Here is a 57671-nt window from a genome sequence, read left to right on the forward strand (position 1 = left end):
TTTTTGGTTTTTAGTTAGTTCAAGAATGAGTTATACCTTAGGTTTTTTAATTACCCTAACAAAAACAATTCAAACTAAATTAATAGATGAGAGTTTTGATGAAAATCTTTTGGAGAATGATGAATCACCAATTATTACTGAAGATTTAGGTAATAATACAAGCACGCAACTTAATCATTCTACTATTGAATTACAAGCAGCAACAGCCCCCTTTTTCGTGTTAGAACAAACCCAATTAATTGAAGAAAAAAAATTAGAACTTTTGTTCCAACTTGAATACCAAATTTCTGATAATGCTTACTTTGTTGAAAATTTCAATGTTTACCAAACACTAAAAGATGAACCGAAAACAACTAAAAAAATATTGAGTGAAAAAATTCAAAAAAAATATCCGAATTTAAGCGATATTCAAGAAATGTTTAACAAGTTGATTGTTACTTACGATTTAAGTTAATTATTCTTTGTCTTCATCATTTTCATATTCATCTTGAGTTTCGATTAAAATCGCCTTTCTTGTATAATGAACGGCTAAAATTGCGAACACAAACACAATTAAAGTCATGATCCATCACAGGTATAGTGATATGGTATAGATGCTATCGTGCTGTAACACAAAAGTACTTAAAATCAAAATCACATTAACAACAAGTAAAAATAAAATAAATACCGAAAACAAGGGATAATAAATCTTAATTACGGTAACATAACTTAAGCCAATGAGATTTTTAAAAGTCGCTAGTGCAATTGCGATCACACTTAAAATGATGCAAACTCCTAAAAATAATAAATATAAAGAAATAAACCGATCAACCATTTTGTAGCGACTTTTTTTATCGGGAATAAAAACTACTTCTTGACTAATTGCAGAACCAACGTTATTGAGTTCTTGTTCGATTAAAATTGTTGTTTTTTTATTTGCCATTTTTGTTTAGTTGTTCACACTGTTTAGTTTGCCGTATTTTAAGTTTTTGATCTTCTTTTTTCTGTCACATCCTATGCCAAGCACGCCAGGTGGTTTTGAATCCGCAATAATTAAAAAACCAAATAATTGAACCAAAAACAATAAATGTTACATACAAGGGCGGAAACCATAACCAGGTGTTTGGATTATATTTTGTTTGCGTAAAATCACCATAAGTACTGTATGAAATTTTACCATTATCTTGAAAACCACTCCAGGGAATATAAATTAAATAAATCATATAAATTGTTGGATATAAAAGCCCAAAAAATAAAAATAAAAAATAGTTCTTTGTAACCCGTTTGTGAGCTAACATCATTTTGGTAATGCCAAATGTGACAAATAAAATTGGATTAATTAAATGCAAGAAAATTGTGGATGTTGCTAAAAATATTGCAAGCGGTGATTGATCTTTAGGAATATAAGCAATGTGGTTTGGTAACGAGCTTGTTTTTGAGACAACATTGAAATCAACATTTATTGTTTTAATATGACCAGTGGCTTGCAAGATCACAAAGGTATTAAAGTACAATCCGGTGATGAAGATGTAAGTTGTAACCCATACCAAATACGAATTCGTGCGGAAAAAAGCATGTTTTGGTTTTAAAAATCATAACCACACAAAAATTGAAACTAAACTGTTACTTTGGTGGGTTCATGTATCCAAGTTCGAGAACCATAAAAATGCCGCATTTTGGTGCATCATGGCTGATGTAATGCCAGTCGCTATAATGAAAAAGGGAATGCATGCATTGACTGGCAATAACATTAAATGTAACCAATCATAAGCCCGATACACTTTAAAATTAAAGTATTTAGAAGAAATACTTTTTAACTTTAATCAATTATTTTTCCAAGCAACTTGGTAAATCATCAGGCTATTTTTGGGTTTCATTGGTATCAAACATGAACGATGTGCAAAAATATTTACATTAATCCTACAATATTTTAAAGTGATATGTATAATAATTGCAATCATAAAATTAGTCTTGCAAATAAAACCATTTTTCAATGAATAATACCGATTTTAGTGTTCTAACACCAGCGATTGTTGAGCAAGTTGGTTCTGGGTCGAAAATTTTCTCCAAACGAAACATCGCGTTTCTAATCATTTTTTTTATTGTCGTTGTCGTTGTTGGCGTGCTGACTTCAATCTTTTTTTTAGGTATTAATTTTCAAACCATTAGTAAATTGCAACAACAGCCTTTATCGCTTGAAAAATCACCCTTTTTGATTGGTTTGATTTTTTCAATGTTGTATTATTGAATGTGAAACATTATCACCATTTGGTTTAATTCGCGTGCTTACGGGGTGAAGGCTTCCTTTTGGGACTGATTAATTTTTGGAATTACAAGTGTTTTCATTACAGGCATTACTCCATTTTCATTAGGAAATGAACCGTACCGGATTTATTGATTAACTAGGCACGGCTTAACAAGTCGTAATGCCTTATTGGTAGTTTCATCAACAAGTGTATATTGAACGCTTGTTCAAATCATTGTGACTTGACCATCATTTATTATTGTTTCCACCCATTACCAGCAAATTGCTAGTTCACAACAAGGGATTATTGCTTACTGATTTAGTTTGATTGGTATGTTAATGGACATTACGGTTTTCTTAATTTTCTTTACCGTTTCATACAGCCGCCGCGTGCACGTGTTTTTAGGACGGATTTTAAATAAAATCTTAAAACTGTTAAAACGACCTTATAAAACAGTTGAACAATTGTATGATGAATACCAAACTCAAGCTTCATTTAAAACTGCTTATATTGCCGAAATGAAACGTTGAAAGCATGTCATTTTTCAATTAATTGGGGTTACTGGTTTAGCAATTATTAATTATTTTTCTGTTTATTTTGCAATCCAATTATTAAATACTCCTATTATTAGTACTTACGATGTGCAAACAATCTTTAATATTGCAAATGTTGCGATTTCAGCGAATAATTTTGTGCCAATTCCAGGCGGCGAAGGTACCATCCAAATTGTGTTACGTGAGTTCCTTTTGGCATGAAATAGTGGGCTTGATCTGTCCGCGGTTGAACGCGGTCAATTACAAACAGGAATCAATACCTCCATTTTTGTGTGGCGGGCCTTTAATTTTTATTTACTAACAACGTTAGGACTGCTTTTTTTTCCGATCGTTTTATACCAACACTTTATGCATGTAAAAAATAAAAATATTAATTCTCAAAATGTAAAATTAGGTAGTATACTTAACCAAAGTTTCGATAAAAATAATCCCAATGCAACTGTAAAAACTGTAAAGGAAGAATAATTATGCGTGTAATTTGTTTTGATGTTGAAGCACAATCGGCTGAATTATTTAATCAAGCCAATAAACATGATTTTGATTTAATGTTTACTGATTCAGAATTAAATGCATCAACAGTGTATGCGTGCGAAAATTACGACGTAATTGTTTTACTATCAAGAAATTATAAAATTGATAATGTTGTTTTCCAAGCATTAAAACGTTTTGGTGTAAGTTTGATTGTCACAACCCCCAGTTCGATTCAAAATCTTAACGTTAAGGCCTTTGCTTCGGCCCAAATCCATGTTGCTAAAGTTGATCTAGCAGTTAATCCGAAGCGGATTTTAAATAGTTTACACGCGATTTTTGATTTTATTGGTCGTCAACATCATGATCGTAATGATGAAACCAAATTAATTTTTGAAAACCAAGACTTTTCTAAAAATCAACCAATTGGTTTTATTGGTTTAGATGGTTTTGCCCAAATGTTGGCTTCACAGTTAAATTCACTAGGTTTTGGTAATTTACTTTATTATGATGAGATTGATTGGTCGATTAGTTATGAATACCTTAAAAAAGTCAAATTTGATGAATTGGTAAAAGTAAGTAAAATCATTTGTTTTCAACCCGAAAATTATGAAAATACTTTGATTTTGGATGATAATTTTTATAATAAATTAAAAAACCAACCGTTTTTAATTAATAATGCTAGTTTACGTTATGAACAACCAGTTGCTTTGCAATCAGCATACAAAAAGCGTAAAATTGCTGGTTATGTTCGCAACTTTATTAGTAATTCACGCCATGAAGCAAAAATCATTAATACAAACAAGCAAGTGATGCCGTGAGTTGTTAATAAAAGTAGTTTAGAATTTGATTCGATTGAATCATTACGGTCGACCATTGAACAAGTTTTAGAAGCAATCTTTGAATTTGGTACATCTGCTCGTACCCGATTAATTATTAGTTAAACAATAAAGGTTGATTCACATAATATAGTATTTTTGTTTAAAAGAATGATAATTAAAGGTTATTAACTCAATTCTTACATTAAGAAACTTCTAATTACTTTTAGTTTTTATTAAATCACCACAATAAATAACAAGATAATGGAATATTAAAATTTGTTATAGATATTCGTAAAGCAAAAAAATTCGCGGATTATAAACAAAGTCTTTCTAGAATTTTTGTTAATCTAAAGCGTTTAATTTTTTAGTTAATTCGCTAGCATCAAGATAATTACCAAATTTGTTCATATAGTTTGTTCTTTAATAAAATACAGAATTTAAATAAAACACCTAAAAGAAATAACCAATGTTGCATAAATAAAAAATAAAACCATGCACTTTTTATTTGTGCATGGTTTTAATAATTTGTATGTTATTTTATTTATTTATTTTGAAAAGGATTGTTTGCATCAAAAGTAGTGATTACTGCTCGTGATAGAAGGTAATTTAATTCTGCAAACACATTTCGATTAGGTAATTTATTGTCACCTTGACCATCAATACTTGCAAGTTTTCCGAACTGATTTTCACCGTTAGAGTTGATTGTGGCTGCTATTTGGTTTTGAGTTGCTGCTGATTCTTCCTGATCAATTATTAGCACATGATGGTAACCACGTCCACCTAAAACTAGTTGTTCTCCGGTTCATGAAGTTTTCGATTCATCACCTGTTTTTTCTGGATTAAAGGAAATTCAGTTAATGTTTTGATTTCTTGCAGGATCACCATAAGCGTGTTCGACTGTTAATGCATGTTTTACTAAATTTTTAAACTTATTAACTTGTTTGTATTTAACAACTGCTTGCAAAAAGTAAATCATTTCTTTAGTAGTTGTAATCCCTGGGATTGCTAATTTCAGATTTTTTGTTCCATTAATTTCTCTTGAAACTACTTTAATATTTCTGAATGCTTCTGGAAACATATCGTCACCAAGATCAAATTTATAATCTGGGATAACTGGCGTGAATTTGCTGTTTTTATCAGATGACTCATGGTATTGGTTTGTTCGATTAAAACTTGTAAATAACGGTTTATGCAAGAAATGGAAAAATTCTTTTTCAATTGCTTTTAGATCTTTAAACTTATGAACATAATAAACTTCACCTGAATTGCTGCTGTTGCCACTAACACTACTTACTAATGTGAAATTGTTTTGATCAGAACCTAAATTTCCAATACCACCACCAGATAAAACTAAATTATATCCGTTTTCGGAGTATGTTTGGTTAATGGTGTCTTGAAACTTTGCATTTTCTGCAAAGGTTTTTTCGGGATTAAAACTAATGTAGTTAATTGCAGCTTTGTTATAAAAGGAATCAGCTTCAAATTTCTTAGTAATTTTTTCAGCAAACTGTCTGATTAAATTGTAATGAGTTAATGCTTGAAAAAATTCAATAACTTCATTACGAGTTTTTAATTTTTGCTTAGTTGTTTCATTGACAATTTCCACAGAAACATTAGTAACATTTTTGATTACTGAAGTAGAAGCTTCATTTCTAACAGCCCGTTTTAAATTTAAATTGTAATAATCTAGTACTAATTTATTTGTTTTATTTTCTGGTTGTTGTGATTGGCGTTTGGCAAATCCTGAAATCGTCACTTGTTTTCCAACCGCATTAGGATTGGTGTGAGTTGACCCGTCGACATTGTAGAAAACTGTTCGTGCTTGTGCAACTTTTTTTTGGATCACAACTCATAAGTTAATTGTTGCTGTATTATCATCGCCAACAACGGTAACAAACCGGTAACTAAATGGGTTTGTTAAGGTAGGCAGCTTCGCCTTAGCAATTTTACTAAAGGTTGCAACATTATTACTTTCGTTTGCGTTTTTAATTTCAAGTGCCTTTTGACTTGCTAAAAACTTATCGGACACCGAAGTACTTACACTTGAAATTTGAGTATATAAGTCGCTAACCATCTTTGTTTCGTTCTGACCAGTTTGTTGATTATTTTCTTCTGATTGAGTTTTGTTATTGTTTCCTTCAGGTTTATTTTGCTTTTGTTCGGTTTGTTTATTGTTTATTTCAGGTTTGGCTTGATTCTTTTCTTCAGGTTTAACCTGTTTATTATTTTCTTCAGGCTTTGTTTGGTTGTTCTTTCCTTCTGATTCAGTTTGTTTATTGTTTTCTTCAGGTTTTGTTTGGTTATTATTTGATCCGCTAGGTAGTGTTTCAGTGCTACCTTGATTGCCTTGGGTTACATTTCCAGGAGTGCTGCAAGCTGATGCAATTCCACTAATCAACGGAATTGATAAAACAAATCCAATAAATAAAATTCTTTTCTTTAGTTTAAGCATATTACATCTCTCCTAAATGGATAGTGGTAGAAATTATACTTCTTTTTAAATTAAATGGTTTAAATCGAAATTAGTTAAAAAATCATTAATCTAATAAATGTAACTAATTTAATGGTTTTTTAACATGTATACAATCTTGTAGAATGACATCATTAAATCTATAGAATTTCAAGAAATAAAAGACTATTTTTGGATTTTTAACTACAAAAAAATAATAATTCTTATCTGTTCATCAATTAATTTACTCTAATTAATTAAAAAGACTTAAAACATTTAATTAATTTTCGAGATTTTAAAAATTTAAATTTATTTTTAACAAGACTTTATTGAGAATCACATCTGTAATTTCTAAATATAAATTTAACTAATACAATTTTTAAATAAACTAATCGAACCGCTAACAATCTAAGCAAACGTTACATATTTAGAACAAATAAATGACCTATACGATTTTTAATTGTTGTAGTAGTTGGAGATTATTTTATTTTCGTTAGATTTTTATATATCAATAAAAAGCTCTAAAAAACTAAATTACCATAGTTTGCTAAAAATACATTAATTTGATATTGAAGAAATTGACACAAATTGCCGATATCAAAGCCTTAAAGCAAACGCAACAGCAAATATTAGTAAATATTTTAATTTTAATCAAGTTAGATTAATTGAAATTAAAGAAAAATATTTTGTGAGAGGACAGAGAATAATTTAAGTTCTTTAGTAATAAACTAAACAATGCTATCAATACTTCGCGATCATATTTACTAAGTGTAATATAACCTTTTTAAAAATGCCTTATCATATCAAGTTAAACAAGTCTCTGATCTTATATAAAAAGAACCTGGTTAATCTTAATAAGATTTTTGATTTTTGAAATCCAAAAACAAAGGAAGATAACTTGTATTATATTCACTTTCCACATACGTTGTTATCTTTAGTTGTGAATTCAAATCAGTAATTAAATTGCAAAATCTTATTACTCACATCTTTCATACTTATAATGGTAAAAAAAATTTTATTTTAGTGAATTTATTAAACTAACTTATCTTTTTAATCGACTTAAAGAAAAAAGTTTAAAGAAAGATTAATAAGAAGAAATCAATAAACTTCTAGATGATGAAGAAGTTCAAAACAAAAAAGGAATTTACTGGTAGTTTTTGATAAGAACGAAAGCCATTTAAATTTAGGACAGTTTAAAAAAGAGCATAAAATAACTGTTTACAAAAAAGAACGGAATATGTAAGGCGAGTCAAAAAGAAGGGCTCGAAAAGATCAAATACGACTATCAAGAATTGAAGGCGATCACATAATTCCGTGAAGCCAAGGTGGCAAACAGAAATTAATAATTTACAAATGTTGTGCATCGAACATAATAGAAGAAAAAAAGTGATAAATAGTTTTATCGTCTAAAATAACTAGATAATCGTCAAAATAAGAAATAAAAATGGATAACCAACTTAGTTGCTGATTATCCATTATTTTTTTCTTTAAAAAACTAAACTTTACTAGATATGTAAGGTAAAAAGAAAATAATCATTAAAATGTGGTAATTCAATTTAAAGTAATAATTTATTTCTCATTAAATGACTTGAAAGATTAATTTCATTTTTCGAATTATCAATACTTGCCAAACAAAACTCGGCTTTTAATCACGCAGAACCCAATTTTATTTCAGATTTATGTATTTGAATGCAACCTATTTCTTGGCTTTAATTGAAGGGGTTGTATTCAATGTTTTACTTTCTTTAGTATATCCTTCAACATCAACATCTTTTCCAAATTTATAAAGAAGTCCTTGCTTTCCAAAATCATCAAGATCCTTAGGTGATCCATCTGTATCATAAATTTTTTCATTTTTAAGTAGACTGAATTTAAAAGTTATTAAACCTAAAGAAGCATTTAAGTTAGCAGAAATTTTTAATTGAAAGGTGTCTGGAGCAGTTAAATCAGATGGTAGATGTTGACTTGTTTCTTTAATTTCTTCATTGATGAATTTAATCTGTTCAGCAATAGGTGAAGATTTAACTTTTTCTCTAAATTGGTCACCAACATCTTTGGCTTTTTTGGTTGTATTTTTAGTTTGGACTTTAGTATGATTTATTTTTTTATAAAATGCTAAGACTGCTTGTTTGTCTTTTTCTAACTCGGCCTGTTTGTTATCTGCCTCTCCAGGTTGAGTTTGATTATTATTTCCCCCAGGTTTATTTTGTTCGCCCGGTAGAGACTCATTTGTGCCTTGATTTCTTTGGCCGCCAGTTCCAGCGGTGCTACAAGCAGATGCAATTCCACCAATTAACGGAATTGCTAAAGAAAATCCAATGAGTAATATATTTTTCTTGAGTTTAAGCATATTGCATGCCTCCTAGATGTATTAGCATTAATAATTATATTCCTTTTAAAAAAATAGATAAAATTGTAACAGTTGAAAAATCATTAATTCCGTAAATCCGTAAATTAGAAAAATAAAATCCTAATTTAGCATGCAAATTAATGCTCTAAGGGTTGTCCCTTCATGCAGGTAAGTTTTCGAAAATTTAAGCATTATTTTTGGCAAAGTTTCATTCAAAAAGATGCCATTAATTTCTAAACGTCAATTTTGCATTAATAAAAGTTAGATAAGTTAATAGATCACTATGAAACAATGTAAGTACCAACACATTCAAAACAATTATTTTAAGTGCAACTGCATTATTTTTAATTGCTGCAGCACTTCTTCATAGTTATTTTCTTTTCAGCAGATTTTTAAAAAAAACCAATATTAATAGAGACTGCATACAAAATTGCCATTTGTTTCGGATATATTTTAAATTTATAATCGATAAAATAACACGAAATTAAGAAGAAAAAGCAGTGCAATAATGCAAACTTAAATATTACTACACATTTTAGTGATGATTTGATTAATTGAAATCAATCAAATGTAAATAAATAACTAAAACAACTCAAGTTCTTTATTAAGAAACTAAAGTTATACAAAATAACAATTCAGAATTTTGGTAGTAAGTAACATTTTTTGCTTCCAAACATATATTATTTACAAAAGTTAAACAAATTCTTATTTTGAATAAAAGGAATCTTTTTAAATCAAAAAATTTTATTTACTTAATTTCAAAATAAAAAGTTAGATAGCATGTATTACATATGATCACCTTATCGCACATTCTTTAACTATAACTTCATTCAGTACTAAGTTAGAAAGTTTTATTATTGATGGCGAAATGTGAATAACTGTAAAAAACTAGATTTAGTAAATTGATTAAACAAATTTATTTTTTTTAATTGATTAAAAAAGGCGGGACAAAAATTAATGGATAAAGTGCATCATAAGTACGATACGAAAAATCAAATACAATTGTCAAGAAATAGAAGACGACCACATTATTCCGTGAAATCAAGGCAAAAAACAGAAATTAGTAATTTACAAATGTTGTGCATCGAACATAATAAAAGAAAAAAAGTGATAAATAGTTTTATCATCAAAACAAGAAATAAAAATGGATAACCAACTTAGTCGTTGATTATCCGTTGTTTTATTTTATTATTCAAAAATTAAACTTTTACTAGGAATATGCAAAGCAAAAAGATAATAATCACTAAAATATTTTAATTCAAATTTTACGTAATAATTTATTTCTCATCAAATGACTTGGAAAATTAATCGCTTTTTCAAAATTATCTAATGATAATTGCCATAAACAAAACTAGATTTTTAATTACACATCACCCAAAATTTTTATTTCAGATTTATGTATTTGAATATACCCTATTTTTTGGCTTTATTAGTGCTGGTTGAAGGGACAGTATTCAATGATTGAGTTTCTTTAGTATACCCTGTAACTTCAACATCTTTTCCAAATCGATAAGTAAGTCCTTGTTTTTCAAACTCATCAAAATCCTTAGGTAATCCATTTGTATCATAACTTTTTCCATTTTTAAGTAGAGTAAACTTAAAAGTTATTTTACCTAAAGAGACATTAAAATTAGCAGTAATCTTTAATTCAAAAGTTTGTGGAGCAGTTAAATCAGGTGGTAAATGTTCACTGGTTTCTATTATTTGTTCATTAATGAATTTAATCTGTTCAGTAATAGGTGAAGATTTAGCTTTTTCTTTAAATTCAGCCCCAACTTCTCTAGCTTTTTTACTGTTATTTTTTGTTTGAACTCTAGTATAAGTTATTTTTTGATAAAACGCTAAAACAGCCTGCTTGTCTTTTTCTAATTCAGCCTGTTTGTTTCCTTCGCCAGGGTTATTTTGGTTATTGTTCCCACCAGGGTTATTTTGCCCACCAGGTAGAGGTTCATTTGTACCTTGATTGCTTTGACTGCCATTTCTAGCGGTACTACAAGCAGATGCAATTCCACCAATTAACGGAATTGCTAAAGAAAATCCAATGAGTAATATTTTTTTCTTGAGTTTAAGCATATTGCATCCCTCCTAAATATATTGGTGCCAAAAATTATATTCCTTTAAAAAAAAGGTTAAATGCGTAACAGTTGAAAATGATGAATTGCAGAAATTAAAAAACTTACATGCTTACTTAATACACAAATAACGTTGTAAGTTAAATTGCTTTGGATAGGTAAAGTTTAAAAATTAAATGCTACTTTTGGTAAAGTTTTCCATGAAAATAATCTGGTTATTGATAAATAGTATTTGCATTAATACAAATGAAAAAATCTAATCAAAAACTATGAAACAGCTAAACATCGGACATACTTAGAACAATTAGAAAAAGAACTTGGATTATTCTTAGTTGCAATTTATTTTATTCTCATTAGATTTTAAAAAACTCATATCGATAATATCTCTAAAACAAATAGAATTACCAACAACAGATAAAATATCTTAAATTTATGAGATAAAAACAGAAATTAAAATCACAAAACAAACGCAACTGCAGATTCGCTTCATTAAAGATTAATATGGCTTGATGATTTAATTGTGAAATTAATAAGACATAGGCAAAAGCATAACAATTCAAATCTTTTATGAAACAAGGCAAACGAGGCAAGTAATAATTTGTAATTTTATTCATTAAGTAGCAATATTGCCCCTTCAAAAAAACACAATGGCAGCCTAATTTAGAAAAATCTGATTTTGTATATAGAACTATTTCGCTTTTAAAATATTTTTATTAATTCAAATCCAAAAACAAAAGAAGATAACTTGCATTATGTTCCATCAATCATACGCTGTTATCTTTAGCTATGTGTTAAAATCAGTAATTAAATTATAAAATCTTATTACTGATACCTTTCATACTTATAATGCTAAAAAATAAAATTTTATTCTAGCGAAATTATTAAATTAACTTATCTTTTTAATCGACTTAAGAAAAGATACCAAGAAGAAATTAATAAACTTCTTGATAATAAAGAATTCAAAAAACCAGTTTGTCTCACAATTTGTCTTATTAATGTTTTGGAGTAAGTTTAATTGTAATAACTAAGAAAATTTGCTTCAAATCTTAACGTTAGACTCTTGCCCAAACCCAAATTCATATTACTAAAGTTGATTTAGCATTCAATCCGAAACAATTTTAAATAGTTCATACGTGGTTTTGCTTTTATTGTCCGGAAAAATCATGATAGCGACAGTCCATCAAAATAAATCTTTAAAAAAACCAAGATCTTTCTTAAAATTACCTGTTTGGTCTTATTGGATTAAATGATTTATACTAAACATTAACCTTTTAGGTGAATTTTTTAGGTTTTACTAATTCACTTTATTTTTATTAGATTGATCACTGAGTTAATTATGAATATTTTATAAAAGTAAAATTATTTGTTTTAAATCCGAAAATTATAAAAATACCTTAATTTTGGACGATGATTTCACCACAAGTTATAAAAGCAATCATTTTTAATTAATAATGCTAACTTTGTGCAATGATCAACCGGTTGTTTTAGAGGCAGCCTACAAAAAGTGTGAAATTGTTATGTATATTGGTTACCCCATTAATAATTCAGGGCATGAGCAAAAATTATTAAAAACAATTGAGCGAATGGTTGTCAGTAGTTAATAAAAGTAGTTTAGTATTTGATTGGATTGAATCATTATGGTCAACAATTTGATTAGAAATTAGAAGTAATTTTTAATTTGGTACATTAACCCTCGAATCGAATTAATTACTACTTAAAACAATAAAGATTCATTTTCAATAATAAGAAAGATTATTTTTTTTAAAAGAATGATTCTAAAAGGTTAGTGTCTAAATTCTTAAAATTAAGAAAAATATAATGGGTTTTTTATTAATTATCAATGAGTAAATAAAAGGACGTTTTGCATAACAATTTATAGAGTAATGTGATTAAGCAAAAAAAGATTTTCATAGCAAATAAATAAGTCTTTTATATACATTTATGGTGTCTAAATTTTTAATAGTTATCTATCAGTTTTAGGCATTATTTTGAAGTTATCATTTTAGGTTAATACCTAGAAAATCATAAAATTTCTTAGTAATTATCTCTATTATTATCAAATATAAAAAAAGAGCGATTTTAAATCAAGCACAGTAAGTAAAATATCTAAAAGAATTGTTTTTCTAACATATAAAAAACCATGCACAAATAAAAAGTGCATGGTTTTACTAAGTTGTATGTTATTTTATTTATTTTGAAAAGGATTGTTTGGATCAAAAGTAGTTATCACTGCCCGTGACAGAAGGTAATTTAATTCTGCAAACACATTTCGATTAGGTAATTTATTGTCACCTTGACCATCGATACTTGCAAGTTTTCCGGACTGATTTTCACCGTTAGAGTTGATTGTAGGTGGTATCTGGTTTTGAGTTGCTGCCGATTCTTCCTTATCAATTATTAGCACATGGTGGTAACCACGTCCACCTAAAACTAGTTGCTCTCCGGTTCATGAAGTTTTCGATTCATCACCTGTTTTCTCTGGATTAAAGGAAATTCAGTTAATGTTTCGATTTTCCGCAGGATCACCATAAGCGTGTTCAACTGTTAATGCATATTTTACTAAATTTTTAAACTTATTGACTTGTTTGTATTTGACAACTGCTTGTAAAAAATAAATCATTTCTTTAGTAGTTGTGATCCCCGGGATTGCTAATTTTAAATTCTTAGTTCCATTAATTTCTCTTGAAACTACTTTAATATTTCTAAATGCGTCTGGAAACATATCGTCACCAAGATCAAATTTATAATCTGGGACAACTGGCGTGAATTTGCTGTTTTTATCAAATGATTCATGATATTGGTTTGTTCGATCTAAGGTTGTAAATAACGGTTTATGCAAGAAATGGAAAAATTCTTTTTCAATTGCTTTTAGATCTTTAAACTTATGAACATAATAAACTTCACCTGAATTGCTACTGTTACCATTAATACTACTTACTAATGTGAAATTGTTTTGATCAGAACCTAAATTTCCAATACCACCGCCAGATAAAACTAGATTATATCCGTTTTCGGAGTATGTTTGGTCAATGGTGTCTTGAAACTTTACATTTTCTGCAAAGGTTTTTTCGGGATTAAAACTAATGTAGTTAATTGCAGCATTGTTATAAAAGGAATCAGCTTCAAATTTCTTAGTAATTTTTTCAGCAAACTCTCTGATTAAATTGTAATGAGTTAATGCTTGAAAAAATTCAATAACTTCATTACGGGTTTTTAATTTTTGCTTAGTTGTTTCATTAACAATCTCAACATAAACATTGGTAACATTTTTGATTGCCGAAGCAGAAGCTTCATTTCTAACAGCCCGTTTTAAATTTAAATTGAAATGATCTAGTACTAATTTATTTGTTTTGGCTTCTGGTTGTTGTGGTTGGCGTTTGGCAAATCCTGAAATCGTCACTTGTTTTCCAACCGCATTAGGATTGGTGTGAGTTGATCCGTCGACATTGTAGAAAACTGTTTGTGCTGGTGCAATATTTTTTTGGATAACAACTCATAAGTTAATTGTTGCTGTATTGTCATCGCCAACAACGGTAACAAACCGGTAACTAAATGGGTTTGTTAGAGTAGGCAGTTTCGTATTAGCAATTTCATTAAAGGTTGTAACATTATTACTTTCGTTTGCGTTTTTAATTTCAAGTGCCTTTTCACTTGCTAAAAACTTATCGGATACCGAAGTATTTACACTTGAAATTTGAGTATATAATTCCCGAACAATTCGTGCTTCGTTTTGATCAGTTTGTTCATTGCCATCGGCTTGATTATCAGTACCACCAATTTGATTATTACCTTGGTTATTTAAAGCATAATACACGCCTGAACCCACTGACATGCCAACGCCAACAACGGCAACACTTGTTCACGCACCAATTCATACTTTAAAAGATTTTGTGCGTTGTAAATTTTTAAACATCGATCTTTTTTCAACTACTGGCTTCGTTTTAAATGCTGATTTCTCCATGATTATTTTCCTTGAGTGATTTAGAAAAATTTGCACTGCGATAAGACGATTTGTTTAAATCGCGTGATCAAAAATAAAGATTGTAATTTTTATTGCATCACTATTAATTATTTTATTCTAATAAAATAAAAAAGCAAACGTAAAGGTTTTTACAACCATCAAACAACAGGCTAAAATGCGTCTAAAGTATTAATATTTTTTTTAATTAAACGTTAAAAGAAAACTAGTTGGTAACAAATATGACCGATTTCGCACATGAAGTTTTCTTGAAAATGATGAATTAAAATAGAAAGTCTTGAAAACGCTTTTACGATAATTTTGTTCAAATTTTTAACATAAAAACAAAAAAACATTTGAGATTAGCCACAATTTTACCTAATAACGTTTAATCTAAATAAACTTACTTCAATTTATAAAAAAACAAATCCTTTATAACCTTTCACAAAATCTAGTTAATCAGTGAAAATGGTGATTAAAACCAATAATCCTCAAAATAATTAATTAGATTATCAATCAAAATAACTTTAAAAATAGATATAAAAAAATAACAAAGGAATATATGTAATTCCCTTGCTATTTAAAAGTTCTATTATTATTTTGACAACAGTCTAGGTTCGAAAACCTTCCCATCCATTATTCATAATTTCAGTATTCGTAAAAATCCGGATCGCCTGGGTCACCTGCATAATCCAGAGGTTTTGAACTTTCACGCTTGTAACCGTTTATTGTAAGGATTTTCGGAACATAAGTTGGTGATGATGGGTCCACTGGGTCGCCATTTAAGTTAAAGTATTTTCCAGTACTTGATTTTTTCAAACTGATTTTAACAAACAACTTACCTTCAGTGTTTTTAGCTTCGGCTGAAATTACATATTCAAAACCAGCCGGAGCATTGGGAATCTTATCATTTTTTGCAGCAATTTGTTCGTTCGCTTTGGCTAATGTCTTTACCTCATCAGCAACGTTTGATGGAAAAACCACCGTTCCTGGTTTGATGTTAGCATTTGCATTTAATTTGATTGCATCATATGCTGCTTTTGTTGTAATTTTATCTGCTTCCCGTGTTTTTTGATAACCACTTATTACAACATCTTTATCAACTTTGGTATCCGAAGGATCACCTTCAGTCGTAAAGAAACCATTTACTGTATTTGCTTTTTTTATAGCAACTTTAATGATTAAATTTCCATTTTCATCATCAGCAACGGCAGAAATCAAATACTCAAAACCATCGGGAACATCCGGAATAAAGTTACTATCTGCTGCTGAAATTTGATCGTTAGCATTGTCTAATGTAGTTATATCTTTAGCAATTGCTGATGGTAAAATACCTGTTTTTTGAAAAGAATTTGCAGTCGGTGGGATCCCATCATATGCTGCTTTTACTTTAATTTTATCTGCTTGTTGCGTTGTTTGGTAGCCAGTAACTACAACATCTTTATCAACTTTAGTAGTTGAAGGATCTCCTTGAGTTGTGAAAAAGCCTCTTGCTTTAAATGCTTTTTTTAGAGCAACCTTAATGGTTAAAGTCCCCTTTTCATCATTAGCAACCGCAGAAATCACATATTCAAAGAAATCTGGAGCATCCGGGATTCTATTACTATTTTCGGCAATTTGTTCATTCGCTTTGGCTAATGTAGTTATATCTTTGGCAACTGTTGATGGTAAAGCATCTGATTTGGCATCAGCCTCTGCGGTTTCTTTGATCGCATCATAGGCTGCTTTTGCAATAAGCTTATCAGTTGCCGAACTGTTATCGTTTGATCCGTTTTTGTCAGATCCATCATCTGGTCTAGAGTTGCCGTTATTGCGTCCTGGGGTTGAATCATTACTTCCATGATTTCTGATATTGCCACCATGGTTATTAATTGAATAAGAAATACCTGAACCAACTAGCATTCCAACACCGACAATTGCAAAACTTGTTGATATTCCAATCCCAACTAAAAGTTTTGTACGTAGTGATTTTTTACGGATTTTACGCATTAACTTTTTTTCAAATTCTTTGCTTGTTTTAAATATTTATTTTTCCATACTTATTTTCCCTGAGTGATTTATAAAATTTGGACTTTAGTATGAATAGTTTAAATCATGTGATAAAAAATATTCTGCAACTTTTTTTCATTGGAAGTAAATATTTTATTAAAATAAAATAAAAAAGCAAGGAAACCAAAAAGTCCTAAAAGTTATTAGTATCCTTAGATACATTATATTATAATACGTTTTAAATCATTAAAATTTTTAATTTAAATTCAAGACTAATCATTTAAACACCAGCGTCTATGAAAATTAAATTACGACGCGAGCGTGTTTTTTTGCAAATAAAAATGTAATTATTTGGCACAGATTTTTAGTTAATAATTTTCATAGTATTAATTATCATAAATATAACCCCGTTCTTTTTATCTAGATATAAATAGAAGGTAGCAGTTATCAGTTTATTTCACTAATTTAATTTGCATTAATAGTAATGCAATAGGTTAGTATCGGTAGTCGTTTTAGTAAATTTGCCTTTTCAATCGATTTTATTAGTGAAAGCCTTGCTACACTTCCACATCATTTGGTTGAGTTCTAATATGTTTTTGGCAAATTTCTTGTTTAAAATAACTAAAATTTACTTAGTAATTCTTGACTAAACCATTATGAATATCTAGATTTTTTTGATCTGTCATAAATTAAGTGGCAAGCGTTTTGATTTTTTTATGGATATAATTAAAAAGATATTTTGATAATTTTAGCCATTAGAATCAGGAATATATCTTTACAATAATCTTTACAATAAAAGTAAATTTATGCTCAGTAATCTTAGTTAAATCCAATGGAATTGTTTTGTCTTTAATGATTGATGCAGCCAGACAGAAAATTGCGTACCTGTAATGATGTTGCTAATAAATTGGTAGACTAAGTTAATTATATAAGTATTTACTAGATTTCTGTTGAACACTGAATACCAAGCAATTGCAAGTGATCAAGCAACAATCCAAATTAAACCGGAGAAAAAAGTTAAAAACACAAAGGAAAATGGTTGTTTAAATAAAGATTTGGTTTTGATACCTTTAATTACTTGGGGCAAAAAAGCAATTGTTGATAGAATCGGAGCAATATTAGCAGCAATCTCGCCAGTGATGATTACTGAACCATTACTAATTTCTTGATCAGTGCCCAAAACTTTAACAGCATTTAAAATTGCTAGAACTAGATCAATTATAATGTATAAAATTATGAAAAAATACGCAAGGTCGCGTTTTAGTTTGTTTAATGCTTCTTTGGGTAAGTATTTAACAATCAAAAACATTTGGGCTCCAAAAATGATTGCTGCAATAAATTCTGAATAAACTAGCAAATCATTAGCTGTAAAAAAACCGAGTGCTGCATAGAAAATTGATGCTGTGTAAAAAATTCAAAACGATGATAAGGCAATCCCTTCAGTTTTTTTCTTGCGAATTAAAAAGACTAATTGGGGAATTCCATAAATTACATAGAGAAATGATCCAATTCCAAGAATAACATTGTAACTTGTACGTAATGCTGAAGTTGAACAGATCATTTCCTTAATTCCTTTTGCTAAAATCTTTACTAAAGTTACTACTAAACACCTATAAAAAAAGGTTATGGCATTCTATTATAATATATTATAGGTCTAGGAAATTCACAGCTTTAATAATAAAAAAACCCTTGAAACTTAATGCCCCAGGGTTTTTTCGCACTTTTTTGAGTTTAATCTTATGAACTATAATTTCTTAGTGCATAATACAACGCTTCGTTAAGTGTTGGGTGGGTAAACGGAATTTTAACAATTTGAGCCGCAGTTAAATCGTTAGCCATGGCTTGAGCAATTTGGTTAATTATATAACTTCCGTCTTGCAAATAAATTCATGCTCCCAATATTTTTGTGGTTTGGTTATCAATTAAAATTTTCAAAATTCCTTCTTGAGCATCAATTTCTGCATGGGCCCGTGGTAATTTACCAACGGGGATGACAATCTTTTTAAAATTAGCATTTCGATCCAAGAGGTTCTGTTCAGATTCGCCAAGGAAAGCAAAATCTTTTGGACCATAAACACATGCTGGGATGACGCGATAATTTAATGGTTGTGCTTTTTTATTCACAATATGGTTAGTGATTAAATCTGCACTCTTATAAGCGACACTGGATAATTGTACAGTCCCTAAACTATCACCTAGTACGTAAATATTTGGTTCATTTGTTTGCAAATACGCGTTAACTTTTAAGTTGCCCCGTTCATTCCGCTCTAGCCAATTAAGATCATGATATGCATCATGAACCACTTCCCGGCCAATTGATTCAAAATATAGGTCTGATTGAACACGTTGTTGTTTATCATCAAGTGTGTATAATAAACTACCGTCTTCAGTGAATTCATTAACAGTAACGCCAGTCATGATCTTGATTTTCTTTTGTTCTAAACTATTTTTTAAGTGATTAACGATTTCCTGGTCCAAATTAGCTAAAAAGGTTGGTTGCATTTCGAGCATTAAAACCTCAACACCTAATGACGCAAAGATGTTAGCAAATTCAACTCCGATGATTCCACCACCAACAAAAGTTATTGATTGTGGCAATTTTTCAAGTTTTAACCCCGCGGTTGAAGTAATTAACTTATTTCTGTTACGCAGTTGCTCTGCTCCCTTAATTTTTAATAAACGGCTTGTTGCCCCAGTAGCAATGACGATAGTTTCACCTTCATATTGATCATTGCCGACTCGAACAAGATGCTTATCAATAAGTTTGGCCGTACCAGATACTAACTTCAGGTTTGTAAACGCTGTTAATTGCCCCTTAATCGCTTCATTTAACTTTACACTTACTTGCATAACGTTTTTGTGAATGTTGTTATAATCAAAACTAATGTTTTCTAATTTAATGGAATATCGTTCAATATTTTTTAATTCCGATAATAAACGGGCGTGCTTTACTAACATTTTCGTCGGAATACAGCCACGATTAACACACGAACCACCATAGCGATCTTTTTCGATTAAAAGCACATTTTTTTGGTGCTGTGCCAGTTGGATCGCTAATGTATAGCCCCCTGGGCCAGCCCCAATGATGATGACATCATATTTCATTACAAGTACCCCTTAATATGTAATTTTTTTACTTAATTTTTGAAAATTGCTTATATTATATTCTGGATTTGTTTTTTGTTAGTAAATGTGCTTGTAATCAATAACATTCTAGAAGACAACGTTTACAATTTTTTGTAAATTAGTCGATAATGCAAAAATCTTAAAGCAAACTTTTGTTAATTTAAAATAAAGAAACCGTTAAGTTGTTTACCAACCGTTTTTTAATGTAAAAACAACCTTACAACAACTGTTTAATTCACGCTATTAATTAATCATGCCGTTGTTTACCATTATTATTCCCACATACAACTCCGCTGTTTATTTAAAAAACGCTTTGCGTTCAATTGTTCAACAAGATTTTGATTTAAAAGAAGTTGAAACTTTAATCATCGATGATGGTTCAATTGATAATACCAATCAAGTTATTGAGCAATTTAAAATAAAAAATCCCGATTTATCGTTAACTTATTTTTATAAAGAAAATGGTAATTGGGGATCTGTGATTAATTTTGTAAAACATCAAAAATTAGCTCGTGGTGACTACATTATGGTTTTGGATGTTGATGATGAGTTAAATAAGCATGTTTTGAAAAATATTGACCGAATCAAGTCCGAAGGCAATGATTTAATAATTTGTGATTTCTTTAAAAAAGGCCAACGAAAAAAAAGACGAATTTTTACCTACAGCGTCTTTTTAAAAAGACCCAAAACCAAAAATCAAGCCCAAACACCATTTTGCATCCCGCTTGGTAAGTTTGTTAAAAACGAATTATTTTACAAACTAAGCGATCTCAAAGAAAAACAATTTTATCAAGATGCTTATTACACTTCAAACTTAATCTTATTAGCAGATAAAATCAGGCATTTAGCTAAACCAGCAGGGATTTATTACTACCAACGGATTGGTAATTCAATGTCCTTACCATGACCAGGTAGCCGCTATTTAACTGAAGTGCAAATGTGTTTGGATTTTCTTCGGATTGATGCACAGGAACTGGTTGCATTTCATTTATTAAGAGTTAGATTCCGACGTTTAATTAAAAAAAACCTCTACCGTTTCCCAATTAAACGCAAGTTTAAATTTCAAGTGATCCCTTGATATTTACGCATTATTATGTATCTACTTTACTATTTTTTTCTAAAAAAATGTTTTCGTAAAGCCTAGCAGAACAATTAATTTGGTTCAACTTCATTTTAGTAATTTTCAATTGTTTGGGTTCTAATCAATTTTAATAGTTGTTCTTTTTGGTTTCAATCCAAGTTATGAAAACTCGAACCAGACACGTAGATGTCACCAAATTTTCATAACTTTTTAATTTGAAAAGTACTAATACCACCGTCAAATTCAATTAAAGGTGGATCTTTAATTTGCTCGCGTTTGATAATATTGTGAAACTGTAAAATGTTTTTAAAAACAAGCGGATTAAACGTTTGTCCGCCTAAACCAGGTTGGACCGACATTAAAGTAACGTAGTCAATTTTTTTGAAATATTTGGCATATGGCTCTAAATCAGTTTCCATTTTAAAGGCCAGTCCCACCTTAAAATGGTGGTTGCGAATAAACTCGATATAGCGATCAATTTCATTAGGATTAGTCAATGCTTCGACATGGAAGGAAATAGCATTGGCGGCAAAAGCAGTAAATTTTAATAAAGTGGTTGCAAGTTTAGCCACCATTAAGTGAACGTTAACTTTAAAACCTAACTTGTGCAAAATCGGTAAGTAATCAACCCCAAATCCCCTTGTGCCAGTAAATTCATCCATGACATCATAATGGATTGTATCTAAACCAATTGCTTTTAGTTTCTTTAAATACTGCACGTCAAAATTATCAATTAAGGGTAATACGGAAAATGCTAACGTTTTTTGTTTTGCCATAATTTGCTTTATTTTTTTCCTAATAGTTTAAACATGTTTTGTTTATAAGTTTCCACACCGGGCTGGTCAAACGGATTATGTTGTAATAAGCGTGCTGAAATCGCTGTAGCAAAACAGAACCAGTAGTATAAGTAACCAAAAGCGTATGCTGACATTTCTTCCAATTCAATTTTTAAAATTTCAATCCCAGAACTTTTATGGGCAGCAATCGTGGCCTCACATGCCAAATAATTAATTTCATGAACGGTTTTATCAGTTAGATAATCCAAATGATCGTCATCATTAAAAACTGATTTAGTCATGATAATATCAGCTAATGGTTTTTTAAAAGTAATTACGGTTTCGAAAAAATTCCTTACTCCTTGCTGGTAAAGTTGGCCCATTGAGTGCAAGTCCGTTGTAAAAATGGAATAAGTCGGAAATAAAGCGTCATGATTTTTACCTTCACTTTCGCCAAAAAGTTGCCGATGCTGCAATAAGGTGTCTTCGACATTATCTTCATAACTAATTAATACTTCAATACTTAGGTTTAAATTTTTATATAGATAATGGCGGTAACACGCGTATAAGACCGCACTGTTTTGGGTAATTGCATCATGCTGAATTAAATCGTGGTAAGCAGCCTTAGCACCTTGCAAGATTTGCTTCACATCAACCCCACATAACATTGCTGGCAGTAAACCAACGGGAGTAATCGAAGAAAAACGACCACCAATATCGCTAGCAATTGGTAACATGGTGTATTGGTGTTTGGTACACAAATCATGTAAGGTTCCCTGATGTGGGTCAGTAATCGCAATGATTCTTCACGCATAATCGTGATGAAATTGGTTTTTTAATGCCGTTCTGGCTAGTTTGAATGCTAGTGCTGATTCAAGCGTGGTGCCTGATTTGCTAATAACAATAATTCCCCAATTTTTGGTTTTAACTTGGTTAAGAACAGTTTGCAAATTGCAACTAGATAACGAACGCATAAAATGAACGTGCATTTTCCGCTCGTTATGATTTGGAATCGCCATTTCTAAAATCGCTTTGACACCAGTATATGATCCGCCCATACCAATAATCACGATTTCTTCAATTTTTTTAGCATGCCATTGGTTAACGATCCTTTCCATTTTTTCCATGATTTCACGATGATCATTATTTGGATAATGGACCCATCCTAAAAAATTGCTTCCCGGCCCCTTGTTATTAACTAAGTCGTGATGAAAATTTTTGACTTGTTCTTGATATTTTTTTTGTAAATCTTCAGGTTTGATTGCTGTTACAAAATTCGGATTAAGTTTTAAAAACATGGTTCATCTCGCTTTTATGATCTTAAATTAGTTGCTGTTTAACTAGGTAATTATAAATACTTTCATGATTGTTATCACCAATTATGACATCAGCCATGGCTTTGACAGGATCCTTAGCGTTGCCCATGGCAATCGCGGTCCCTGATAGTAAAAAGGAACTAACGTCATTTTCAGAATCACCAAAAACATACAAATTATCGGTTGACACCTTTAATTGTTTACAAATCACCGCTAATGCACTTGATTTAGAAACACCAAGTGGGGAAACGTCAATGTTCACTGTTGATCCTAAAGCAATGGTGACCACATTTTGGTATTTTTCTTTTAAGTAGTTAATTCATTCACTAATAATTTTGCCTTCAGCTTTTAAGGACATTTGCACCACTTTAAAAGTTGTTTTATTCTGCTCTCAACGACTGATATCATCATAAAAATTGGTTTCGCTATAATTGCGAAAAAAATCGGGATCATCAACTTCTTGAATCGGATCAACCCCAAAATAAAAGCGTAAATTATCTTCCCCATTCGTAATTAAAATTTCCCGCTTTAATTCTTTGGCATAACCAATAAATTCATCAACGATTTGTACCGAAAATGGCTTGGCTTTAATGTAACGCTTGGTATGGGGATTATAAATTACAGCCCCACAGCCACCAATCATAAAGTCGTTTAAATTTAAACGCCGGTAATAGTAACGCATTGCAGTTGGAATCCGGCCGCTTGATAACAAGACATGATGCCCCTGTTTTTGCAACATTTGTACGGCTTTAATGGTTCCTGGCATTAACATTTTTTGATCATTTAATAATGTTCCATCGACATCAAAAACGAAGATTTTTTTATTGTTCATCCTATTTTTCCTTTAACATCTTAAGATAGCAATCGTAACGTCATTGTGGTAATAAATCTGTTTGTAATTTAGTTTTTATGGCACAATCTTTTTCCTGATCATGTAAACAGTTGGAATACTTGCAGTTAACAGCTCAATTTCGAAAATCGTGGAACGCTGTGGCTAATTTTAATTTCGGAATTAAATAATCAAAGCGAGTGTATCCGGGCGTATCGACTAAAAAACCACCTAAAAAGGGAACAAGTTGGGTTTGCGTGGTTGTGTTTTTACCCCGGTTAAGTTTTTTTGATATTGCCCCGATTTCTAAATTACAAGTTGGTTGATAACTATTAATCAACGTGGATTTGCCAACCCCGCTTTGCCCAATAAAACATGTCACTTTTTTCGATAAATGTTTTTTCAATGCCAACCAATCATATTTTATATTTTTATCAAAAACTAGATAACCAATTTTTTTTAATTGATTAATGCGTTCATACCGTTGTTCGTCTTTTGTTAATAAATCAGTTTTGGTAAAAACAATCATTGGTCGAAAATTTAATGTATTTTCATAGTAGGCTAAGGTTTTCATTAATTGTAACCAATTTAATTCGGGTTGAGTTGCAGCAACAACATAAACAAGATGATCTAAGTTATTTACCTTTGGTTTGTCAAGACAATTATATGCTTCAAACAATTTGGTAATTTGATAACCATCAACCCCTTGCGATAATTCCACCCAATCACCAGCTTTTAAAACTCGTTTTAACTTTCATTTATTTGGTGCAAATACTTGTCAAGAATGCTTGTTGTATCACACGGTAATTTGGTTCGCAGTTAATTTTAAAATAACAGCTTTCATTTTTTTACCTTGCAAAGAAAACAATTAAGACAATTGTCAAAATAACAGCAAAAATAACAAGTCCAACCGTTACGATAATGAACATTCATCGGGTGTAAAAAAATTTTTCAGTAAGTTTGGCAACAATTGGGTTGAAGCAGTCTGGTCGTTCTAGAGCCCGTTGTGACACTGGTTTTAAGAGCGGTTCGTTAATTCGTTCGGGTAAATTGTAAGTAGCGATATCTTTTAAAATCTGATCACAATTATGGTAGCGAAAGGCTAAATCTTCTTCTTTGGAAGCAATGCAGCGAAAGACAATATTTTCAATACTACTTGGGATATCGCAGCGTAAACCTTGCATACTTGGCAAATCATAAAGTTTGGCTTTGGTAATTGTTTTATTACCATCAATTTGGCCATCATTTTTTTTAACTGGAATAAACGGCTTTTCGCCAGTTAACATTTCGTATAAAATAACGCCCATTGCATGAAAATCAAACTGGGGTGTTGGCGGAATTCGCTTGTTTTTTTTGGTTTTAGGGTCAATAGTTGTTTTTAAAGCATCTGGTGACATGTATTCGACAGTTCCAAATAAGTGTTCTTCGTTAGTTAAGATTTCAGTAGCAATTTCCCGGCGGACAACCGATGATGAAATGCCAAAATCAATAATTTTGATTCCTCTTAAATCAGGAGTTAACAAGATGTTTTCGGGTTTTAAATCCCGGTGAATAATCATGTGGGAATAAGCGTGTAAACGTCTGACCCCTAAAACAATTTTTTCAAAATAATAAATGGCTTCATCAACACTAAAATAACCCTTATTTACTAATAAGGAACGAAGTGATGGTCCGGTAATGTTTTCCATTACAATAACCACAACATCTTTGAGTTCTATAAGACTATTATTGCGCCGAATTTTTAAGGTGGGTTGGATGACATCGTAAGTTTGTACCAAATTATCGTGTTGCACCCGTGTCGCGGTGACGATTTCTTCGAGAAATTTAGTCCAGTTATCCTTGGTCATTTTGGGCAGTTTTTTAACAATTTTAATCACAACGTGTTTTAAAGCATCATCGATTGAAGTGTGGGAATTTAAAGTAATATTGATTCCCGTAAACAAGTGCGAATCCATACCGCCAGGAGAACGCCCACCATGTTTTAAGGCGTTCTCCACTTGATATTTATTAAAAATGATGTCGCCTGGCAACAATAATTGGTTACTATCAACGCTTTTGGCCATGAATTAATCCTGTTGTAAATTCACAATAACTACGGAAAGATTATCATTACTCATCTTATCCATCCCGACTTCTAGTAAACGATTCGCAGCTTGATCTAAGTTTTCGACATGAGCACTTATTAAGTCATAAAATTCTTCGGGATGAACAAAGTTGTAAAAACCATCTGAACTTAACAATAAATAGTGTTCATCTAAAGCAATTTCGTGAATGGATACATCATAGTCATCTTCGGTTCCAGAATATTCTTTTGAAATGATGTTTGTCAATGCCAGTAATTCCTTAGCATGGGTTTTAAAAGCGTAGTCACTGGCGTTAATTGATGTTAAGTAGTTAAATAAATTATGGTCTAAAGTAATTTGTCATGATTCTTTGGCATCGTTTATTAAGTAAGCTCGGGAATCACCCACCCAAAACGTATAGATTTTTTTACCAACAATTAAACTTAAAACAATGGTCGATGCCATTTGTTCTAACGTTGAACCTTGATTAGTTTTTTTAAATTGTTGGTTATGACTTGATACGTATTTACCAATGGCAATTTTGGCTTCACGAAGATTGCGGCTAAATCATTTTTCGATTTGCTTATCGTCTAAGGCTGAAAAATTGGTTGCTTGAAACGATTTTGCAAATAAATCACAAACAATATTGGAAGCAATCGAACCACCTTTATAACCGCCTAGACCATCGCAAACAATGGCAGCAATATTATTGTGCTTGTTAACAGAGACAAACACCGCATCTTGGTTTTCTTCACGCACAATGCCGACGTTTGACGCACTACCAAGCCTTTTATTTCCCATAGTTTAACTTTGCTCCTTTGTTGTCGGCACGTAATTGGACCCATATTGCATCAATTTTTGCTATTAATTCCAATCAAAGTATGCTGTCAAGTTGGCGTTTTTTAAAGTGGAATTAAAGTTTTTAGTTTTGATACTGCCCTTCTATTATACCCATTTTTAGCAAGAGAATTATAAGGAATTAAATTAACACGACACAATATTTCTGCAATTTTTTTAGCTAATTTTTCAACGTGTTTGGGCGAATTATGATCACGTTTAAACATCAGAAAATAAAAGGTTAATCTTGTTTTGTTAACATTAAATATTGTTTTGTAACTACTGATAATTTTTTGATTAGAATAACTTGATTAGTTGATATTAGTGCAGTTTTTGTTTGGTTATTTGAACTATGGAAGGTTGCGATTCAATCTCTTTGTGATTGTAAAATTATAAAACCTTTTAATCATGATCTATTAGAAATGTTGATAAATCACTAACTTGCATAGTTTGCCAAATTGCTCAAGCATCAATAAAGGTTGTTATTGCAGTTTGTATTTTATTAAAATCACTGAAAGTATATCAACATTTAGGTCAAGTACCATTTTGATTAAGTTAGTATAAGCCATTAAAAATGGGTTTAATAGCATCAAGTTGAGTGCTTGTTGTAAAAAATATTGCTTTAACACTACTTCATTGTCATCGTAAATGTTGTCTAACTTATTTTTCTAATTTGATTGCTGTTAAAATAATTTGGCGAATTTGCTCAATTGCATTAGTAACATTGTCATTGACAACATGGTATTTAAACAGAGGGATTTGTTGTAGTTCAACAGCGGCTTGTTTTAATCTTTCACTAATTGCTAATTGGTTTTCAGTTCCCCGGTATAATAACCGTTGCTTTAATTCATCAAGACTAGATGGGCTAACAAAAATACTTAATACTTCAGGTACCTTACTAATCACCTGTAAAGCACCTTGATATTCAATTTCTAACAAAACATTCTTCTTTTTTTTTAACATCTGGTCAACATGATCTATTGGCGTACCGTAATAGTTGTTAACGTATGTTGCGTATTCTAATAATTCGTGATTGGCGATCATTTGTTCAAACTGTTGTTTTGTTTTAAAAAAATAGTTAACCCCATCAATCTCGTGCTTACGTTGCTTTCTAGTAGTGGCCGAAACACTAAGGCTTAAATTTAGCTTTGCATCTTGCAACAAACCTTCAATAATCGTTCCTTTGCCAACCCCACTTGGACCCGTGATCACAATTAATAATCCCGATTGCTTTTCCATTAGTTACCCGAAATATTGCAAATTACAACAAAATAACGATATATAATTATATCCTACTAATATTAATCATTAAGAACTTATGGCCGATAAACCTTCAGTAAATTGACTAACTTTTGACGAAAATGACCAAATGCGCCAAACTTGTCAAAGCGTTCACTTCCCCTTATCAAATGAAAATCTTCAATTAATCAAAAAAATGATGGCTTATGTGGATGAAAGTTATTATGGTAATGCCGAAAAATACGGGATTCGTCCCGGCATTGGCATTGCTGCCAACCAATTAGGCCAAAATTTGCAAATGTTCTACATCCATTTTGATGAAGATGGTATTGAACATAAATATTTCTTAATTAATCCGGAAATGGTTTTTGCATCTTCACAAAAAGCTTATTTAACGCCCGGAGAAGGCTGCTTAAGCGTGCACGAAGACCGCAAGGGCTATGTGATTCGCAGTAACAAAGTGATTGTCAAGGGGTTTGATTATTTGCAAAATAAAACGATTGAAATTGTCGCTAAAGATAGTCTGTTAGCAATGTGCTTACAACACGAATATGACCATTTACAAGGTAAATTGTATTATGATCGGATCAATCCGTTAAAGCCCTTTCATTCTGACCCGGAATGGATTAAATTAGGTCGGAGTCACGAATAGTTTGTAATCAAAATGCAAGTAATGTCATCATTGCGGCGTTAAAGACTAACCTATTTTTGGTGTAAGGTAATAGATAAGATGATTTTTCAAAAAAGAAACGTTAAACTTAATGTGTTAACTCATTCTAAAAATGATGCTTTGAAACAAATTGCCAAATTTGCATACGATTTAGGCTATACGTCTAATGAACAAAAACTTTTCGAAGCATTTATTAAGCGTGAAAATGAGGTTTCAACGGGTTTTGAGCGTGGTTTTGCCATTCCCCATGCGAAAACAAGTGTTGTTCAACAACCACAAATTTTATTTTGCCGCTTTGTCAACCCAGTTGATTGAATCGCAATTGATCACCAGTTGACCAAACATGTTTTTGTTTTATTGATTCCTGAAAATGCTGATCATGAGCATTTAGAAATCCTTTCGCAAGTGGCTAAAGGTTTGATGAAAGCTGAGTTTATAAGTAAACTAACCACAACTGATAATGCCGAATTAATTTACTATTTAATTACTGATTATCTTGAACTCAATTTAAAAAATAACCATGCTTCTAAAAATATAACTAATGCAGATACTTTTAAAACAGATAAACAAAAAATAATTGCTTTAACTGCTTGCCCAGTTGGTATTGCTCACACTTATTTAGCGGCTGAAAAATTAGAACAAGCTGCTAACCAACTTGGTTATGAAATCAATGTAGAAACTCATGGTTCAGCCGGTGCTAAAAACTTGTCAACTGAAAAAGCGATTGAAGTTGCTGAGGTTATTATTGTTGCTGCAGATATTGGTTTGGATTTGCAGCGTTTTAAAAACAAAAGAATTTATCAAACAAATACCAAGTATGCCATTAATGACCCACAATTTGTAATTAATAATGCATTAAAGCAAGCTAAAGTTTTGGTAGATAATCCAAGTGATAAAACCATATCAAAAGATTCTTTAAAATCTCAAAATAGTAGTAAAAAATCCTTTTTCATGAAGCATTTACTATCAGGAATTAGTTACATGGTTCCATTCGTTATTTTAGGTGGGATTGCTATCGCTTTATCAGCAGGAATTGGTAAGGGAATTTATGGAGAAAAATTTGCTGCTCCAACCACTGATTTTTTATTTTATCTTGGCGAAATTGGTGCCGTTGCGTTTAATTTAATGATTGGCATTTTGGGAGCGTATATTGCTTATTCAATTGCGGGTCGGTCCGCAATTGCTCCCGCTTTCATTGTTGCAATTGTCGCTAACACCCCTCGTGCTTTATTTCGAATCGGTGATCTTCCTATCGAAACGGCCATGGGTTTTTTAGGTTCAATTCTTTTTGGCTTCACCATTGGTTATACAGTTAAATGAATTAATTCATGAATTTTACCGAAACCAATTATGGCGATCGTTCCCATTTTTGTCATTCCTTTAGGTGTTGGTTTATTTTATGGTTTAATTGCCATTTTTGTCATTGGTGCACCAATTGGCTTTGTTTTGAATGAGTTTAGTAATAGTTTAAAAAAGGTCTTTACATCCAACAATGGTAATAATTTGACCCCAATTGGCATCGGGATTGGTATGGGTATTTTAATTGGTGCCATGGCTGGATTTGATATGGGAGGGCCAGTTAACAAAATTGCTTTTCTAACTTCAACGGCATTAATTACGCAAAATATTTTAGAGCCAATGGGAATGATGGCGGCTGCGATTCCAGTGGCTCCACTAGGCATGGGTGTATGCACATTAATTTTTCGTCATAAATTTGATGAAAACGAAAAAACCTTAGGTGTTAGTGCAATTGTTATGGGACTAATTGGGATTTCTGAAGGTGCCATTCCTTTTGCAATTAGCGATCCGAAACGAGCAATTATTTCCAATATTGTGGGCTCAGCAGTCGCCGGTGCGATCGCTGGAGCATTTGGAGTTACTGATGCTGCTGCTCATGGCGGACCAATTGTTGCCATTTTAGGTGCAATTGGTAGTAATCGGCCATACGGTGTTGCTGGCGGCATTGGTTTTTTCTTTTTAGCGATTATAATCGGGTTATTAGTCACGGCTTTAATGTACGGTTTTTTACGTAAAAACAGCCCAGCAACCAACCAAACTCAGCCCACTACCGCTAAAAAACTCACAAAATCTAAAACCGGTTTTAGTTGATTTAGTAAAAATCACCAATTAACTCAACCAAAAGTTTATAAAAAAAGAGCACAAAATGTATAAAACTATGTCTAAATTACATCTTGCAAAAAACGCCTTATTAAAAAAACAATTCATTGTTTTATACATCTTAATCAGTTTAATGATTGCGTTTGTTACGACAGGTGCCGTTTTAATTGGCATTGGTTACCAAACATATTTAGCCTTTGTTGGTATTTGAATTAAAACTTACCAAATGAATCCGAAAGCTACAACTGCCCAAGGAGCACCAAATATTACTCTTTTTATTTATGGGATCTTTTTTTTAATCCTTGGTGCCATTTTGTTTTTTGCCGTATTTATGTATGGTTACAATGTTAAAAAACAATTACAAAAAATCGTGGCACAAAAAGTTGGTTAATGGTATCAAACCAACTATAAATTTAGATTTTTTAAAATCAATTTTTAAATTAATATTTTAAGGTTAACTGAAATGTTTTTGGTTATTTTTGTTTGTTAAGTTTATTCTTCTTTTAAAAATATTATTTTGCCATATATGTGCAATTATCTTTTTTTTAAAGTGACTTAAACAAGTGTGTTATATAATTGTTGGTATCGATTTGTTTTGTTAAAAGATAAGAAAAAATCATTATGGAAAAAAACAAAAAAATAATTAATCCCTCTACACAAAAACAACCTAAAATTTACGCATATAGTCTTGATGAACGACAAGCACCTAATTTTGTTGGTCATATTAAGATTGGTGAAACAACAAAAGATATTGAAACACGCGTCGATGAGCAAACTAAAACTGCTGGATTGCAAGTGAAAATTCTTTTTTGAAAATTAGCCCGAAAGAATGATGGTACATGATTTCGAGTTACAGATTTACACCGATATTTTGAATTTAATAACATTAAGCGTAGCAAGGAAACTGGCGGACCAAACGGAAATGAATGATTTGATTTTAAGGGTCGAGAAGCAGACGCTTTAAAATTAACTGAAAAGTTTATTGCAAGCGATTATGATCCTTTGATAAATTCTCAAGATAGAAAAGACTATACTTTGCGTGCGGAACAAAGTGAAGCTGTTAATGTGACTCTTAATTATTTTCATTCGCAAAAAGAACCAAAAGAATTTTTATGAAATGCTAAACCACGCTTTGGTAAAACTTTAACTACCTATGATTTCATGAGAAAAATTCAGGCAAGAAATGTTTTAATTTTGTGCAACCGCCCGACTATTGCAAATTCCTGATTTAATGATTTTGATGATTTTATCAGTTGAAGAATAGATGAAGGGTATCGGTTTGTTTCGGAATCGCCTGCAATTAAACAAAATAGCATGTCTTATCAAGAATATGAAAATTATAAAACGGAGCACCCAAACAAACCAATTAGAAGAATTGCTTTTGTCTCCTTACAAGACTTCAAAGGTGCTAAGTTTGCTGGTGATTCTTATGAAAAATTAGCTTGAATGCAAGAAGTTGATTGGGATGTAATTGTTCTTGATGAAGTTCATGAAGCTATTGACACACCAAAAAGTCAAGCAGCCTTAAATTCATTACGAACTAAATTTGCCTTGCATTTATCGGGCACCCCATTCAAAGCCATTGCTACTGAAAAATTTCGCGAAGATCAAATCTTTAATTGATCGTATCATGATGGACAAAAAGCCAAAAATGATTGGGATGAAAATAATGGCTAAACCCTTATGCCCGTTTGCCACAGTTGAATTGATTTTCTTATAAAATGAGTCAAATGATACAAAAAGGGCTTAAATCAAAAATTAAAGATGACTCTAGCTTAGATTCGCAGTATGCATTTGATTTAGGTGATTTTTTCTGTGTTGATAACAACCATAAATTTATTCATGAACAAGATGTGAAAAAGTTTTTAGATGTTATTACACAGGGTAAATACCCTTTTAGTTCATCTGAACAATATGTTAATCAATTAGACCATACTTTTTGATTACTGCCTAGTGTTGCGGCAGCCAAAGTATTAAAAAAATTACTAAATAATCACGAATTTTTTAAAAATTTTGAAATTGTTTTAGCAGTTGGTAAAGGATCAAGTTCTTCACAAACAACAAATGAATTTGGTACTGGTTTTAGAAAAAATCAAAAAAGTTTTAACAAAGTTCGTGAAGCCATTGATAAGCCACATAGCAAGACGATCACATTATCAGTTGGACAATTAACGACTGGAGTAACTGTTCCCGAATGAACTGGTGTATTGATGTTACGTAACATTGAATCAGCATGTTTATATTTTCAATCAGCCTTTTGGGTTCAAAACCCGCATGAGTATGAAGTTGAAAATGAGCAACATGAAAAATTTCTTGCAATAAAAGAAAATGCTTATATTTTTGATTTTGCTCCGGAACAAAGGCTTAAGTTTTGTGATGATTTTGCTACTCGATTACTTGTTGGTGAATAATATAAAGTTAATAACGAACAACGCCGAAAAAACATTCAGGCTGTTTTAAATTTCTTTCCCGTAATTGCCGAAGATTCCCAAGGTTCTTTGTGTGAACTTAACATTGATGATGTTTTAACTAACGATTCCGAACGAGATTAAATAAGAAAAAGTTGTGCAAAGTGGCTTTATGCATAATTTTTTGTTTGTGAACACCAGTAATATTTTTCGGATGCCTGATCAAATTAAAGAAATTTAAAAACAGATTGAACCAATTAAAAAGAAGAAAAAAAGCAAAACAAACTTGGCATCAGCCAACAATGATTTAGACACTAAAAATAACATTGAAGAAGTTACAATTAACCAACCTGGTGTTTTGTGTTTTTGACAAGAAAATAGTTGCTTCCAGTCTTCAAACAGAATGATCATGAAACTTTGGATGATACCGCAAACCATTATGATTCTTAGGAAATAATTAAGAAAATATGTCAATCTTATCAATTAGAACGAAAAAATGTTCTTAAAAATGTTAATAAATTGCCTAGAAATAAAATTGATGAGAATTTTAAAAATGAAATTTCTAGAGAGTTAGAAACAATTGAAGAAGAATCGCAGGATCAAATTAAGCGATTTCAAGAACTAATAAGTCAAAAAATTAAATTTGGTTTAAATGAAAACGACGAACTCTAATTAAATAAATTGAAAACTAGCATTCAGACACAATACAACGAAAAATTGCACGCAAAAGTCGACCAAGCCTTTCAAAAATCGCTTAAAGCAATAAAAAAAATGCTGTAGATAATGAGGCTAAGAAAAAAAGCGAAAATACAACCCGTGACCATTTACGTGGCTTTACCCCTATGATCCCGATTTATTTAATGGTTGTGATGACAAACAAACAACTTTAGTTAATTATGAAATGAAAACGGATGCACAAACTTTTTAAGAAACTAGTAGTATTACAGCCGAACAATTTCGCTTTTTAAAAAACGGCTATGTTGATGGAAGCGGAAAAGTTAGAGATTACTAATGTATTTAGATCGATAATTGTTTCTTAAATTTTTGTCTCAAATTGTCGTTTGTATTGTTATATAATTATTAGACGTTTTAATTAAAAATAACAGTTTAAATGATGGAAAAAAATTCAAAACCGAAAGTCAAAACATATTGTGAGAAACGACCTAAAATATATGCGTATGTACGCCCTGATGATCCGACATTTAACGGGCACATTAAAGTTGGTGAAACTACCGATGATGTTGATAAAAGAATTAAAGACCAAACGCAAACTGCTGGTGTGATCTTTAAAAAGCTTTTTGAAAAATATGCACAAAAAAGCAATGGGACATGATTTAGTGATCATGAGTTGCATCGCTTTTTTGAAATAAACAACATTAAACGCAGTAAAGAAACGATAAATATAAAGGCAAGGGAATGATTCGATTTTACGGGTCGTATCGATGATTGCGAAAAATTAACAGATCAATTTATTCGTACTGATTATGATCTAGCTCAAAGTTCTGATAATAAATCAGATTATATTTTACGAAGTGAACAACAAGCAGCTGTTACTGTTACCAAGCAGTACTATGATTGTAAAAAAGAGCCAAAGGAATTTCTATGAAATGCCAAACCCCGTTTTGGTAAAACCTTAACTACTTATGATTTTATAAGGCAAATTCAAGCCATTAACGTTTTAATTTTATCCAACCGACCAACAATTAGCGACCAATGACTTCAGGATTTTAAAAAATTTATTGAATGAAGAAAGGAAGGCTATTCTTTTGTTTCATCAGCAATTGATAATGCGGTGAAATATGAAGAATTTGTTGGATACAAAAATTCTTATCCCGAACGCATAATTAAATTGATTTTTTTCGCTTCACTCCAAGATCTAAAAGGGGCCATTTACCTTGGTGGTAAATATGATAAATTATCGTGAATGAAAGAAGTTGATTGGGATTTAATTGTTATTGATGAATCCCATGAAGGTGTTGATACATCAAAAAGTCAATTTGCCTTAAATTTACTAAAAACGAAATTTACTTTATATCTATCTGGGACCCCATACAAAGCCATTGCCTCAGAAAAATTCCGAGATGATCAAATTTTTAATTGGTCATATTATGATGAACAAAAAGCCAAAAATGATTGGGATGAAAATAATGGCCCCAATCCTTATGCTAAACTGCCTAAATTGCATTTATTTACTTATAAAATGAGTGAAATTATCAACTCGATAGTTTCGGAAGGAATTAAAACTGAAAGTGGTGCCAAATTTGATTATGCGTTTACTTTAAATGATTTTTTTAAAGTTAATAAAAAGACTCATAAGTTTGAACGCGAAGCAGATGTAAAAAAGTTTTTAGATGTCCTTACGCAAGGCCAATATCCCTTTAGTTTATCGGAAAATTTTGCTAGCGAACTTAATCATACTTTTTGGCTTTTACCACGAGTTGCTGCTGTTAAGGCATTGGCAAAGTTACTAAAAAACCATGATTTTTTTAAGGATTATCATGTTATTTTGGCTGTTGGCAATAATGATGACAGTTGACAAGAAAATGAACAAGCATCTGAGGCGATTTTTAAAAAGAGTGAAAAAAGTCTAGATAAAGTTAAAAAGGTAATTCAAAGATACGAAAAAACGATTACCTTATCAGTCTGTCAACTGACAACCGGTGTAACAGTTCCTGAATGAACCGGAGTGTTTATGTTGCGAAATATTAACTCTCCAAGTTTTTATTTTCAAGCAGCTTTTAGGGTTCAAAATCCCCACGAAATTGCAAAAGAACAAGCAATTTATTGAAAAGAAAACGCTTATATATTTGATTTCGCTCCTGACCGTACGTTATCATTATATGATCAATTTGCTAATGGTTTAACTTTAATTGACTACCAAAACAGCGAACATGAAAACCTATTGAGTGCTCAAAAAAATGAAAATATTAAAAAGATGCTTAACTTTTTTCCAGTAATTGCTCAGGATACTGATGGTTCTTTGCGCGAACTTAATTTAGAAGAAGTTTTAATAATTCCGAACCAAGCTAGAGCTGAAGACATTGTAAAAAGTAAATTTTTGAGTAACTTTTTATTTGCTCATATGAAAATTTTTCGACAAACAAATCGGTTTCAAACAATCATCGAAAAACTTCAATCTACTAAAAAACAAAAAAATCCTCAAACAAGTTCTTTAGTAAATGACACCAACGTTGATACCATTATAATTAGTGAATCAAATGTTTTTGGTAATCCAATTCTTGGTGAAAGAAAAACTACTGAGGAAATTTTACACGAATGCAATAGTGGCTTTAATTCCAAAACATTGGCTAATGAACTGTATTTAAATTATGAACCAGAATTGAATGCTGTTATTAAAAAGCTTGGTAATTTATCGAAAAATGAAGTCAAAAAAGTTAAAAATGAGTTCAAGGAAAAAATCATTTCGGAGTTAAAAGTTCTTGAGGATGCTTGTCAAACAGATATTAGTAAATATAATGATTTAAAAGATAAAGAACTTAAGTATCTACTAACCGAAAGTGAACAAAATGAATTAGATGAATTAAAAAAGCAAATTCATGAGCGGTATACACAAATACTTGATTTTGAAATCCCAGATGCATTTGAAAAATCAATTAATGATCTTCATAATGCTAGAGAAAAACAAGACAAGAGACAAAAGGAAGATAAACTGCGTAATCATCTCCGTAGTTTCACCCGCACCATTCCGATTTATTTAATGATTTTTGGCGATGAAAAGATAACTTTAAACAACTATGAAACGTATGCTGATGATGCTACTTTTGAAAAGATTTCTGGAATTAGCAAAGATGATTTTTTAATATTAAAAAATGGCGATAAAGATGAACATGGAGAAACACGTGGTGTGTTTCACGCAACCAATGTGAATGCTAGTTTTCAACATTTTTTAAATTTAAAAAAAGATTTAGCTAATTATTTTGATAGTAAAGCAACTGATGATATTTTCAATTATATTCCCAATCAAAAAACTAACCAGATTTTTACCCCTAAAGCAGTAGTTAAAGAAATGGTGGATCAGTTAGCGGCAAATAATCCTGATCTATTTACTAACAAAAACCATAAATTTTTGGATATATATTGCAAGAGTGGGCTTTATTTAGGTGAGATTATCAAACGTTTAAATGTTGGTTTAGAAAAAGTTATTCCTGATGCACAAGAACGCATTAGATGAATTTTTAAAAATCAAATTTATGGCATTTGCCCAAGCGATATCTTACTCAAACTAGCATCCAATTATTTGTGTGCAGATAGAAAAGATTTACATTCAAATTTACAAGTATGTCAAGCATATGAAGATTTAAAAAATCTCAATGATGCAAACAAACTTGCGTTGGCAATCGCAAATTTATGGAAGGATTTGGAAATGAAATTTGATGTGATTATTGGCAATCCACCATATCAGGAAGAGGATGGTGGTCCATATGCTAGCGCTCGTCCATTGTACCAATATTTTATGAGTGCAGCTTTTTCGTTTCCAAACGTTAAATATGTTTCTTTAATCACCCCTTCAAGATGAATGACCGGTGGCAAAGGATTAAATAATTTTCGAGCAGAAATGTTAGAAAATAAGAACTTAATCTACATTTACGACTATTGCGATTCGAAAAGGATTTTCCCAGATAATGATATCATGGGGGGGGGTAAGCTATTTTTTATTTAAACGCGATCATATTGGTAAGTGTAGCATCACCACTATTGATTTTGAAGGAAACGAAGAAACATCGGAACGTTATTTAAAAGAATCAGATTTAAACATTTACGTACGTTATGAGTCCCTTAGAAAAATTTGATTGAAGGTGCGAAGTAAAAAAGATAAGTTTTTATGATCCATAATGTCATCACGCAACCCTTACGGATTTAATACAGAAGCATTAACAAATCCTGAAAAATTTGGTTTTAAGCCCTTTTCTTTAAGCAAAATTCCTGATGGTTACACTATTTTGGGTCTTGACGAAAAACAAAAAAGATCACGCATGTATTTACCGAAAGATTACAAGTTTCCTAAGAATCAAATAAGTAAGGCCTTTTTAAAATACAAGGTTTTTGTTGCAGAAGCATACGGAGTAGCAGCCATTGGCGGATCTTTGTGAACTCCAGTTTTATCTACACCAGTCCTATCGATTCCGGGTGAATGTTGTACAGCTACTTTTTTAGAAATCGGCTGTTTTGAAACTGAAAATGAAGCGAAAAACTTAATTAAATACATTAAAACTAAATTTTTTAGAGCTTTGGTAGGAATTCAAAAAACTACTCAGCATACTGGTTCTAAAGCATATCGCTTTGTTCCTATGTTAGATTTTAAATCAAACAACGAAATCAATTGAGAACAATCTATACCTAAAATTGATAAGCAACTTTATGAAATGTTTGAGTTATCAGAAGAAGAAATTAAATTTATTGAAGAAAAAATTTCAGAAATGAAATAAAGGTGTTTTATCTTGAATATATGTAGTATTTTTAACTTAATTAAGAAAATTGTTAATTAAAATTTTAGTTTTATTAATCAATGTTTTGAAGCCCAAAAAGATTAACTATTTGCTTTATGTGTTTCATATAAAGATTAAACTGCGATTATTATATAATACTTTAACCTCTATTTGTTATAAAAAAAACCTAATTAGATGAATATGGAAAAAAGATTAAAGACATTAATTAATCCCTACACAAAAAAACAGTATCAAATTTATGCATATACTCACGATGAACGACAAGCACCTAATTTTGTTGGTCATATTAAGGTTGGTGAAACAACAAGAGATATTGAAACACGGATTAATGAACAAACAAAAACTGCTGGATTTCAACCGCAAATCCTTTTTTGAAAATTAGCACGAAAGAATGATGGTACATGATTTCGGGATACAGATTTACATCAATATTTTGAATTTAATCAAATTAAACGTAGCAAAGAAACTGGTGGACCAAGCGGGAATGAATGGTTTGATTTTAAAGGTCGCGAAGAAGATGCTTTAAAATTAACTGAAAAGTTTATTGAAATTGACTATGATCCTTTAATAAATCCTCAAGGCCAAAAAGACTATATATTGCGTGCGGAACAAAGTCAAGCTGTTACTTGTACTTTTAATTATTTTCATTCGCAAAAAGAACCAAAAGAATTTTTATGGAATGCCAAACCACGCTTTGGCAAAACTTTAACCACCTACGATTTCATCAGAAAAATTCAAGCAAGCAATGTTTTAATTTTGTGCAACCGTCCGGCTATTGCAAATTCATGATTTAATGATTTTGATGATTTTATTAGTTGAAGAATAGATGAAGGGTATCGGTTTGTTTCGGAGTCAGTTGCTATTAAGCTTAAAACCATGTCTTATAAGCAATATGAAAATTTTAAAACAGAACACCCAAACAAACCAATTAGAAGAATTGCTTTTGTTTCCTTACAAGACTTCAAGGGTGCTAAGTTTGCTGGTGGTCCTTATGAAAAATTAGCTTGAATGCAAGAAGCGGATTGGGATGTAATTATTCTTGATGAAGCCCATGAAGCTATTGACACACCAAAAAGTAAAGCGGCCTTAAATTCATTACGAACTAAATTTACCTTACATTTATCAGGTACCCCGTTCAAAGCGATTGCTACTGAAAAATTTCGCGAAGATCAAATTTTTAATTGATCTTATCATGATGAACAAAAAGCCAAAAATGATTGGGATGAAAGTAATGGATCAAACCCTTATGCCCGTTTGCCACAATTGAATTTATTTACTTATAAAATGAGTGAAATCATACAAAAGGAGCTTAAATCAAAAATTAAAGATGAATCTAGTTTAGATTCACAATATGCATTTGATTTAGGTGAATTTTTCCGTGTTGGTAACAGCCATAAATTTGTTCATGAACAAGATGTGAAAAAGTTTTTAGATGTAATAACTCAAGGTAAATACCCTTTTAGTTCATCTGAATCATATGTTAATCAATTGGACCATACTTTTTGATTATTACCTAGTGTTGCGGCAGCTAAAGAATTAAAAAAATTGCTGAATAACCATGAATTTTTTAAAAATTTTGAAATTGTTTCAGCAGTAGGTAAAGGATCAAGTTCTTCACAAGAAACAAATAAATTTCATACTGGTTTTAGAAAAAATCAAAAAAGTTTTAACAAAGTTCGTGAAGCCATTGATAAGCCACATAGCAAGACGATCACATTATCAGTTGGACAATTAACAACTGGAGTAACTGTTCCCGAATGAACTGGTGTGTTGATGTTGCGTAATATTGAATCAGCAAGTTTATATTTTCAATCAGCTTTTCGGGTTCAAAACCCGCACGAGTACGAAGTTGAAAATGAGCAACATGAAAAATTTCTTGCAGTAAAAGAAAACGCTTATATTTTTGATTTTGCTCCGGATCGAACGCTTAAGTTTTATGATGATTTTGCTAATGGATTACTTGTTGGTGAACAATCTAAAGTTAACAACGAACAACGTCGAGCAAACATTCAGGCTGTTTTAAATTTCTTTCCCGTAATTGCCGAAGATTCAAACGGATCGTTACACGAACTTAATATTGATGATGTCTTAAGAATTCCTAATGAGATTAAATCAGAAGCAGTTGTTAAAAGTGGCTTTATGCATAATTTTTTGTTTGCTAATATCAATAATATTTTTCGGATGCCTAATCAGATTAAAGAGATTTTAAATCAGATTGAGCCAATTAAAAATAAGAAAAAAAGCAAAACAAACTTGGCATTAATTAACAATGATTCGGATAATAAAAATAGTTTTGAAGCAATAACGATTAACCAATCTGGTGTTTTTGGCAAGAAAATAGTTGCATCAGTTTTAAAGCAGAATGATGATGAAGCTTTGGATGATCCAGTAAACCATTATGATTCATCGGAAATGATGAAGAAAATATTTGAATCTTATCAATTAGAGCAAAATAATGTTCTTAAAAATATTGATGAAAAATTATCTACAAATAAAATTAGGAAAATTAACGAAAATTTTAAAAAAGAAATTGCTAGAGAATTAGAGATAATTGAAGAAGAATCACAGGATCAAATTAATCGATTTAAAGAACTAATTAGTCAAAAAATTAAATTTGGTTTAGATGAAAACAACCAACTAGAATTGAATAAATTAGAAACTAGCATCCAGACGCAATACAACGAAAAATTGCATGCAAAAGTTAACCAAGCCTTTCAAAAATCACTTGAAGAAATAAAAAATGCTGTAGATGATGAGGTTAAGAAAAAAAGCGAAGATGCAACCCGTGACCATTTACGTGGTTTTACCCGCACGATTCCGATTTATTTAATGGTTTGTGATGACAAACAAATAACTTTAGCCAATTATGAAACGAAAACTGATCCACAAACTTTTCAAGAAATTAGTAGTATTACCGCCGAACAATTTCGCCTTTTAAAAAACGGCTGTGTTGACGAAAACGGAAACGTTTCAGGATTTTTTAATGAAATTATTTTCAATAACAGTATTCAAAAATTCTACAAATTGAAAAATGAATTAGCCAATTACTTTGATGAGACGATTGATAATGATATTTTTAATTTCATCCCCACTCAGAAAACTAATCAGGTTTTTACGCCAAAAAAATTAGTTAAAGAAATGGTTGACAAATTGGAAGAAACCATCCCTGGACTATTTACCAATAAAACTCATAAGTTTTTAGATCCTTACTGCAAGAGTGGTCTTTATTTAGCTGAGGTTATCAAGCGTTTATACATTGGTTTGCAAAATGAAATTGTTGATGTCCAAGAACGAATTAAATGAATTTTTGAAAAGCAAATTTACGGAATTTGTCCGAGTGATATTTTAGTTAAACTTGTTTCTAATTATTTATCTGCAGGACGAAAGGATTTGGTTTTAAATTTACAAAAATATGAAAATGATTGCAATTTTAAAAATCCTAATTGATTTAGCGATGCGATAAAAAAATGATGAGGTGATGCAATGAAGTTTGATGTAATTATTGGCAACCCACCATACCAGGAAGATCAAGGAAAAGATAAAGATGACAAAAATTCTCAAGGTAAATCTATACCTTTATATCAAATTTTTATTACTGCAGCTTTTTCGCTCTCAAATGTTAAATATGTTTCTTTAATTACTCCATCAAGATGAATGATTGGTGGCAGAGGTCTTGATGGCTTTAGGAAATATATGTTAAAAATAAAAAATTTTGTGTATTTTTACAACTATTCTGACTCAAAAATGTGCTTTCCGGATAACGATATCATGGGGGGGGGGTAAGCTATTTTTTGTTTAATCGTGATTATGTTGACAAATGCAACATTAACGTAATTGATTCTCAAGGCAAAATTTACACATCTAAGCGCTATTTACTAGATTCTGACTTGAATTTAGAGATTTTTGTAGTTTATGACATTTTCGTAGACATTTTAAAAAAAATAAATATTCGTGTTGAAGATAAAAATCTTAAATTCTTAAGTACTATTGTGTCCTCAAGTAATCCATATGGCATTAGAAGCGAAGCAATAAAAAATCCAAACAAATTTGGGTTACCTAATTTTTCTAGTAAAAAAATTGTAAATGGGTATGAGATTTTAGGTATTGATGCAAGCAAGAATCGATGCTTAATGTATTTGCCGAAAAATTATCCGATCCCTAAAAAAAGCAACGCATTTTTTCAATATAAGGTTTTTATCGCTAAAGCTTATGGTGCTGACGCAATTGGGGAAAAATCATCTACTCCGGTGTTATCTGCTCCTGAGTTAGGAATTCCTGGTCAACTCTGTACTGAAACTTTTCTAGAAATTGGTGGTTTCCATACACAAAAAGAAGCTGAAAATCTAATTAAATATATCCGAACTAAATTTTTTAGAACCTTAGTAGGAATTCAGAAACAAACTCAGAATATGACACAAAAAACATACAGTTTTGTCCCAATACTAGACTTTAAATCAAATGATGAAATTAATTGAGAATTATCTGTATCTAAAATCGATGAGCAGCTTTATAAAATGTTTGAACTATCCGATGAAGAAATTAAATTTATTGAAGGAAAAATTTGCGATATAAAAAAAATTAAGTAGGTTTTGTAAAGAGCAGGAATTGCTTCAACTATTTAGAGAACAATTAAATTACTATATTAAAATTAATATCTTGAAAACTTAATTATTACTATACTAAATCAGATAACGAAGATCATAATAAAAATCAATAAGTAAGCGTGACTATGCAAATGGCAACCACAATACTAACTGGATTTGCCAAAATAAATTAACGGATTGATGGAAACTAGTCTTGAAAATAAAATAAAAATAAACACATCGATAATGTTAAAGTTAAGAGAAGTCTGGTTGTAAATCTAATCAAAAATAGTAACGTAAGAGAAGTAAATATGTTGAAATTTTTATATCTTTAAGTTAATAGCATAGATATATTTTTTTCAATATTAAAAGCTTATATAAAAATAAAATCGTGTTTGCAATCCTTAAAAAAGGGAAAACTGTAATGGCTGATAATAAACTTCAAGGGTACACGTTATGATTGACAAGTTAATTGATGAACAAAATTAATGCGATCAAAAAGTTTAAATTATTCTTTTAAAAGACTATTTTATCTAACTAAAAAGCAAGTTTTAAAATCACTGAAAACTGCATACCTGCTATTGACAAAATTTGATTATTTATGTATTATAGACCGTTAAAATAGTACCAAACAAGGAGATTGTGGTCAAAAATGAGAGATATAACTATATCTGATTTAGAAAGAATCATGAGAAATGAGTTTGATAAAACAAACAGAACGATTGACGCAGTTTTGCGATTACTTAAAAGATATCTTCCCAAATAAAAATAAGTTGCAAGTTATTAAATCTTCGAACAAGTTTCAAGCATGCATTTATAAAAACTAAAGTTGAAATTGTTTTTATTTATGTTTAAAAAGTATACTAAAATATAGTCTAAGTTTTTGTCAAACTTAGATTATTTTATTAAAACTCAATAATGTTTTGTGATGAATTTATAAGTATTAAAAGAAAATAATTTACATTTAATTAAATAAATTGCCAAATTATCTAAAGTTTGTCAGCTGCATCGGTTCGTGTTTATTCTTCAGTATTTTTTGGTTTAAATTCAAATTTAAAACAATCTTCTTTGATTTCATATGTTTTACATAAGAGTTTAAAAATATTTTGCAAATCCTTGAATTTAATTTTTTCCTTTTTTGAAGATATCCTATAATCAATAATTTTATTATCAATTATTGATTTAACGATTTGGTAGGTTTTTGGTTTCTTTTTTTGGATATTATAAAACTGGTAAGTAGTCAAAAGAATAGTTAGTGCAGCAATGATGCTACTTGTTGTGATGAAGTTGTTTGTATTGCGATTTGTAAATGATAGTCCAATAAATAAAACAATTAAAACAAAACCAATTAAAATCGAAATCCAAAAAGTCTTAACTAATAAAATATAGGCGTTAATGATTTTTGCTTTTTCGATAATGCTTTTTTTATCTAGCAATTTAGGCTAAAGTTCCAATCGGATCTCATGGTTCTAAAATAATTGCTTCATCATCGAAAGAATTAAGTTTTAACTGTTTTTTGTAATGGTTAAATTTGTCCTTTTTAACAACCAGTTGGTATACGAATTTGTCAAACCAGGAATCAGACATCATGTAATAACCCTTTTGGCCATTCGTTGTTCCCCATGAATTTTCAATTTTTCATTTTTTCAAACTAATTTTTGACATACTTTCATCAATTAATGAGAGTGCTTTTGTTCCTACTTCTTTTTTTACTTGAGAACGTAATTTTTGAAAAGCAGCAATATCAAAATCAGCTCCAGTGATCGTCATTGCGTGGTTCATTGCACTAACCCGATAATCTAACTCTTGACCTTTTTTTAAGCCAAATTCGGTGTTAAAAATAGTTTTATAATCAAATGCTTCATCATCCCAGATTCCAAGATCACTATTACTATACATACTAACATCAGCCCCAAATCATAATGGTTCTTTTTCAAGCAATGTTTCTAATGCTAAATATTTTAGTAAATTGATACTTACATTATGGTGCATAATTGGATTTGCCCCAACAACGTTGTTTAAAAATTTAAAACTAAAACGCCGGTATAATGGTTTTTTTTCAGTAGGTGCGTGAATTAAACTGACATATTGGTTTAACTGGTTCTTAACATATTTTTGGTAAAACATGATTGGTGTTAAATTATGATCAGATTGTTTAATTGACTCAACGTCATAAACAGTTTTGATCTTTCCATTAACTTTAGTTTGTTGTTTTTGCGAATAGACAAAATCAAATTTTTGTACGGGCTCGCCATAACAAATTACTAACAATTTAAAAATTTTTTCTAGCACTTTTTCCTTAATAGGTTGTAGTGTTTGTTTGTCTTTGGTTTTACTGTTACGTAATTGATATGCACCATCTCTTAAAAGTCAATTAACTAAATAGTTTACTTCACTAGTGTTAGCTGCTGCATAACTATCAGGCATCACTTCTTTTGGTACAACTCCGTATTTTTCAACAATATTATTGATCATATCTCATTGCCCACCATCGGCAATTGGTTCATTATTGAAAAACAAAACATGCCGGTCGGTTAAGGGCCGATCGCTGGTGGCAATAATCGCTTCTAGATAAAAATTAGCACGTTCAAATTTGTCCCAGAAAGCCAAATAACTTTGGGATAATTCAAAATTATCAATTGCCAATTCTTTACAAATTGCCTCACGCATGATGTTGACAGCAGCAAATAACCAGCAGCGTCCCGAATTAAACTGGTTAGTTGCTGCTTGGGTTGTTAAATTAACTGTATAATGCAAGTTATTTTTGGCGAAATAATTTGCTTTTTGAGCGGCTTTTTGAATGCCAAGATGGTAAATTATTTTTCTGGCAATTTTTTGATCATCACCTTGGTTGATTTGCTTTAATCATTGCTTAATGATTTCAAAATCTAATGCATCGGAATTATTTTTTAAGATTTTTTTAGTGGCCATCCTAGTTTCCTTTAATCTGATAATTGTGTTTTAAGTTTAAATCAATAAATGGTTCATACTTGGATAATAGTTTTGGTTTTGTTTGCAATCCTTTTTCGATTACTAATTGGTAACCATTATTTTTTTTCAATAAAGTGGCTAACGTTTTGTCAACTAAAGGATATTTCTCAAAGAAGGTTTTTAAACTTTTTTTGGGCACTACCACTTGCGAAACAAATTGGTTAAACCATGAATCAGTAATCGTTACAAATCCCTTATTTCCAGATTTATCACCGTGACTATTTTCCACTTTTCAACGATCAATTACGATCGAATCGGCCAATGCGTTAAATAGTTGTTCGGGAGTTTTTTGCAGTTTAGAGAAATTTTTAACTAATTCTGCTTGTTTTATTTTGGTTGCTTTTTCGTTTAAATTGAACCCTAGAAAAATCATGGCATGGTTGGAAATCAATTGGCTGACTGATTCCATTTCTACCTTATTTTTATTAAATTCAATTCCAAATAAGGTGTCATAGTCATAAGCTTTAAAATCAAAAATTCCGGTCCGACGGTCACCAGCACTACCATACTGACAAGCAAATCAAATGGACTGTTTATCCATAATAGCACTAAGTGCAGCTAACTTTAAAATTGGCTTAGCGACGTTTAAAGCCACAATATCATTCGCTTCATAAATTGATTTTGTATCTTCTAACTGGTAAAGCTGGTTAAATTGAACATGTTTGGCATTAAAGTTAATGATATCTAAGTAATCATCAAAATCAAATTGTACAAATTTGTTTCAAAATTCTTGTGGCGATTCAAACGAAAGGCATTTTGTTACTTTTTCTTTTTTAACTGTTGTTTGGTAAACAAAATCAAACTTAGTTGGAATTGGTCCGTAACATCGGGTGAGAATTGTTAAAACTTCTTTGAGTGCTTGTTCTTTAATTTGCTTTTGTTTTGCTAAATTATGATGTTGGTTACGAATTTCACTAGCCGCAATTTTTAAGGAGCGGTCTAGCAAGATATTGATGTAATGGGTTTGTTTTGCGGTCACTGAATCAGGCATTACCTCAACAGGCACTGCTCCATATTTTTTAATAATTTCCACACCATACTCAAAAAACCCACCATCGCCACCAAAGCCACGCATCATTAATTCATCAACCTCCCGTTCGGTTAAGGATTGTTTTGACGTTTTAATTACTTTGTTAAGAAAACTGTTGGTTCTTTCAAATTTATCCCAAAATGCCGAATAACTTTGAGAAAACTCGAAATTTTTCATTTGATATTTTTTTACCACATGATCTCTAACGATGTTGTAAGTTGCAAATAACCAACACCGGCCTGATTGGGCTTGATTAGTGACACTTAATGCTTCGTTTTGAATATCATTAGAAAAAACAAAAGGATGTTGTTCTAGAGACTGTGGGTCTGTAACAACATCTAAAATGCTTGCTTGAGCTAAAGAATTTTGGGCGATGATGTATTTTTTATCTTTTTTAAATTCGTCAATTAGATCCAAATATTTTTTGGGATCGATTGCTTTGGCATGTTTCATAGTTAACCTCTTCCAATTTAATTTATTATATTAATATTTTGTAAACTTTTGGTTTTATAAATTTGAAACCTTTTTAAGCAATAATTAATTAAAAACGAAAAGGATCATAAAATGAAAAATTAACGTGCTTATTTTTGGTTCAAGCATTGTGGATAATTCGTTATTTTATTTAAAAAAATAGTTGGTTTTAAATGTGCAAACTAGTAAATAAGAAACGATTAGTTATTTCATAAATAATGAAGCTGCATTTTTGGTTTATTTATTGTTCATTAAGATTGTTATTGTTATCTAGATCTAACCCAACTGTTAAACCTAATATGTATTTTTCTAAGTCAAAATCAGCCAAGTCGTCAAGTTGTTCGCCAAGACCGATGAGTTTGACCGGAATTTTAAACGCGTCTTTAATTGCTAAAATGATCCCGCCTTTTGACGAGCTATCTGTTTTGGTTAACACAATTCCAGATACTTTTGTTAATTCGTGAAAGGCTTTGGCCTGATTGAGCCCTGATTGGCCAGTTGTAGCATCTAAAACTAAAAGGGTTTCGTGGGGAGCATCAGGAATAAATTTGGCAATGACATCCCGGATTTTTTTTAATTCATTCATTAAGTTAATTTTATTTTGCAACCGTCCTGACGTGTCACAAATTACTAAATCATATTTTTCTTCTGTACCCTTTTTTAACCCTTGGTAAATTACAGCCGGAGCATCCTGCTTTTCATTAGCAGCACAAACAATGTCACAGCCAGTACGTTCGGCTCAAATTTTTAATTGTTCAACCGCGCCTGCCCGAAAGGTATCGCCAGCGACAAACAAAATCTTTTTATTTAAGGTTTTAAAACGGTGTGCTAGTTTGGCAATAGTGGTCGTTTTACCAACCCCGTTAACGCCAATCATTAAAAAAACATTGGTCCGGTTTTCTTGGTAATTTAAACTTGTATCAAATTGGGTATCTTGAATGTAGTATACAAACAATTTATCAATAATAATTTCTTTTAGAAGTTGATGGTCACTAACATTTTGGTAACGCACTTCATCTTTAATTGCGGTTAAAATTTTTTGACTTGATGCATAACCAATATCCAAAGATACTAATAATTCAAACAAATGATCAAAATAAGTTTCATCTAATTTAACATATTTTTTGGCTAAATTATTAATGGCATTGGCTAAATTATTGGCTGATAAACGTAGCGAAGCATCATACTTTTTCTGGTCCTGGTGAAACGCCCGGTTGGCTTCGGTTTTTTCGCGAATTTGTTCAGCAATATTTTTTTTTGGTTTAAGTTTACTAAATAATTTACTAAAAAATCCCATCTATGCTGCTCCTTGTTGTTCGGGTGGGGTTTCTGAGGCAAATTCTAAGGCCTTTTCAAGATCCACTGATAGCATTTTGGTTACCCCTTTGGTTTGCATTAGTGTTCCTAGCAACGTATCACAACGCGTCATGGTTCCCTGACGGTGGGTAATTACTAAAAATTGGGTAGAATCACATGCTGAACGAATGATGTCAGCAAACCGTTCGACGTTTGATGGATCCAGTGCACTTTCAGCTTCGTCAAAAATGACTAAAGGCGAAGCACTAATTCTTAAAATACTAAATAAAACCGATAACGCCACAAGGGTTTTTTCGCCCCCTGATAACAACATTAAATTACCAACGTTTTTCCCTGGTGGATTAGCGTAAACTTCAATGCCAGTAGTTAAAACATCTTCAGGGTTGGTGTAACGAATTTGACAAGTGCCCCCACCGAATAAGTAAAGAAAGGTTTTTGGTAATTCTTCATTTAGCCGGTCGATTAATTGGGCAAAATCCACCCGGGCTTTATCGTCTAATTCATTAATAGCTAATTGGATTTGATCCCTAGCGGTAATTAATTCTTCTTGTTGGTCGTACAAGTCATCGTGACGCTTTTGCTTCGCATCAAGTTCGTCAATCGCTTCCACATTAATGGCTCCTAAATTATCAATAGTTGCTTGTAATTTGTTAATTTTACTGCGTGCTTGTGCTTCGGGCATTGGCAATTCTTTTTGATAATTTTCGATCGCGTAATCAATCGCCATTTTGTAAGTTTCATTAATTTTATTTTTCGCGTTATCCATCACGTTTTCAAAGCGTACAGCACTTTCTTTACAATTAACAAGTTTAATCCGGTCATCATCTAGTAAAGCCCGTAAATCATGAAGTTTCATAGTCAATTCATCAACCTGAAGTTTGTAAATTGCTTTGGCTTCCTGGTTAATTCTTAGATCTTCATTCAAACGTTCTTGTTTGGAAATTAATTTGTTTAAGTTACTATGAATTTTTTCTTCGTCCCAGGCAAGGTTTTTCCCGTCGTAAGTTTTATTGGTTAATTGTTCAAATTCGATTTTATGTTGATCAATTTGTTTTTTGGAAAGATTAATCAAATCACTATGTCTTTGTAAACTTAATTTCCGTTCGTTAAGTTTTAACTCATTGTCCTTAATGGCAATTGCCATTTTGTCAATTTGGATGTTCAGGTTATTAACTTCTTTATTGTATTCATGAACCTTGTCTTCTAAATTTTTAATTTTTTCATCTGCATTAAACAATGCAATTTTTTGCGATCGAAACCCACCAGTGATCGCCCCACCAGCAGCCACAATATCACCCTGTAAGGAAATTACCCGATAAATTTGGTAAGTAAAACGGGAAATTTTAATGGCTGTATCTAGATCAGTAGCAATTAATATTTGTCCTAGTAAAAAACCAACAGCTGGGGCAAATTGCTCGTCATATTTAATCAAATCACAAGCCACCCCCACAAAACCTTCCAGTTGGTTCAAAACCTCTAAGTGTTCTTCTTTAATGCTTCGTTTTTTAATATCCGCCAATGGTAAAAAAGTGCCCATTCCGGCTTTATTAGCTTTTAAAAATTCAATGGCATTTTGGGCATCTTGACTGGTATCGACAACAATGTTTTTTAAATTTCGCCCTAAAGCGACGCTAATGGCCATTTCGTACGCTTTTGGGACATTTAAAAAGTCTTGAATGATCCCATGAATTCCTGCTAATGCTGCTTTATTAGATAAAATTGATCTAATCCCAACTTCTCGTTCGAGTTCGCTTTGTTTTTGGGATTTTAAAAAATCAAGTTCAATTTGGGCTTGGTAAAGTTTGTTCGTTAAATCTAAATGCAATTGACGTTTGCTAACGTTCTCTGCACTAAGTTCGCTTAATTTGGCGTCAATTTTTTCTAATTCAAGGTTAATCTTTTCAACAGTCTGATAATAATTAGTGAGCTGTTCTTCAGTAATTTTAATAATTTGTTTTAACGATTTAACTTTAACACTAACGTCTTTTGAATTTAACCCAGTTTGTAACTTTGCATCAATGATCACTTTTCGCTGTTCTAACTGACTAATTGCTCCGTAATGCTCTTGTAATTCCTTTTGAATTGAAGTTAGGTTATTGTCAGCGGTTTCATAATGCTCTTTAGCAATTTCTAGTTTTTCTTCTGTAATTTGAACTTGGGGTTCAAACTTTTCAAAATTAGCATCAATATATTCGATTTTTTTGGCAATTTTTTCTAAATCATTTTTGTTTTTCACATAATCACGAACTAAAATTATCAGTTCTAATTCTTTCAATTCTTCCTTGCTTTGAACGTAAACTTTAGCTTTTTCGGCTTGAGTTGTTAACTTTTTTAAATCACGGGCTAACTCGTTAACTACGACCGATACTTCTTTGAGGTTTTCAGTAATTCGTTCGAGTTTTCGTAAGGTTTCTTCGCGCTTTTTACCGTAGCGACCAATTCCAGCCGCATCTTCAAAAATCTTCCGCCGGTCTTCTGGCTTAGCATCAACAAACCAGTGAATTGTTCCTTGAGAAATAATTCCTAACGATCCTTTTGTTAATCCAGTATCTAGAAAAATATCCTGAATTTCATTAAGAGTAGCCACTTGGTCGTTAATGAAATATTCACTAACCCCACTACCCCGATGAACCCGGCGCATCACGGTGATTTCTTTTCTTTTGTCGTGCAGTTTTTTACTGGAATTATCAAAGGTTAAAGCGACTTCTGCCACTTTCGCTGCGGGTTTATCTTTAGAACCAAAAAAGATAATATCATCGCTAGTTTTCCCCCGCAATTGCTTAATAGAACGTTCCCCTAAAACCCATTTTAACCCATCAACCACATTTGATTTTCCCGTACCGTTTCTTCCCACAATGGCAGTGAACGGTTTATTAAAAACGATTTCCACATTTTCGGCATAAGATTTGAAGCCATTGGCTCTAAAACGTTTTAAAAAAATCATAATGGTTACTTGACTTTCATAATTTGGGTTTAATGATCGATTTTAACAAAATGGTGCCTTATTTTCTTACTTTACTAATTTTTTCACAAGCTTCCTTGGCGGCTAACACTTCTGCTTCGTGTAATTTTGGTGCTTGTCCATGCCCATATATAATCCCATTACATACAAGTTCCACTTCAAATTTACCAATTTCGCAACAGATTTTTTTGTACTGGATGCTTGTTTGCTTGCAGTGTTCTTGCATGGCTTCTTGAAATTTGGTTTTATAATCGATCGTGTTTTGCAAATCGTCATTTAAGTAGTACTTAATAATCGTTTTCATTAAGATCCGGTTGGCTACAACCTCACCTTGATCTAAAAAAATAGCGCCCACAAAGGCTTCGAAGATATCTTCGAGAATGTGGTCACTAATGGGGCGATTTTTTAACCCTTGTCCAACTAATAAATAATCTTTTAAATTTAAATCATTTGAAGCTCGAATCAAGGTCTTGGCTTGAATAATGGAAATTCGGTCTTTAGTCATCCGACCTTCATCATCATCAGACATCAAAAATAAAAAAACGGTAACAAGTTTATTGATGATTGAATCACCTAAAAATTCTAGCCGTTGGTAACTTTTTTTATCAGCAGTTTCGTTGGCATAAGTATTGTGTGTCAAGGCTTGTTCGTATAAGGTAATGTCGTTTGGAATAATTTTTAATGAATTTAATAATTCCATAATTCGTTTTTCCACTAAGGGATAAACATTAACTTTAGGGACTACGGGAACTAGATCACGACTTTTTGGCTTGTCATCAACACGGTGGTGAACGTCAACAAAAGCATCGAATTCATTTTTTGAATTACTTTTATAGTGACCCATTTTTTTTGGTAAATTAGTTTTGGATTCAATGCGAGTAACCGCCCATGATGGCAAATTACTTTCACTATGATAATAATTTTGTTGAAAATTTTGCTTTTGCTTTTTGTTGAAGTGCTGGGTAAATTTGGGCGGCTTTAACTGATCGCTAAATTGTTTTTTTATGGGGTAAATTAAATTATCTGGTAAATGGTCTTTCATGCCATTAAATAGAACTTGTGCAGATTGCCGATAGGGATGAGTTGTTAATAATTGGTAAGTAGGGGAAGCAACCGTTGTAGTAGACGGTGAGTTAGTTTGACCATTTAAGGCTTTAGCTTGATTAGTTTTGGTTTTATTTGCTATAGTTCGGTTGGTTTTTTGTATTTCATTTTTAGGTTGCTTTTGACTGGCTGAACTATCAGTTTTTTGCTTAATGGTAATATTCGGATTATTTTTGGATATTGGTGTGTGTTTTTGCTTGTTATTATCTGGTTTTAAAGTAACAGTTTTATCCTGCTTTTGAATTGTTTTTTTAACTGTTTTTCCCCGATTAAAAGTTTCTTGATTTTTGTTAGAAATAATAGGTTTAATATCGGAAGTAGCACGATCGCGACTTTTAGTTTTGTTCATATTAAAAAATCCTAGTTAACAGGTGATGAGAATTTTAATTCGAAAGAATTGAAAATGATCCAACTAAATGAATATAAGTTTGGATATTCAAATTAAACAAGGGGATTTATCAAACCAACTGAATAGAAACTTCGTTAATTTATAAGTCCAAATAATTAATTTGGAAACAAACTTACGGTTAGATTTTACACTAATTTGTGACAATCTACAATAGAATAGTGAAGTTGACATTGGGGGGGGGGCATTAGACAATTCATTAGTAACAAGATTGTTAAACCTTTGTTAAGAGTTGTTTTAAATTCGATTTTAAAGTTGTTAAAAATTGGGTTTTTAAAGCGTCGTGTGCCATTCTAATGGTGCTATAAAATTGTTGAAAATCTGCCGATCCGTGGGTTTTTACAGCTAATTTATCTAAGCCTAATATCATTGCTCCGGCATTATTTTTATAGTTAAAGGTTTTGCTAATTTTTTTAATAATGTTTCAACTAAAAATTGCCGCAAATGGATTGCGTTTAAAACCAGTTTTTAAAAGCTTGGCAACCGAACGTAGTGCCCCTTCTAAACTTTTTAATACCAAATTACCACTATAACCATCAGCCACTAAAATGTCACAAACACCTTCAATTAGGTTTCTTGGTTCTAAAAACCCCAAATAATTTAAAGTGCGATCATTTTCAAATAACTGGTTAGCTTCCTGGTGGTAACCAAACCCTTTAAATTTTTCGGTGCCAATGTTTAATAATCCAATTCTTGGGTGAGTTTTTATTGTAGTTTTTTTTACAAATCAATTAGCCATCAAGCCAAGGTAATACAATTGTTCGCCACTATATTCCTTATTGGCACCAACATCTAGAAAATAGAACCCATGATTTGCTTTTGTTGGTAGTCACGACATGAATCCTGGTTTAATTCTGGTATCAATTTTACCCAATAAGATGTGGGTTAAAGCCACATAAACCCCACTACAACCGGCTGAAACCACTGCATCAGCGTGATTATTCGCAACAAGATTAATTGCTTCTTGCATGGAACTTTTTGGTTTTCTGCGTGCTGATAACGGCGTATCATCCATGTGAATAATTTCAGTTGTGGGATGACAATGAAATTGCGAATAATTGGCAATCATTGGTTTAATAATTTTTTCATCACCAACTAAAATAAAAGTTAGATCGCGGAATTTTTTGGCATAGGCAATTGCGGCCTTAATTGCTTCCTTTGGATTATTTTCAAACCCCATGCAATCGATAGCAATTTTATAAGTCATATTTTATTGGATCCCGAGCAAGTATGGATAAATACTTTGACCACCGTTAATTAATTCACAATAAATTCCGTATTTTTCTGAAATCATTTTTTCCATTTTTTTGGCTTGCTGTAACGTTACGTCTTTACCGTAAATCAAAATAATAATTTCGGGTTTTTTAATCTTTTTCATTAAGAGTTTTATTGTTTTGTGTATGCATTGGGTAATGTCGGGTTCACTAACCATGATTTTTTTATCAATAATGGCAATTAAGTCATCCTTTTGTACGGTAATGTGGGGATATTTCATTGGCTTAACTGCTAAGGAAATGCTGGCTGATCCCGTTGTTTTAATTGCTTTTTTCATTGTTCGCACATTGCTTCGTAAGTTATCATCAGGCATAAAGGCTGACAATGCTGACATGCATTCAATGAAATTGCGACCTACAATTAACTCACATGAAACCCGTTTTTTCACTTGTTTAATTGCTTCTTGCACAGCCATGGCAATGTTGGTATCATCAATGACGATAATAATGTTTTGTGATTCAGTTAATTTAATGGCATTCATGAATTGCTTAATTGACGGATTTCCAATGTCACTAGTATCAATATAGTGTGCCACTTCGTAATTTTTCGAAATGAATTTTCCTAATCTTTGTGAAGGTGCTGTAGCAATTAGTTTAATCTCGTTTTTTAATTTGCTCTCATCAATAATTTCTTTAGTTGATAACCGCATGGTATTGCTTGACACGTGATCGTTAATGCGGTGGTGCACTTGCAAATCCATGTTATCAACTTTGACACTAATAAATTCACCAAACAATAACCCGGCTTTTAAAATCTGATCTGGTTGTAAAGTGTGGGCATGAAGTTTTACCAGTTTTTCTTCAAAATCAGATACAATGACGACTGAATTCACATATTTATTAATTTCTTTGCGTAATTTTGCTTCGGTATATCTCATTTTTTCTAAAGTCGGGTCAGCTTTTAAACTAAAATTTAGCAAGAATTCCGTACAGTAACCATGACCTTCTTCTTTTCATTCACCTTCAAACTTTTGTAAGCGGGCTGAGGCAAATGTGGCGGGATAATTGGACTCAAAATTATCATTTGCTGCACTTTCTTTGCCTAAAGCAACCAATTCCATCCCTTTTAAAAATTCAACAAGGGCAAAACCACCAGAATCAACTACGCCAGAAACTTTTAATTCTGGTAATAAATCTGGTGTTTCATTTAAAGATTTTTTTGCGGCTTTTAAAGCGATTTCAAACAGTTCTTCGACGGAATTGATCATGTTTCGTTTTTCTATTAATTTTTCACTAGTTTGCCTAATTACAGTGAGCATCGTTCCTTCGACTGGAGTAATTACTGATTTGTATGAGACTTCAGTCGCTTCTTTAAAAGCACTAATTAATGAATCAATTGTTAGTTCGGTCCCATTTTCAGGAAATGACATGACAAAACCCTTAATAATTTGACTAAAGATTACGCCAGAATTGCCCCGAGCATTCATGAGCATGGCTCTAGCGAAAGTTTTTCCTAAAAGTCCTAACGAATCAAACTCATTATTTTGTATGGCTTCTAACGCCCCAATAGCGGTAATTTTCATGTTGGTTCCCGTATCCCCATCGGGAACAGGAAAAACGTTTAACTGGTTAATATATTCGTAATTATCCGCGATTTGTTTTACTCCAAAACTAAACATTTGGATTAAGGTTTTAATATTTATAGTTTTCACGCTAAGATTCAACCATTCCTTTCGTGATAAATTTGGGACGCATTGTGACTAAATCGATATTATTATTAAATTAGCAATTCGCCCAAAAAAGATTTTCTTTACTTTAATTAAGTTTAAGTAAACGTATGAACATGTTCCTTTTTTTGAACTATTTACTTTACCCTAATATTATAACTTTATTAACAGTTATTTTGAAAACGTTATTTTGAAACCCTTCGCTGTTTACTAGGCTTATACACTAATTACATTTGCTTGTAAAGAATTATGGTATATTTAATATAATTAATAGTACCCAAAGGAAGAGCTTTTCCGTGTTTATACTTTGGTAAATTACCATACAACAAGAAGATTTTAGAATGCGGGTTAAAATTATTTTGATATGCGAAGTTTGTGTTAATCGGAATTATACAACCACCCGCTCAAAAAGTGAGACCAAGCGTTTCCAACTTAAAAAATTTTGTAAGCATTGTAACATGACAACACTTCATAAGGAGTCACGCTAATGGCTAATGCATCAGAGTCCATTGGAACTGAAGAAAAAAAAGCATCCACAACCGGATCAATTAACCTTCGCCAAGCTAATAAAAAAACCAAACTTTCTGATTACAGCGACAAAGAAATCCGCGAGCAGCACCGCATCATGCGCGACCGGGTTGTTTCCAAAAAAGCGAAAGAAAAAAAGGAAAATCAGGAAAGCGAAGTAACTGTAGTTAAAGAAAAAGTTTCATTTTCCTTTCGTTTAAAACGCTGGTGGTTTGGAATGGCGAAAGAATCGCGCCGAATTTCTTGAGCCACGCCGAAAAACTTAATTGCTAGTTTCATAATTATTTTAGTGGTGATTGCGGTGTTAACGGGAATTTTTTATGGCATTAACCAAATTTTTATTACCGTTGGCATCTTGAAATAAGGACCTTCTAACAATGAATGATCAAAAAAACAAACCAGTACGTCAAGTTAAAAGTAAAAAACCAGCAAAATCAAAGAAAATCATTAATTTAGCCCAATGATATATTGTGACTTGTAGCAATGGCTATGAAGACACAGTAATTAAGAATTTGAAGGCT

The 57671-nt window shown here is 31.4% G+C and carries 41 protein-coding genes (2 of these 41 only partly in view); 17 read left to right on the forward strand and 24 right to left on the reverse strand.

From position 1 onward, the window contains the following. Positions 1–454 carry the final stretch of a hypothetical protein gene (locus ABDB96_RS02215; RefSeq protein WP_343251160.1) on the forward strand. 617 nt of this gene lie to the left of the window's left edge, so the window shows 454 of its 1071 coding nt (coding positions 618–1071); the start codon falls outside the window, past its left edge; the stop codon is at positions 452–454. Here ABDB96_RS02215 and ABDB96_RS02220 read toward each other — a convergent pair whose 3' ends face one another. Both ABDB96_RS02220 and ABDB96_RS02225 read right to left on the reverse strand, forming a co-directional pair. Then, positions 455–922: a hypothetical protein gene (locus ABDB96_RS02220; protein WP_343251161.1), complete on the reverse strand. Its 468-nt coding sequence runs from the start codon at positions 920–922 to the stop codon at positions 455–457. After that, entirely contained in the window at positions 912–1856 is a 945-nt protein-coding gene (locus ABDB96_RS02225; RefSeq protein ID WP_343251162.1) for a DUF1600 domain-containing protein, read from the reverse strand. The genes ABDB96_RS02220 and ABDB96_RS02225 overlap by 11 nt, the downstream gene beginning before the upstream one ends. Positions 1857–1972: 116 nt before the next feature. Between ABDB96_RS02225 and ABDB96_RS02230 the strand changes: the two genes are divergently transcribed. After that, complete coding sequence (locus tag ABDB96_RS02230; RefSeq protein WP_343251163.1) at positions 1973–3244, forward strand: lysylphosphatidylglycerol synthase transmembrane domain-containing protein; 1272 nt, start codon at positions 1973–1975, stop codon at positions 3242–3244. Positions 3245–3246: 2 nt separating this feature from the next. Next, the gene (locus tag ABDB96_RS02235; protein WP_343251164.1) at positions 3247–4191 is read left to right on the forward strand and encodes an NAD(P)-dependent oxidoreductase; all 945 of its coding nucleotides are present in this window, start codon (positions 3247–3249) and stop codon (positions 4189–4191) included. A gap of 418 nt (positions 4192–4609) precedes the next feature. Here the strand turns inward: ABDB96_RS02235 and ABDB96_RS02240 are convergent, their stop codons facing one another. The 7 genes from ABDB96_RS02240 to ABDB96_RS02270 form a co-directional block, all read right to left on the reverse strand. Beyond that, a complete protein-coding gene (locus ABDB96_RS02240; RefSeq protein WP_343251165.1) occupies positions 4610–6520 on the reverse strand; it encodes a hypothetical protein in 1911 nt (636 codons plus the stop codon). Between the two features lie 1693 nt (positions 6521–8213). Continuing rightward, on the reverse strand, positions 8214–8867 hold the full coding sequence (locus ABDB96_RS02245) for a hypothetical protein (protein ID WP_343251166.1): 654 nt from the start codon (positions 8865–8867) through the stop codon (positions 8214–8216). A gap of 1413 nt (positions 8868–10280) precedes the next feature. Then, positions 10281–10940: a hypothetical protein gene (locus ABDB96_RS02250; RefSeq protein WP_343251167.1), complete on the reverse strand. Its 660-nt coding sequence runs from the start codon at positions 10938–10940 to the stop codon at positions 10281–10283. A 2184-nt stretch (positions 10941–13124) separates the two neighbouring features. Next, positions 13125–14900 (reverse strand): hypothetical protein, encoded by a 1776-nt coding sequence (locus ABDB96_RS02255; RefSeq protein WP_343251168.1) that lies wholly within the window; start codon positions 14898–14900, stop codon positions 13125–13127. A 633-nt stretch (positions 14901–15533) separates the two neighbouring features. Then, complete coding sequence (locus ABDB96_RS02260) at positions 15534–16886, reverse strand: lipoprotein 17-related variable surface protein (protein ID WP_343251169.1); 1353 nt, start codon at positions 16884–16886, stop codon at positions 15534–15536. An 823-nt stretch (positions 16887–17709) separates the two neighbouring features. After that, positions 17710–18447: a PQ-loop domain-containing transporter gene (locus ABDB96_RS02265; protein WP_343251170.1), complete on the reverse strand. Its 738-nt coding sequence runs from the start codon at positions 18445–18447 to the stop codon at positions 17710–17712. Positions 18448–18623: 176 nt separating this feature from the next. Next, on the reverse strand, positions 18624–19991 hold the full coding sequence (locus ABDB96_RS02270) for a dihydrolipoyl dehydrogenase family protein (protein ID WP_343251171.1): 1368 nt from the start codon (positions 19989–19991) through the stop codon (positions 18624–18626). Positions 19992–20265: 274 nt separating this feature from the next. On the opposite strand from ABDB96_RS02270, the gene ABDB96_RS02275 reads away from it, so the two are divergent. Beyond that, positions 20266–21156 (forward strand): glycosyltransferase family 2 protein, encoded by an 891-nt coding sequence (locus ABDB96_RS02275; RefSeq protein WP_343251172.1) that lies wholly within the window; start codon positions 20266–20268, stop codon positions 21154–21156. 29 nt (positions 21157–21185) lie between these two features. Here ABDB96_RS02275 and ABDB96_RS02280 read toward each other — a convergent pair whose 3' ends face one another. The 7 genes from ABDB96_RS02280 to gmk form a co-directional block, all read right to left on the reverse strand. Further along, the gene (locus ABDB96_RS02280) at positions 21186–21869 is read right to left on the reverse strand and encodes a ribulose-phosphate 3-epimerase (protein ID WP_343251173.1); all 684 of its coding nucleotides are present in this window, start codon (positions 21867–21869) and stop codon (positions 21186–21188) included. A gap of 8 nt (positions 21870–21877) precedes the next feature. After that, positions 21878–23167: a glucose-6-phosphate isomerase gene (locus tag ABDB96_RS02285; protein WP_343251174.1), complete on the reverse strand. Its 1290-nt coding sequence runs from the start codon at positions 23165–23167 to the stop codon at positions 21878–21880. A 22-nt stretch (positions 23168–23189) separates the two neighbouring features. Then, positions 23190–24017, reverse strand: coding sequence for an HAD family hydrolase (locus tag ABDB96_RS02290; RefSeq protein WP_343251175.1), 828 nt, complete (start codon positions 24015–24017; stop codon positions 23190–23192). A 1-nt stretch (position 24018) separates the two neighbouring features. Then, entirely contained in the window at positions 24019–24858 is an 840-nt protein-coding gene (rsgA, locus tag ABDB96_RS02295) for a ribosome small subunit-dependent GTPase A (protein ID WP_343251176.1), read from the reverse strand. A gap of 4 nt (positions 24859–24862) precedes the next feature. Beyond that, positions 24863–26077, reverse strand: a complete 1215-nt coding sequence (locus ABDB96_RS02300) for a serine/threonine protein kinase (protein WP_343251177.1) — start codon at positions 26075–26077, stop codon at positions 24863–24865. Positions 26078–26080: 3 nt separating this feature from the next. Beyond that, entirely contained in the window at positions 26081–26878 is a 798-nt protein-coding gene (locus tag ABDB96_RS02305; protein WP_343251178.1) for a protein phosphatase 2C domain-containing protein, read from the reverse strand. 696 nt (positions 26879–27574) lie between these two features. After that, the gene (gmk, locus tag ABDB96_RS02310; RefSeq protein WP_343251179.1) at positions 27575–28153 is read right to left on the reverse strand and encodes a guanylate kinase; all 579 of its coding nucleotides are present in this window, start codon (positions 28151–28153) and stop codon (positions 27575–27577) included. Positions 28154–28232: 79 nt separating this feature from the next. Here gmk and def point away from each other — a divergent pair, with 79 nt between their 5' ends. The 10 genes from def to ABDB96_RS02360 all read left to right on the forward strand — a co-directional run bounded on the left by def (position 28233) and on the right by ABDB96_RS02360 (position 43403). Further along, positions 28233–28805, forward strand: a complete 573-nt coding sequence (def, locus tag ABDB96_RS02315) for a peptide deformylase (RefSeq protein ID WP_343251180.1) — start codon at positions 28233–28235, stop codon at positions 28803–28805. Positions 28806–28883: 78 nt separating this feature from the next. Continuing rightward, on the forward strand, positions 28884–30995 hold the full coding sequence (locus ABDB96_RS02320; RefSeq protein ID WP_343251181.1) for a PTS fructose transporter subunit IIABC: 2112 nt from the start codon (positions 28884–28886) through the stop codon (positions 30993–30995). After that, entirely contained in the window at positions 30988–31332 is a 345-nt protein-coding gene (locus tag ABDB96_RS02325) for a hypothetical protein (protein ID WP_343251182.1), read from the forward strand. Before ABDB96_RS02320 ends, ABDB96_RS02325 begins: the two co-directional genes overlap by 8 nt. A gap of 230 nt (positions 31333–31562) precedes the next feature. Next, positions 31563–32618 (forward strand): DEAD/DEAH box helicase family protein, encoded by a 1056-nt coding sequence (locus tag ABDB96_RS02330; protein WP_343251183.1) that lies wholly within the window; start codon positions 31563–31565, stop codon positions 32616–32618. A gap of 53 nt (positions 32619–32671) precedes the next feature. Next, entirely contained in the window at positions 32672–33352 is a 681-nt protein-coding gene (locus ABDB96_RS02335; RefSeq protein WP_343251184.1) for a P-loop NTPase family protein, read from the forward strand. A gap of 516 nt (positions 33353–33868) precedes the next feature. Further along, positions 33869–34021 (forward strand): hypothetical protein, encoded by a 153-nt coding sequence (locus ABDB96_RS02340; protein WP_343251185.1) that lies wholly within the window; start codon positions 33869–33871, stop codon positions 34019–34021. A 442-nt stretch (positions 34022–34463) separates the two neighbouring features. Continuing rightward, entirely contained in the window at positions 34464–38030 is a 3567-nt protein-coding gene (locus ABDB96_RS02345; protein WP_343251186.1) for an Eco57I restriction-modification methylase domain-containing protein, read from the forward strand. After that, positions 37993–38796 carry a hypothetical protein gene (locus ABDB96_RS02350; protein ID WP_343251187.1) on the forward strand — a complete coding sequence of 268 codons (804 nt, stop codon included), beginning with the start codon at positions 37993–37995 and terminating at the stop codon, positions 38794–38796. Before ABDB96_RS02345 ends, ABDB96_RS02350 begins: the two co-directional genes overlap by 38 nt. 201 nt (positions 38797–38997) lie before the next feature. Beyond that, positions 38998–42600, forward strand: a complete 3603-nt coding sequence (locus tag ABDB96_RS02355; protein ID WP_343251188.1) for an Eco57I restriction-modification methylase domain-containing protein — start codon at positions 38998–39000, stop codon at positions 42598–42600. An 8-nt stretch (positions 42601–42608) separates the two neighbouring features. Beyond that, positions 42609–43403, forward strand: a complete 795-nt coding sequence (locus tag ABDB96_RS02360) for a restriction endonuclease (RefSeq protein WP_343251189.1) — start codon at positions 42609–42611, stop codon at positions 43401–43403. Between the two features lie 1016 nt (positions 43404–44419). On the opposite strand, the gene ABDB96_RS02365 is transcribed toward ABDB96_RS02360, so the two are convergent. From ABDB96_RS02365 to ABDB96_RS02400, 8 genes are all read right to left on the reverse strand, one after another. After that, entirely contained in the window at positions 44420–44836 is a 417-nt protein-coding gene (locus tag ABDB96_RS02365) for a hypothetical protein (protein ID WP_343251190.1), read from the reverse strand. 1 nt (position 44837) lies between these two features. Then, a complete protein-coding gene (locus ABDB96_RS02370; protein WP_343251191.1) occupies positions 44838–46331 on the reverse strand; it encodes a C1 family peptidase in 1494 nt (497 codons plus the stop codon). Between the two features lies 1 nt (position 46332). Further along, positions 46333–47874, reverse strand: a complete 1542-nt coding sequence (locus ABDB96_RS02375; protein ID WP_343251192.1) for a C1 family peptidase — start codon at positions 47872–47874, stop codon at positions 46333–46335. A 259-nt stretch (positions 47875–48133) separates the two neighbouring features. Further along, a complete protein-coding gene (gene ftsY / locus ABDB96_RS02380; RefSeq protein ID WP_343251193.1) occupies positions 48134–49189 on the reverse strand; it encodes a signal recognition particle-docking protein FtsY in 1056 nt (351 codons plus the stop codon). Continuing rightward, positions 49190–52153: an AAA family ATPase gene (locus ABDB96_RS02385; protein WP_343251194.1), complete on the reverse strand. Its 2964-nt coding sequence runs from the start codon at positions 52151–52153 to the stop codon at positions 49190–49192. It abuts the gene before it with no gap. Positions 52154–52211: 58 nt separating this feature from the next. After that, the gene (rnc, locus tag ABDB96_RS02390) at positions 52212–53624 is read right to left on the reverse strand and encodes a ribonuclease III (RefSeq protein WP_343251195.1); all 1413 of its coding nucleotides are present in this window, start codon (positions 53622–53624) and stop codon (positions 52212–52214) included. 271 nt (positions 53625–53895) lie between these two features. Beyond that, entirely contained in the window at positions 53896–54888 is a 993-nt protein-coding gene (gene plsX / locus ABDB96_RS02395) for a phosphate acyltransferase PlsX (protein WP_343251196.1), read from the reverse strand. Between the two features lie 3 nt (positions 54889–54891). Further along, the gene (locus tag ABDB96_RS02400) at positions 54892–56607 is read right to left on the reverse strand and encodes a DAK2 domain-containing protein (protein ID WP_343251197.1); all 1716 of its coding nucleotides are present in this window, start codon (positions 56605–56607) and stop codon (positions 54892–54894) included. Between the two features lie 356 nt (positions 56608–56963). Between ABDB96_RS02400 and rpmG the strand changes: the two genes are divergently transcribed. The 3 genes in view from rpmG to nusG are tightly spaced (each overlapping or abutting the next) and all read left to right on the forward strand, a layout consistent with a single transcriptional unit that may run on beyond the window. Next, positions 56964–57110 (forward strand): 50S ribosomal protein L33, encoded by a 147-nt coding sequence (gene rpmG / locus ABDB96_RS02405; RefSeq protein ID WP_343251198.1) that lies wholly within the window; start codon positions 56964–56966, stop codon positions 57108–57110. Continuing rightward, on the forward strand, positions 57110–57514 hold the full coding sequence (secE, locus tag ABDB96_RS02410) for a preprotein translocase subunit SecE (protein WP_343251199.1): 405 nt from the start codon (positions 57110–57112) through the stop codon (positions 57512–57514). The genes rpmG and secE overlap by 1 nt, the downstream gene beginning before the upstream one ends. Continuing rightward, positions 57471–57671, forward strand: the 5' portion of a protein-coding gene (gene nusG / locus ABDB96_RS02415) for a transcription termination/antitermination protein NusG (protein WP_343251200.1). Its footprint extends 750 nt past the window's final position; only the first 201 of its 951 coding nucleotides appear in the window; the start codon lies at positions 57471–57473; its stop codon lies off the right edge, out of view. Before secE ends, nusG begins: the two co-directional genes overlap by 44 nt.

Origin of the sequence: Mycoplasma amphoriforme A39, from assembly GCA_000723365.1 — a bacterium.
Classification (GTDB): domain Bacteria; phylum Bacillota_I; class Bacilli_A; order Mycoplasmatales; family Mycoplasmoidaceae; genus Mycoplasmoides; species Mycoplasmoides amphoriforme.